Genomic DNA, 57,671 nt, shown 5'->3' with positions numbered 1-57,671 from the left:
CACGCCTGGGTGCAGCCGCTTCCGGGCACCTTGCATGCGCGCATGAAACAATTCGCCGAGCGCCATCATGCGTCGGCGTTTCATGTATTGCTGGCGGTTCTGCATGTCTATTTCACGCGCACGGCGCAACGCGACGAGTGGATTGTCGGGCTGCCGCTGCTCAATCGCAGTGGCGCGCGCTTCAAGGCGACGCTGGGTCACTTCGCTCAGGTCAGTGCCGTGCGCATGGCCTTCGACGACGGGCTGGACTTCGCTGCCTTGGTGGTCGAAGTGCGCGACGCACTGAAACGTGACTTCCGTCATCAGCGCTTCCCCTTGAGCGAGCTCAATCGCAGCCTCGAATTGTCACGTGAGGGAAGGGCGCAACTGTTCGAAGTGTCGGTGTCCTACGAGCTGGAAGACCATGGTTACTGCTACACCGATGCGCAGGCGCAGACTGTAAAAGTGTCCAATGGCTACGAGGCGACGCCGCTGGCCGTGCACTTGCGCAGCAACAGTTGCAACGACGAAGCCTCGCTGCACCTGGTTCACCACCGTGCCTGGATCGAAGATGATGAGGCCCAGGCGATCGCCGGACGTTTGCTGCACATTCTGGAGCAGGGGCTGGAAAACCCGGCACTGAAGATTCAGGACTTCCACCTGTCAGTACCTGCCGAACAATTGCAGCTAACAGCCTGGAACCAGACTGAACGCGTTACGGGCGACGAGCAACTGATTCATCGACGCATCGAACAACAGGCCCGTACCCGTCCCTATGCCGTGGCGGCGATTTTTCAAGGGCAACACCTGACCTACGCGCAACTGAACTGTCAGGCCAATGCGCTGGCTCAGCGTCTGATCTACCAGGGCGTACGCCCTGATGATCGCGTGGCAATCGTTTCGCGCCGTGGTCTGGAAACCCTGGTAGGGCTGCTGGCTATTCTCAAGGCGGGGGCGGCTTATGTGCCCATCGATCCGTCGCACCCGCGCGAACGCCTGCACTATCTGCTCAGTGACAGTTTGCCGGTGGTGGTGCTGACCCTGTCTTCGCTGATCGAGCGTCTGCCGCCGCTGGCAATGCCGCTGATCGAACTGGACCACTGCATCGACGGCCAGGGCGCCGAAAAAAATCCGCAGGTAGCGGGGCTGGGCAGCGACAATCTGGTTTACGTCATTTACACATCCGGCTCCACTGGCCAGCCCAAGGGCGTGATGGTGGAGCATCGAACCCTGGCCAATCTGGTTGACTGGCACTGCCAGGCTTTCGATGTGAAGGCGAGCAGTCATACTTCTTGCCTGGCCGGCTTCGGTTTTGATGCGATGGCCTGGGAGGTCTGGCCGACCCTGTGCGCTGGTGCAACCCTGCATGTGGCGCCGGTCCAGGACGGTGGTGAGGACATTGAAGCCATGCTCGACTGGTGGCGCGCCCAACCGCTGGACGTGAGCTTTCTGCCCACCCCGGTGGCCGAGTATGCGTTCAGCCAGAGCCAGGACCATCCGACCTTGCGTACGCTGCTGATCGGCGGCGATCGCCTGCGGCAGTTCACTCACAACCGCCGTTATACCGTGGTCAACAACTATGGTCCGACCGAAACCACCGTTGTCGCTACCTCCGGTCAAGTGCTGGCCAACGGCTCGCTGCACATTGGCGGCCCCATCGCCAACACCCGTGTTTACGTACTCGATGAGCACTTGCAAGCGATGCCCGTCGGTGTTCCCGGTGAGCTTTACATTGGCGGCGAGGGTGTTGCGCGGGGCTATCTGAACCAGCCGCAACTCACCGACGAGCGCTTTGTTGTCGACCCGTTCAGCGATATGCCGCAGGCGCGCATGTACCGCAGTGGCGATCTGGTGCGCTGGAACCGCGACGGTAGCCTGGATTACCTGGGGCGTAACGACGACCAGGTGAAGATTCGTGGCATGCGCATCGAGCTGGGCGAAATCGAGGCGGTGCTGGCCAGTCTGGACGGCGTGAAAGACGCGGTTGTGCTGGTTCGCGAGCTCCATCTGCTGGCCTGGTTCACTGAAACCTCCACGGTCGACATCGACACGCTGGCACCGGCAATGCGCGCACGCCTGCCGGGCTACATGGTGCCGCGCGCCTTTACCCGGCTGGCGTCGCTGCCATTGACGGCCAACGGCAAACTTGACCGCCGTGCGCTGCCTGATCCGGACCCGGCGTACCTGCTCGGCAACGCTTATGAAGCACCGCAGGGCGAAGTGGAAATCGCCATGGCGGCCATCTGGGCGCAGGTGCTGGGCATCCAGCGCGTAGGGCGGCACGACAACTTTTTCGAACTGGGCGGCCATTCCCTGCTGGCCGTCAATCTGGTGGAGCAACTGCGCAAGGCCGGACTCAAGGCGGATGTGCATGTGCTGCTCAGCCAGCCGACGCTGGCCGCTCTGGCGGCATGCCAGGCGGACGTCAGCACCTTCAAGGTGCCGGCAAACCTTATTCCGGCAGGCTGCAAGCAGATCACTCCGGGCATGTTGAGTCTGGTGTCGCTTGAACAGTCAGCCATTGATCGCATCGTCGCCAGCGTGCCGGGTGGTGCTGCCAATGTGCAGGAGATCTACCCGCTGGCACCGTTGCAGGAAGGCATTCTCTATCACCACCTGACCGCAGAACAGGGCGATCCCTATCTGCTGCAATGGCGTCTGGCGTTCGACACGCCAGAGCGCCTGTACAGTTGGGCCGCAGCCTTGCAGGAAGTCATCGACCGCCACGATATCCTGCGCACCTCGGTGGTGTGGCAAGGGCTGGAAAGCCCGCAACAGGTGGTCTGGCGTAACGCCGAGCTGACGGTACAGGCCATCGAGTTCGAAGCCGAAGACCCCGAATCGACCGTTATCGATCGCCTGCAACGCCAGTTCGACGCCCGTCATCATCGACTGGATCTGACTCAGGCTCCCTTGATGCGTCTGGTGCATGCCCAGCAATCGTCGAGCCGCGAAACCGTTGCCATTCTGCTCTTTCATCACCTGGTGCTGGATAACACTGCGATGGAGATCGTCAGCCGCGAGATGCAGGCGTTGCTCTTCGGTCACCGCTATGACCTGAAGACGCCGGTGCCGTATCGCAATTACGTGGCGCAAGTACGCCTGGCCAATGACGAGGCAAGCCACACAGCGTTTTTCACTGAAATGCTTGGTGACGTCGACGAGCCAACCCTGCCTTTCGGCATACAGGACGTGCACGCCGGCGGCAGTGACATCGAAGAGGAGCGACGTGCTCTGGACCCTGAACTGGCCCTGCGGCTGCGCGAGCAGGCACGCCTGCTCGGGGTGAGCGCTGCAAGTCTGATGCACGTTGTATGGGCGCGGGTTCTGGGCGTACTTGCCAATCGTCGCGACGTGGTGTTCGGCACTGTGTTGCTGGGACGCATGGGCGGTGAGGGCGCTGATCGGGCGCTCGGTGTTTTTATCAATACCTTGCCGCTGCGCGTGGATACAGCGCTGGACACTCGTTCAGCCGTTAAGGCGGTTCACGCCAGGCTGTCTGCGTTGATCGCTCACGAGCAGGCTTCGCTGGTACTCGCTCAGGGTTGCAGCGCGGTGGCTTCAGGTTCACCGCTGTTCAGTGCGTTGCTCAATTATCGTCACAGCGCTGAGGTAAAACCGCAGGACGGCGAGGGGCTCTGGCAAGGCGTGCGGGTGCTCGGTGGTGATGTACGCAGCAACTATCCGCTGACCCTTTGTGTGGACGATCTGGGCGAAGGTTTCGACCTGCATATGCTGGCGCAGCAGGGTATGGGTGCCGAGCATATCACTGGCTGGGTGCTCAACACGCTGGAGCATCTGCTGGACACGCTGGAACAGGCGCTGCCGCTGCGGCTGGAAAACGTTCCGATTCTTGACGCGGCAGAGCGCAACCATCTGTTGCTCGATTTCAACGGCAGCGAGCAGCCGTTCCCGCAAGACTGCACCGTCAACGCGTTGATCGAAGCGCAGGCTGCCAGCCAGCCGCACAGCCCTGCGGTGATTCAGGGGGGGCATGTACTGACCTACGCTCAGCTCAACGAGCGCGCCAATCGCCTGGCCCATCATCTGATTGGCCTGGGCGTCAAAACCGATGAACGCATCGCCCTGTGCCTGCACCGTGGTCCCGCACGCCTGGTTGCCATGTTGGCGGTGCTCAAGGCCGGTGCGGCCTACGTGCCGGTCGACCCGGTCTATCCGGCCGAGCGTATTGCCTACCTGCTGCAGGACAGTACGCCTCGCGTGGTTCTGACTGAAAACTCGACCCACGATCTGGCCGGCGATACTGAACGGGTGAACATCGAGCAGGCGGACTGGCTGGGTTCTTCCGGCAATAACCCCTGCGTTGCGGGCCTTGATGCGCAAAAACTGGCTTATGTCATCTACACCTCCGGCTCCACCGGCCAGCCCAAGGGCGTCATGGTCGAGCACTGCACGCTGGTCAATCTGGTGCACTGGCATTGCCAGGCGTTCGCTCTGCAGGCTGGCAGTCATACGGCGAGCGTGGCCGGTTTCGGCTTCGATGCGATGGCCTGGGAAGTGTGGCCAGCGCTGTGTGCCGGTGCGGTGCTGCATCTGCCACCGGCCGAGGTCGGCAACGAGCACGTCGATGAGTTGCTCGACTGGTGGCTGGAACAGCCACTTCAGGTCGGTTTCCTGCCGACCCCGGTGGCCGAACAGGCCTTCAGACGCCCGCGCCAGCACCCGACGTTGCGCACGCTGCTGATCGGTGGCGACCGTTTGCGTCAGTTCGACAGCGACCCTGGCTTCGCCGTGATCAACAACTACGGCCCGACTGAAACCACTGTGGTGGCGACCTCTGGTGCCGTGCAGCCGTGCGGGCCGTTGCATATCGGCGGCCCGATCGCCAACACTCGCGTGTATGTGCTGGACGAGCAGTTGCAGCCGGTGCCGGTGGGTGTCATCGGCGAGCTGTATATCGGTGGCGCGGGGGTTGCCCGTGGGTATCTGAATCGTCCGCAAATGACCGAAGAGCGTTTTATCGCCGACCCGTTCAGCGCCGCAACGCAGGCGCGCCTGTATCGCAGTGGCGATCTGGTGCGCTGGAATGCCGATGGCAGCCTCGACTACCTGGGACGCAATGACGACCAGGTGAAAATCCGCGGCATGCGCATTGAACTGGGCGAAATCGAGACGGCGCTGGCCAGTCAGGCCGAGGTGCAGGACGCCGTGGTGCTGGTGCGCGGTGAACGTTTGCTGGCCTGGTTCACCGAAAGCGCGCCCGTCGAACCCGAAGCGCTGCGCGAGGCGTTGCGTGCACGTCTTCCCGCACACATGGTGCCGCTGGCCTTCACACGCCTGGACGCGCTGCCGCTGACCAGCCATGGCAAGCTCGACCGCCGGGCCTTGCCGGACCCTGAGCTGGAAGCGCTGACCAGCCAGGCCTACGCGGCACCCGTGGGTGAAACAGAGATCCTCATGGCTGATCTCTGGGCGCACGTGCTTGGCCTGGAAAAAGTCGGCCGGCATGACAACTTCTTTGAACTGGGCGGCCATTCGCTGCTGGCGGTCAGTCTGGTCGAGCGCCTGCGCAATGCCGGGCTCAGCGTCGATGTACGCGTCCTGCTCGGTCAGCCGACCGTCGCCGCGCTGGCCGCATCGGTGGGCAAAGGGCGTGAAATCCCGACGCCGCTCAATCGCGTTCCGGCGGGCTGCACATACATCACGCCGGACCTGCTGAGCCTGTCACAGCTCGACCAGACGACCATTGAGCGCATTGTCGCCACAGTGCCTGGCGGCGCGGCCAATGTTCAGGAAATCTACCCGCTGGCGCCCCTGCAGGAAGGCATCCTCTATCACCATCTGACTGCCGAGCAGGGCGACCCGTACTTGCTGCAATTGCGCATGAACGTCGACAGTCAGGAGCGTCTTGAGGCGGTGGCCGCTGCCTTGCGCGAAGTCATCGCCCGGCACGACAGTCTGCGTACGGCGATCGTCTGGGATGGGCTGGAGACGCCGCAACAGGTGGTCTGGCGCCAGGCGGATCTGCTTGTCGAGCGTGTGCCAATGGCGCAAATCGACACCCCGGCGGGTTCGGCACGCATGGACTTGAGCTGTGCGCCGCTGATCCGTCTGGCCTACTGCCCGGACGCGACCGGTCCTGGCCTGTCGGCAACACTGCTGTTCCATCACATTGTGGTGGACGCCACTGCGCTGGAAGTCATGCGTGAGGAAATGCTCGCCCATCTGCGCGGCGAGCCGGGTCCGACGCAGCCCGCCGTGCCGTATCGCAACTATGTGGCCCAGGCGCGTCTGGGTGTCAGCGAAGCGGAGCATGAGGCGTATTTCCGCGAGCAACTGGGCGATATAGACGAGCCGACATTGCCATTCGATCTGCGCGATGTGCAGGGTGACGGCCATTGCATCGAGGAAGCCCGGCAGATGCTGCCCGATGCGTTGCTACAGCGCCTGCGCACTCAGGCGCGGCAACTGGGTGTCAGCGTCGCCAGTCTGTTGCATCTGGCGTGGGCGCGGGTTCTGGGCGCGGCCACCGGCAATGACCGTGTGGTATTCGGCACCGTGCTGCTGGGTCGCCTGCAGGGCGGTGCGGGTGCTGATCGTGGCATGGGGATGTTCATCAATACGCTGCCGCTGCGGGTCGATCTGGGCAACATCAGCGTACGCGACGGAGCACGCGACACGCATGCCCGACTGGCGGCACTGCTTGGCCATGAGCACGCATCCCTGGCTCAGGCACAGCGCTGGAGCGGGGTGGCAGCGCCATTGCCGTTGTTCAGTGCAATTCTCAACTATCGACACGCCGCAGGCCAGGCGCGCCAGGATGCGCAGCTCGACGCGTGGCAAGGTCTGGAAATTCTGACCAGCGAGAAGCACACCAACTACCCGTTGAGCCTCAACGTCGACGACCTGGGCGACAGCCTGCGCCTGAGCGTTACCGTGCCACCCCGGGTAGGGGCGCAACGTATCTGTGCTTATGTGCAGCAGACGCTGACGGCCATGCTTGACGCCCTTGAAGGCCAGCCGGATCTGCCGGTGCAGCATCTGTCGGTAATCGGCGCTGAGGAGCGGCAGCGTTCGCTGGTCGACTTCAACGCCACAGCGATCCATCACGATCTTCAGCAAACCCTGCACGGACTGTTCGAAGCCCAGGCAGTACGCACGCCGCAGGCAATTGCCCTGCGCGCCGGACGTGCGCAATTGAGCTATCGCCAGCTCAACGAGCAGGCCAACTGCCTGGCGCATCACCTGATCGATCTGGGCGTGCGGCCTGATCAACGGGTAGCGATCTGTGTCGAGCGCGGCCTGTCGATGGTGATCGGGCTGCTGGCGATCCTCAAGGCCGGTGGCGCTTACGTACCACTGGATCCGGGTTACCCGCGCGAGCGTTTGCAGTACATGGTCAAGGACAGCACGCCGGTCGCCTTGCTGGTACAGGGCAGTACCCGTGATCTGCTCGACGACGAGCACGCGCTGCGGATCGATCTGGACAGCGTGACCTGGGACGCGCAGCGTGATCAGAATCCGCGTGTTCCCGGCCTGACGGCAGAGCATCTGGCGTATGTGATTTACACCTCGGGTTCCACCGGCACGCCGAAAGGGGTGATGGTCGAGCACCGTAATGTCAGCAACCTGGTGCAGTGGAGCTCGGTGTTGTGCCCACCTGCCTCGGGCACGGTCTTGCTGCAAAAGACCCCGATCAGCTTCGACGCCTCGGTCTGGGAGATCTTCTGGCCCCTGAGCAGCGGTATTCCACTGGTGCTGGCCCGCCCTGACGGCCAGCGCGATACTGCCTACCTGGCGCAAGTGATTCAGGAGCGCCAGGTCAGCGTGGTGCAGTTCGTTCCTGCGCTGTTACAGCAGTTCCTCGATCTGCCGCAGAGCAGCGCGTGCAGCAGCTTGACCGACGTTGTCTGCGGGGGCGGTGAGCTGACCGTGGAGATGGCGGCGCAGCTGCGCAAACGTTTGCCGGAGGTGCGCCTGCACAACGTGTATGGCCCGACCGAAACCACAGTCGATTGCAGTGTCTGGACGCTGCAACCCGACCAAGCCGTGCCGGACACTGCCCTGCCTATCGGGCGTCCGATCAGCAACACACGGCTGTATGTGCTCGACGCTTATGACCAGCCCGTACCGCAGGGGGTTATCGGCCAGCTGCATATCGGCGGTGCCGGGGTGACGCGTGGCTATCTGAACCTGCCGAAGACCGATGCCGAACGTTTTATCGACAGCCCTTTCGTAGCAGGCGACCGCCTGTACCGCAGTGGTGATCTGGTACGCCAGCGGGCAGACGGCAACCTCAAGTTCCTTGGCCGCAATGACGATCAGGTGAAGATCCACGGATTACGCATCGAACCGGGCGATATTCAGGCCTGCCTGATCAGCCATCCGGGCATCGAACAGGCCATCGTGCTGGTGCGCGACGAGCAACCGGGCGGGCAACGGCTGGTGGCCTATTACACCGGCACACAGTTGCCGGTCGAGACCTTGCGTGAAGTGCTGCGTGCGCAGTTGCCGGATTACATGGTGCCCGCACTGTTCGTGCATCTGGACGCCATGCCGCTGAGCCCCAACGGCAAGCTGGATCGCAAGGCGCTGCCTGCGCCCGGGCAGGATGCGCTCCTGACCCGCCCTTATGAAGCACCGCAAGGCGAAACCGAAGTCTTGCTGGCCAGGCTCTGGAGCGAACTGCTCGGGGTCGGGCAGGTAGGCCGTCACGACAACTTTTTCGAGCTGGGCGGTCATTCGCTGCTGGCGGTGAGCCTGACTGCGCGCCTGCGCCAGGAAGGCATCGAGGCCGACGTCCGGGCGCTTTTCGAACAACCTACGCTGGCGGGCTACGCAGCCATCACAGAGAACATGGAGATTACCCTGTGAGCATCAACGAACTCTTGGCGACACTCAAAGCTCACGAAATCCACCTGACGGTCAAGGACGGTCAACTGGTGGTGCAGGGCAATCGCCGTGCCTTGACCGATAACGGCTTGCTGGAGCATCTGCGTGAGCATAAGCCGGCGCTGATCGAGCTCATCGAACAAGGCGATTATCAGAACGGCAAGCGTGGTGCACCGGCATTGCCAGACAACGGCATCGAGCAGGGTTGCGAGCGAATCACCCCTGAAATGTTGACGCTGGTGAAGCTTGATCAGGCGGCTATCGACCTGTTGATGGACGCGATACCGGGAGGTGCCGCGAATGTCCAGGACATCTACCCGCTGGCGCCGCTGCAGCAAGGCATTCTTTATCACCACGTCAGCGCCACCCAAGGCGATCCCTATGTCATGCAGGTGCAATTCGCCTTTTCTGATCAGGCGCGTCGGGACGCGTTCGCCGAGGCGCTGCAAAGCGTCATCACCCGGCATGACATTCTGCGCACCTCAGTACACTGGAAGGGGCTGGAAACCCCGGTGCAGGTGGTCTGGCGCCACGCTGAACTGAAAGTCGACAGCTCGCCGCTCGCGGCAGACCTGACGATGGATCTGGGCCAGGCCCCGCTGATGCGCCTGGTCTGCCATGCACCCGTAGCAGGCCAGCGGGTCGAGGCTACGCTGCTGTTCCACCACATTGCCATGGACCATAGCGCTCTTGAGGTCGTGCGCCATGAGGTCCAGGCCTGTCTGTCGGGACAAGCCGAAATGCTGGGCGTGCCGGTACCGTTTCGCAACTATGTCGGGCAAGCGCTGCTGGGTGTCAGCGAGGCTCAGCATGAAGCGTTTTTCCGCGAGATGCTGGGTGATCTCGACGAACCGACGCTGGCCTACGGTCTGCAGGATTTGAGCGGTGAGGGCGATGCAATCGAAGAACACAGCATCACCCTCGATCAGCAATTGTGTCAGCGCCTGCGCGCTCAGTCGCGAACCCTGGGCATCAGTGTCGCCAGCCTGTTCCACCTGGGCTGGGCACGGGTGCTGGCGGGCCTCGCCGGACAGTCGCGGGTTGTGTTCGGCACCGTGCTGATGGGGCGCCTGCTGGGTGCCGAAGCCACAGAGCGGGCGCTGGGTATCTTCATCAACACCTTGCCGCTGCGCCTCGATCTGGACGAGCAGGGCGTGCAAGCCGCAGTGCGCGCCACCCACCAGCGCCTGACCGCGCTGATGCGCCACGAACACGCACCGCTGGCACTGGCGCAGCGCTGCAGTGGGGTAAAAGCGCCGACGCCGTTGTTCAACGCATTGCTCAACTACCGCCACAGCGCGCCGGCGCAGGCGTCCGGTGAAACATGGCAAGGCATTGAGGTGCTGCAGGCTCAGGAGCGCAGCAATTATCCGCTGGTGCTGAGCGTCGATGATCTGGGCGAAGCCTTTGGCTTGACGGCACAGGCCACCGCAGGCATCGACCCGCACAATATTTGCGCCTATATGCAATGGACCATGGAAAGCGTGGTCGATGCGCTGGAGCAGACGCCACAGATGCCGGTCGATCAGCTTGATATCGTGCCCGCCAGCGAGCGTGCGCGATTGCTGCTGGACTTCAATGACCGACGTGCCGACTACGAACGCAGACTGACGATTCATCAGCGCATCGAGCAACTGGCAGAGCAGCAGCCTGATGCTGTTGCCGCACAGGTAGGTGCACAACACCTGAGCTACCGCGAGCTGAACGCGCGCGCCAATGCGCTCGCTCATCATTTGATCGGTCTTGACGTACAACCCGATGACCGCGTGGCGGTGGTGGCACGACGCAGCCTGGAGACGCTGGTCGGCTTGCTGGCGGTGCTCAAGGCCGGTGCGGGCTATGTGCCGGTCGATCCGGCGCACCCGGACGAGCGCATTGCCTATCTGCTCGGCGACAGCGCGCCGGTTGCGGTGTTGGCTCAACCGGCCTTTGTCGAACGCCTGCAAGGGTTGGGCTTGGCGGGATTGAACACACCGCTGATCGAACTGGACCTGGCAAGCTGGCCAGAGCAGCAAGACAACCCTCACATCGACGCGCTCGATTCGACCCATCTCGCCTACGTGATCTACACCTCGGGTTCGACCGGCCAGCCCAAGGGCGTAATGGTCGAACATCGCACGCTGAACAATCTGATCGACTGGCACCGTGAGGCCTTCGATCTGCGTGCGGGCAGTCATACCGCCAGCGTGGCGGGCTTCGGGTTCGACGCCATGGCCTGGGAAATCTGGCCAGCCTTGTGCGCCGGGGCGACGCTGCACCTGCCACCGGCCGAGATCGGCAATGAACAGCTCGATGCGCTGCTTGACTGGTGGATCGCCCAGCCATTGCAGGTCGCTTTTCTGCCCACACCGGTGGCCGAATACGCCTTTAGTCGCAATCTGCGTCATCCAACCCTGCGCACGCTGCTGATCGGCGGTGACCGGCTGCGCCAGTTCCATCGCGATCCAGGCTTTGCGGTGATCAACAATTATGGTCCCACCGAAGCCACAGTGGTCGCCACCTCCGGTCGTTTATTACCCGACGGCAGCCTGGATATCGGCAAGCCGGTCGCCAACACGTCGATTTATCTGCTTGATGAGCGCCAACAGCTGGTTCCGCTCGGGGTGCCGGGTGAGCTGTATATCGGTGGCGACAGTGTGGCCCGCGGTTACCTGAATCAGCCGCAACTGACTGCAGAACGCTTTGTGCATGACTCGTTCGCCGGGCAACCACAGGCGCGCATGTACCGCACCGGCGATCTGGCGCGCTGGAATGCCGATGGCACGCTGGAATACCTGGGTCGTAACGACGATCAGGTGAAAATTCGCGGGGTGCGTATCGAGCTGGGTGAGATCGAAAACCAGTTCAGCCAATTGCCGGGTATCGAGGAAGCACTGGTGCTTGCTCGCGAGGACGAACCGGGGCAACCGCGGCTGGTGGGTTACTTCACTGAACGCGCAGGCGCTGCTTCCAGCACCGTGGAGCAATTGCGTACCGCGCTGCTGGCCCGTCTGCCGGGTTATATGGTGCCCGGCGCATTGGTACGCCTGGAAAGCTGGCCGCTGACGGCCAACGGCAAGGTCGACCGCCGTGCCTTGCCGGTACCCGATCGCACCGCGTTGTCGACCGGCGAATATCAGGCCCCGCAAGGCGATCTGGAGAGCGCACTGGCCCTGATCTGGAGCGAGTTGCTGCAGGTCGAGCGCGTAGGGCGTCATGATCGTTTCTTCGAGCTGGGCGGTCATTCGTTGCTGGCCATGCGCATGGTTTCTCAGGTGCGTCAGCGCCTGGCACTGGAACTGGCCCTTGGCGACCTGTTTGCCGACAGTTCGCTGATCGCGGTCGCACACTGCCTGAGCGCTGCCGCACGCAGTCAGTTGCCGGCCATCGACGTGCAGCCACGCAACGGCCCGCTACCCTTGTCTTCCGCTCAGCAGCGCATCTGGTTCATGGCGCAAATGGAAGACGCCAACAGCGCCTACAACATCTCGCTGGGCCTGAAATTGAGCGGTCCACTGGACAGCCGTGCCATGACGCGTGCGCTGGAGCGCATTGTGGCCCGCCACGACAGCCTGCGCAGCCGCTTCAGTCAGGAGGACGACAATGCCTGGGTAGAGGCCGCGCCTGTGACTGAAGTGCCGCGCATCTGCTGGCAGGACTTACGTGATCAGGACCCACAAGCGCTGCAGGCCGTGATCAGGGAAGAGGCCGCGCAGCCCTTCGACTTGCAGCACGACCTGCCGATCCGAGGCCGTTTGCTGTGTCTGGCTGAAGACCGTCACGTCTTGTTGCTGACCGTGCATCACATCGTTGCCGACGGTTGGTCGCTGGGCGTGCTGACCCGCGAACTGACCGCGCTCTACCAGGCATTCAGTCAAGGGCAAGAGGACCCGCTGCCCGCACTGGCGCTGCAATATGGCGATTACGCCGTATGGCAACGCAACTGGCTGGACGACGAGCGATTGAGTCATCAGGCCGATTACTGGCAGCAGACGCTGACGGGAGCGCCGGTATTGCTGACCCTGCCCACCGACCGTCCACGTCCTGCGCATCAGGATTACACCGGGGCCAGCGTCGCGCTGGATCTCGATCCGCGTCTGAGCACCGACCTCAGAGCCTTCTGTCAGGCGCAGTCGGTGACACCGTTCATGCTGTTCATGGGCGCATGGGCCGTATTGCTGGCGCGGCTGTCCGGACAGGAGGAGGTGGTCGTCGGCATGCCGGTTGCCAACCGCCGTCGTGCCGAAATCGAAGGCTTGATCGGGCTGTTCGTCAATACCCTGGCCGTGCGTGTCGATACGTCGGGCGAGCCGGATGTGGTGACGCTGCTGGAGCGCATCAAGGCCCGCGTGGTGGAAGCGCAGGATCATCAGGACCTGCCTTTCGAACAGGTCGTGGAGCGTCTGCGGCCGCCGCGCAGCCTCGCGCACAGCCCGCTATTCCAGGCATCACTGACCTGGGACGGCAGCCAGGGGCTGGAATTGCAACTGGGCGATATGCAGCTCGAACCGCTGGATGAACAGGCCGCATTCGCAAAATTCGACCTGGCGTTGAGCGTCAGCGATGGTCCTGATCATTTCCGCTGCATCGTGGAATATGCCACAGCGCTGTTTGACCACGGCACCATCGAGCGCCACCTGAATTATCTGGAGGCGATACTGCGGGCCATGGTGGCTGACAGCCAGACGGTGGTGAGCCACATTCCGCTGTTGTCGGAGGCCGAGCGTCGGCAGTTGACCGACGGGTTCAATGCACCTGATGCGGTTTATCCGCAAGAACAGACGCTGCACAGCCAGTTCGAAGCGCAAGCGCAGCGCACGCCGGATGCGATTGCCGTCAGCTATGAAGAGGAGTCGTGGAGCTACGCGACACTCAACGCCCAGGCCAACAGGATCGCGCATCGCCTGATTGACATGGGCATCGGTGCGGACGACCGGGTCGCCATCTGCACCCATCGCGGCCTGCAGATGATCGCCGGCCTGCTGGGGATTCTCAAGGCCGGTGCCGCCTACGTGCCGCTGGACCCGGCTTATCCTGTTGAACGTCTGGCTTATACCCTCGACGACAGCGCACCGGTAGCGTTGTTGAGTCAGCGGTCAGTGCAGGGCACCTTGCCAGTCTCGCAAGTGCCGGTTATCTGTCTCGACGACGACTTGCAGGACGAATCCGTCTGTAATCCGCAGGTGCCGGTAACGCCCGGCAACCTGGCTTATGTGATCTACACCTCCGGGTCTACCGGCAAGCCCAAAGGCGTGATGATCGAACATCGCAACGTTGCGCGGCTATTCTCGGCCACCGAAGAATGGTTCGGTTTCAACCAGCAGGATGTCTGGGCGCTGTTCCATTCGTTCGCCTTCGATTTCTCGGTCTGGGAAATCTGGGGTGCATTGCTGCACGGCGGGCATTTGGTGATCGTGCCGCAACTGGTCAGCCGCTCGCCCGAAGATTTCTACACACTGCTGTGCAGCACCGGGGTGACGGTGCTCAACCAGACGCCGAGTGCGTTCCGTCAGCTGATTGCTGCACAGGGCGAGAACGGCCAGGCGCATTCGTTGCGCAAGGTGATCTTCGGCGGTGAAGCGCTGGACACCGTGATACTCAAGCCGTGGTATGCCCGCCAGGTGAATGCCGGCACACAACTGGTGAACATGTACGGCATCACCGAAACCACGGTGCATGTGACCTATTACCCGTTGCAGCCCGGAGACGCCCAGCGCCTCGGCGCCAGCCCGATTGGCAGGCGCATTCCCGATTTGCAGCTGTATGTTCTCGATACACGCGGCGAGCCGGTGCCGATGGGCGTGGTTGGCGAGCTGTATGTCGGCGGTGCCGGTGTGGCGCGGGGCTACCTGCACCGTGAAGCTCTGACGGCTGAACGCTTTCTCGACAACCCGTTCAGCCACGCAGCGAATGCGCGGATGTACCGTACCGGTGACCTGGGCCGCTGGCTGGCCGATGGCAGTCTGGAATACATGGGCCGTAATGACGAACAGGTCAAGATTCGCGGTTTCCGTATCGAACTGGGTGAGATCGCAGCGCGCCTGAACGATCATCCAGATGTTCTCGACGCTGTGGTAGTGGCACGCGAGGATGTGCCGGGAGACAAACGACTGGTTGGCTATTACACCTCGGCTGAAGATAAAGCCGGGCTGGATATCGAACAGTTGCGTGCCTGGCTGTCGGGCCTGCTGCCCGAATACATGGTGCCTGCCGCCTATGTACGGCTGGCCAGCCTGCCGGTGACGGCGAACGGCAAACTGGACCGCAAAAGCCTGCCGGCACCGGACCGCGACAGCATCGCCAGCCGGGCCTATGAAGCGCCGCAAGGACCGATCGAAATCGCTCTGGCAAGCTTGTGGGCCGAGCTGTTGCGTGTGGAGCAGGTCGGTCGTCAGGATAATTTCTTTGAACTGGGCGGCCACTCGTTGCTGGCCGTGACCCTGATTGCGCGTATGCGTCGTCTGGACATGCGTGCGGACATTCGCGTTCTGTTTGTCCAGCCAACGCTGGCGGCGTTGGCCGAGGCCGTCGGTCACGACACTGAAATCAATGTGCCGGCCAACCTGATCGATGCGCACTGCCAGCGCATCACCCCTGAACTGCTGCCCCTGGTGGCGCTGGATCAGCCCGCCATTGAGCGTATCGTGGCGCGGGTGCCGGGCGGTGCCGCGAATGTGCAGGATATCTACCCGCTGGGCCCGTTGCAGACCGGTATTCTTTATCACCACCTGACCGCCGGGGACCGCGATCCTTATCTGTTGCAGCCGCAGTTCGCGTTTGCCAATTCCTCGCGTCTCGAGGCTTTTTGCCATGCCTTGCAGCGGGTGATCGAGCGCAACGATATTCTGCGCACCGGGTTGTTCTGGGAAGGTTTGCAAGCACCGGTACAAGTGGTCTGGCGTCAAGCGCCTCTGCGGGTTGAAGAAACAGCCTTGCAAGACCTGTTCAATGCGCCGCGCATGGACCTGACGCAGGCGCCGCTGCTGCAGCTGGTCTATGCCCATGATCCGGCCAACCAAAAGATCGCAGCGGTGCTGCGCTACCATCATGTGATCATGGACCACATCGCCCTTGATGTATTGAGCCATGAGTTGCAGGCCATCCTGCTGGACAACGAAGCTCAGCTTGCAGCGCCCGTGCCTTACCGAAACTACATCGCCCACGTTGTGCAAGGGCCTGGCGAGGACGCCCATGAAGCGTTCTTCCGCGAGCAGTTGGGCGATATCGATGAACCGACCTTGCCTTACGGCCTGGCCATGGCATCCGCAGAGCAGATTCCTGGCGATGCACGGCTCACGCTGGACAGCGACCTGTGCCGGCAGATCCGCGATCAGGCAAGGCAGTCGAGTGTCAGTGCCGCCACCTTGATGCACCTGGCCTGGGCGAAGGTACTGGGCCAGTTGTCCGGGCGTGACAGCGTGGTATTCGGCACCGTGCTGCTTGGACGCCTGCGCGGCGGTGAAGGGGGCGAGCGCGCCTTGGGGGTGTTCATCAATACCTTGCCATTGCGCATGGATCTGGGCGGGCATTGCGCGCGCAGTGCGGTGCTCGACCTTCATGGTCGTCTGGTCGGGATGCTCGCCCACGAGCACGCTCAGTTGGCTCTGACCCAGCGCTGCAGTGCCTTGCCGGCTGGCGCGCCACTGTTCAATACGCTGCTCAATTACCGCCACAGCGCTGTGCCTGAGGTCGATGACCAGGCGAACAACACGGCATGGCAAGGGATTGAGGTCGTGCACGCAGAGGAGCGCAGTAACTACCCGCTGACTTTGAGTATCGATGACTTCGGCGATGGTTTCAGCCTGACAGCCCAGGCTGCGCCGGGTATTGATCCGCAACGGATTTGCGCCTACGTGCAACAAGCCCTTGTCCATCTGGTGCAGGCCCTGGAGCAGCAATCGGCAACAGCTCTGATCGAATCATCGGTGCTGCCGGAGGCAGAATGCGAGCGTCTGTTGGTCTCGTTCAACGATACCCGGCGTGACTACCCACGCGGGCAGCCCGTGCACCGTCTGTTCGAGCGTCGCGCCGCGCTGCATCCGCATGCAGTGGCGGCCGTGCATGGCCGCCGCTCACTCACTTATGGTGAGTTGAACGAACGCGCCAACCACCTGGCTCACTATCTTCTGGGACAAGGTGTGCGGCCCAACGAGCATGTGGCGATTTTGCTGCCGCGCTCGCTGGAACTGCTGATCAGCCAGTTGGCGATCGGCAAATGCGCAGCGACCTACGTGCCACTGGACGTCAATGCGCCTGCCGAACGCCAGCATTACATGCTCGATGATTGCCAGGCGAAATGTGTGCTGACACAGAGCGCTACCTCGCTGGGCTCGACGGTGCAACGCATCGATCTGGACCAGTTGAACCTTGACGACCAGCCTGCGCATGATCCGGGTCTGCCTCAGGCGTCCGACACCGCGGCTTACGTCATGTATACCTCCGGCTCGACGGGGGCTCCGAAAGGCGTACGTGTGGCCCATCGCGGCATTGCCAGGCTGGTGTTGAACAACGGTTATGCCGACTTCAACGAGCAGGACAGCATCGCCTTTGCCTCCAACCCGGCGTTCGATGCCAGCACCATGGAAGTCTGGGGTGCCTTGCTCAACGGTGGACAGTTGCTGGTGATCGAGCACACCACGCTGATCGACCCGATGCGTTTCAGCGCGGCCCTGCGTCACGGCAATGTCAGCGTGCTGTTCTTGACCAGCGCACTGTTCAATCAGTACGTGCAACTGATCCCCGAGGCACTCAGCGGTCTTCGGCTGTTGCTTTCCGGCGGTGAGCGCGCCGATCCGGCGAGCTTCCGCACGCTGCTTGCCCAGGCTCCGGGCCTGCACCTGTTGAACGCGTACGGCCCCACGGAAACGACCACCTTCGCGACAGCCTGCGAAGTCCGAGCGCTGGCCGATCACGCCGAGTCGGTTCCGATCGGCAGACCTATCGGTAACACGACGGTCTACGTACTCGACGCTCATCAGCGCCTGACACCGTTGGGGGCGATTGGCGAGCTTTACATTGGCGGCGATGGTGTGGCGCTCGGTTATCTGAATCGCCCGGACCTGACGGCAGAGAAGTTTATTGCCGACCCGTTCAGCGATCAGCCCGGCGCGCTGCTGTACCGCACCGGCGATCTGGGCCGCTGGCTGGAGGACGGTCAGCTGGAATGTCTGGGACGCAACGATGACCAAGTGAAAATCCGCGGCTTCCGTATTGAGCTGGGCGAGATCGTCAATTGCCTGCACCAATTGCCTGGTATCAGGGAGGCTGTGGTTCTGGCGCGCGAGGATGAGCCGGGGCAGGTGCGTCTGGTTGCCTATTTCACCAGTCGACTGGACGCCGAGGCACCTGCACCCGAGCAAATGCGTGCTCACTTGCAGGCTAACCTGCCGGAATACATGGTGCCTGGGGCCTTTGTCGAGCTGACCGCTTTGCCGTTGACGGCCAACGGCAAGCTGGACAGCCGTGCGCTGCCCAAACCGGATCACTCGTCGCTGTTGGGACTGGCCTACGAGCCACCGCAGGGCGAGATTGAAATCGCTCTGGCGCAGATCTGGGCTGAAGTGCTGCAGCTCGAGCGGGTCAGTCGTCACGATCACTTTTTCGATCTGGGCGGGCATTCCCTGCTGGCCATGCGCATGGTGTCGCAGGTGCGTCAGCAGATGGGCATGGAGTTGCCATTGGGCGAACTCTTCGCGCTGGGCGAACTGGCAGCCGTGGCCAGTGCGCTGGCTGGTGCCGGACGCAGTGAACTGTCAATGATCCTGCCTGCGCCACGTGATCAGTCGCTACCGCTGTCGTTTGCCCAGCAGCGTTTGTGGTTTCTGGCACAAATGGAGGGCGGCAATCAGGCTTACAACATCCCGCTGGCCCTCAGTCTGCAAGGATCGCTGGATGTGCCTGCACTGACAGCCGCGCTTGGGCGGATCGTCGAGCGCCACGAAACCCTGCGCAGCCGCTTCATTGCCCGCGAGGAGGGGGCTGAAGTCGTGTTCACAGCTCCGACAGCCATGGCGTTCCTGCACATCGAAGACCTGCGTCAAAACCCGCAAACCCTGGCCGAACGCGTTGCAGCAGAGGCCACCGCAGCGTTTGATCTGACGCGTGGGCCGCTGATCCGTGGCTGCCTGCTGCAGGTGGAAGACGAGCGGCACGTGTTGTTGCTGACCGTGCACCACATCGTCTCCGACGGCTGGTCGATGGGCGTGCTGACCCGCGAACTGCATGCGTTGTATCCGGCGCTGCGCCGTGGCGAGGCCGATCCATTGCCAGCGCTGAGCATTCAATACGCCGACTATGCGGTCTGGCAGCAGGGCTGGATGAGCGGTGAGCGCCTGCAACATCAGGCGGCCTACTGGCGGCAGGCGCTGGAAGGCGCACCGACACTGCTGACCCTGCCAGCCGACCGGCCGCGTCCGGCGCAGCAGGATTTCGCCGGTGCCAGCCTCAACGTACGGCTGGATGGGCAACTGACTGCCGGCCTGCGTGCGCTGGCTCAGCGGCAAGGTGTCACGCTGTACATGACCTTGCTGACTGCGTGGGGCGCACTGCTGGCGCGGCTTTCAGGTCAGGCCGAGGTGGTCGTCGGCAGCCCGATCGCGGGCCGTGGTCGCGCCGAGCTGGAAGGGCTGATCGGTCTGTTCGTCAACACGCTGGCCATACGCATCGACACGGCATCGGCATCCACCGGTGATACGCTGCTGGCACAGGTCAGGGCGCGGGTCCTGGAGGCTCAGGACCATCAGGACCTGCCGTTCGAGCAGGTGGTGGAAATCGTCCGGCCGACACGCAGCCTGGCCCATGGCCCACTGTTCCAGACAACGCTCAACTGGCTGGCCGGGGAAACTACCTTACCGGAGATGGACGGGTTGTCGCTGGCGACGGTCGAACAGCAGAGTCAGGTCTCCAAGTTCGATCTGTCGCTTAACCTCGGCGAACAGGGTGATGCCTTGTTCGGTACGCTGGACTACGCCACTGCGCTGTTCGACGAGACAACGGTGCAGCGCTATTGCGGCTATTTCGAACAGTTGCTGCGCACGCTGGTGAATAACCAGCAGGTGGTGCTCGCTGATATACCGCTGGTGGGCCTGCAGGAGCGCGAGTATCTGCTCGAAAGCCTCAACGCCAGCGCGGTGAGTCTGCCGCAAGGTCAGACCATTCATGCCCTGATAGAAGCACGCGCCGAAGGCATGCCCGAAGCCTTTGCCGCCAGGGTCGGCGAGCAGTCACTGAGCTACGCACAGATGAACCGTCAGGCCAACAGCCTTGCCCATCATCTGATCAGCCTGGGCGTGCGCCCGGATGATCGCGTCGCGGTCGTCGCGCGCCGTGGGCTGGACACGCTGGTGAGCCTGCTGGCCGTGCTCAAGTCCGGTGCCTGCTATGTGCCGGTGGATCCGGCGCACCCCGATGAGCGCATAAACTATCTGCTGGCCGACAGCGCGCCAGTAGTGGTGCTCGCTGAACAGGCTTTCATGGCGCGCCTGCCTGCACTGAAGGTGCCGTTGCTCGCGCTTGATCGATCTCAATGGCCTGAAAAACCGGCAAATCCGCTGGTATCGGGCCAGACGCCCGGCGATCTGGCGTATGTGATTTACACCTCCGGCTCGACCGGACAACCGAAAGGCGTGATGGTCGAACACCGCACGCTGGCCAATCTCGTCCACTGGCATTGCCAGGCGTTCGCTTTGCACGCCGGCAGCCACACGGCCACTGTGGCCGGCTTCGGTTTTGACGCGATGGCCTGGGAAATCTGGCCGGCGCTCTGTGCAGGGGCAACGCTGCACATCCCGCCAGCGGAGATCAGCAACGAACAGCTCGACCTGCTGCTCGACTGGTGGCTCGCGCAGCCGCTGCAGGTGGCGTTTTTGCCGACACCGGTGGCCGAATATGCGTTCAGCCGCGAGCTCTACCACCCGACGCTGCACACGCTGCTGATCGGCGGCGATCGCCTGCGGCAGTTCCACCGTGAGCCGGGTTTTGCCGTGATCAACAACTATGGCCCGACCGAAACCACGGTGGTCGCGACCTCCGGTCGTCTGTTGCCTGATGGCAGCCTCGACATCGGCAAGCCGATCGCCAACACCCGCGTGTACCTGCTGGATGATCAGCAGCAACTGGTGCCGACCGGTGTTGCCGGCGAGCTGTACATCGGTGGTGAAGGCGTGGCGCGGGGTTATCTGAATCAGCCGCAACTCACTGCCGAACGCTTCCTCAGTGACCCGTTTTGCGATAACCCGCAGGCGCGCATGTACCGCACCGGCGATCTGGCGCGCTGGAATGCCGACGGCACGCTGGACTACCTGGGACGTAACGACGATCAGGTGAAAGTCCGCGGTATGCGCATCGAACTGGGCGAAATCGAGGCGCAACTGACCTCGTTGCCAGGTATCGAGGAGTCGCTGGTGGTGGCGCGCGAGGACGAACCTGGACAGTCACGTCTGGTGGCGTACTTCATTGAGCAAGGCCCGCGCTCGGCCCTTGATATCGCCAGGCTACGTGCCGACCTGCTGGACCGTCTGCCGGGCTACATGGTGCCGAGTGCGTTCGTGCGCCTCGATGCCTGGCCATTGACCGCCAACGGCAAGGTCGATCGACGTGCCTTGCCGGTGCCGGATCGCGACGCCATGCCAGGGCGTGAATACGAGCCGCCGCAAGGCGAGCTGGAAATGGCCCTGGCCGATATCTGGAGCGATTTGCTGCAAGTCGAGCAAGTAGGGCGCAACGATCACTTCTTCGAACTCGGCGGCCATTCGCTGCTCGCCGTTACTCTGATCGCACGCATGCGTCGCCGTGGCATGGATGCCGATATCCGCGTGTTGTTTGCCCAGCCGACCCTGGCCGCCTTGGCACGCGCCGTTGGCAGCGGCGCTCAGGTGAAGATTCCGGCCAACCTGATCGGTGCGGATTGCACGTCAATCACCCCGGACCTGTTGCCGTTGGTGAAACTGGATCAGGCAGGTATCGATCGCGTTGTCGCCAGCGTGACCGGCGGTGCGAGCAATATTCAGGACATCTACCCGCTGGGGCCTTTGCAGGCGGGTATTTTCTATCACTACCTGTCCGCCGCCGAGGATGATCCCTATCGCTTGCAAGCACGCTTCGCCTTTGCCGACCGCTCGCGACTGGAGGCCTTCAGCCAGGCGCTGCAACAGGTCATCGCCCGCAACGACGTGTTGCGGACTTCACTGTGCTGGGAAGGCCTGGAAACGCCGGTGCAAGTGGTCTGGCGACATGCCGATCTGCCGGTGATCGAGGTACCGCTGGCGGCGCTGGATAATCCCGAGCCGCTGGAACTTGTACGAGCACCGCTGCTGAGGCTGATTCACGCCGATGACCCGGACAACGGGCGTATCGTCGCGCTCCTGCTGTTCCATCACTTGATCATGGACCACGTTGCCCTGGACCTGCTGAGCCAGGAATTGCAGGCGGTGCTGCTCGATCAGGCAGCGCAACTGCCTGCGCCAGTGCCTTACCGCAACTACATCGCGCAGACCTTGCTGGGGGCGGGTGACGATGCGCATGAAACGTTCTTCCGCGAGCAATTGGGCGATCTGGATGAGCCGACCCTGGCGTATGCCCAGACCTGGTTGCCAGGGCCGGAGGTTGCAGGCGAGGCCCGACTGCGTCTGGATGCGGACCTGAGCAGGCGGTTGCGTCATCAGGTGCGGCAGCTGGGTGTCAGTCCTGCCAGCCTGATGCACCTGGCCTGGGCTCAGGTACTGGGCCGATTGTCCGGGCGTGACAGCGTGGTGTTCGGCACCGTACTGCTGGGGCGCTTGAACGGCAGCGAGGGCGCCGACCGCACGCTCGGGGTGTTCATCAACACCTTGCCGTTGCGCATCGACCTGGCCGATCAGAGTGCACGCGATGCTCTGTCCCAGACCCACCGCCGCCTGACCGGATTGCTTGCCCACGAACAGGCTTCTCTGGCAATCGCGCAGCGTTGCAGCGCCTTGCCTGCAGGCGCACCGTTGTTCAGTGCGCTGTTGAACTACCGCCATAGCGCGGTGCCCGGTGAGGCAAACGAGGCTGCCGGCAAGGCCTGGCAGGGTATCGAGCTGTTGCAGTCGGGCGAGCGCAGCAGCTACCCGTTGACGCTCAGCGTCGATGATCTGGGCGAGGCGTTCGACCTGACTGCATTGACCTCGACAGGCATCGATGCCCGACGTGTTTGTGCGTATCTTGCCTGCGCCGTGGAGGGGCTGGTCGACGCCCTTGAACAGGCACCTTCGGAACCGATTCAGGCACTGAATATTCTGCCCGGCACCGAGCGAACCGAACTGCTCGATGGCTTCAATACCGATCGCCTTACGGCGGAGTGCCCGCTGCCGGTTCATCTACGTATCGAACAGCAGGCGCTTGACCAGCCGAACGCACTGGCTGCTAAGGCGGGCGACCAGCACTTGAGCTACGCCGAGTTGAATGCCCGTGCCAACGCATTGGCCCATCACCTGATCGGGCTGGGCGTGCGTCCTGACGACCGTGTGGCGGTGGTCGCGCGGCGCGGTCTGGAGACCCTGACAGGTCTGCTGGCAGTGCTCAAAGCCGGGGCGTGCTACGTACCGGTCGATCCGGGCCATCCGGATGAACGCATCAGCTACCTGCTGGAGAACAGCACACCCATGGTGGTGTTGGCTCAATTCGACCTGCTGACACGTCTGCCCGAACTGCAGGTGCCGGTGATCGCGCTTGATCGCCCGGACTGGTCACAGCGCACCGACAACCCGTCCGTGCCGGAAATGACCACGCAGCATCTGGCTTATGTGATTTACACCTCGGGGTCCACCGGGCTGCCCAAGGGCGTAATGGTCGAGCACCGCACGCTGAACAATCTGGTGGATTGGCACTGTGAAGCCTTCAACCTGCGTGCCGGCAGTCATACCGCCAGCGTTGCCGGGTTCGGTTTCGACGCCATGGCCTGGGAAGTCTGGCCTGCGCTGTGTGCCGGTGCGGTGCTGCACCTGCCGCCTGCGGAGATTGGCAACGAACAGCTCGATGTGCTGCTCGACTGGTGGCTGGCCCAGCCGCTGCAGGTGGCGTTTCTGCCGACCCCGGTGGCCGAATATGCCTTCAGCCGTGAATTACACCACCCGACGCTGCAGACCCTGTTGATTGGCGGTGATCGCTTGCGTCATTTCAACCGTGATCCCGGTTTTGCCGTGGTCAACAACTACGGCCCGACAGAGACCACGGTGGTGGCCAGCTCTGGCCGGATGCAGCCAGGCAAGGTGTTGCACATCGGCAAGCCGGTTACCCATGCCCGACTGTACGTACTGGATTGGCGTGGCCAGCCCGTGCCACTCGGGGTGCCCGGCGAGTTGTACATCGGCGGCGCTGGCGTGGCTCGTGGCTATCTGAACCGTGCGGACCTGACCGCAGAACGCTTCCTCGACGATCCGTTCAGCGACAGGCCCGGTGCACGGATGTATCGCTCCGGCGATCTGGTGCGCTGGCTGTCCGACGGGACGCTTGAATACCTGGGCCGCAACGATGATCAGGTGAAGATCCGTGGCGTGCGTATCGAGCCGGGCGAGATCGAACAGCACCTGGCGCAATGCCCGGGCGTCGGCGAAGCGGTCGTGACCACCCAGCGTCTGGACGATGGCACGTTGCGTCTGGTGGGCTACTTCACCCGTCGCGATGCGTCGCTCGACAGTGCCGCCTTGCGTGCGCATCTGTTGGGGCACCTCCCGGAGTACATGGTGCCTGCGGTGTTTGTAGGCCTTGATGCGCTGCCATTGACCCAGAACGGCAAGGTCGACCGCAAGGCGCTGCCTGCGCCAGACCTGACCGCACTGGCAAACCTCGCTTACCAGGCGCCTTCAACGGCTCTGGAAGAGCGCCTGGCGGACTTGTGGGCCGAGGTTCTTGAAGTCGGGAAAATCGGCAGGCACGACAGCTTCTTCGAACTGGGCGGCCATTCGCTGTCGGCCATCCGTCTGGTCAGCCTGCTGCAAAAGGCAGGCGTGTCGCTGACGCTGGCCGAGCTGTTCCAGCACCCTAGCGTTGCAGCGCTGGCCGGATTGCTCGATCAGCGTCCAGGGTCGCCGGATGCGGCTCGCGAGGTGATCACAGTGCGCGCCGGTGGCAGCGAATCACCGTTGTTTCTGCTTCACGACTTCACCGGGCTGGATGCTTATTTTCCGGTGCTTGGGCAACATCTGCAGGGCGACTTTCCGATTTACGGCTTGCCGGGCATTGGCCTTGGGCAGCAGCAATTACGCACCATGGAGTGCCTGGCTGCGCGGATGGTGGAACGCATTCGTCAGGTCCAGCCGCGCGGCCCGTATCGACTGGCCGGCTGGTCGTTTGGCGGGGTTCTGGCCTACGAAGTGGCTACTCAACTGCTGGGCATGGACGAGGCCGTGACATTCCTCGGCCTGATCGACAGCTATGTGCCACGCCTGACCGATCAGGGCAAGGCGCGCTGGCAAGGACCTGACTTGCTTGAGCGGCAACTGCTCTCGCATTGCACTGCGCACTGGCAGGCCCAGGCAGGTGAGGGCGCTGCGAAGTTGGCACGTCTGAACTCATTCAGCGAACAAGCGCCGCTGCCGGACTTCGCGACGCTGTTGCAACTGTGCCGTGACGAAGGCCTGTTGTACGAGGAACTGGCGCTGGCGAGCGATCAGCAATTGCACCATTACCTGGACCGGGAAGTGGCGCATGGTCAGGCCCTGGCGCATTACCAGCTGGAACCGCTCAGTCTGCCGATTCACCTGTTCCGCGCCGAACAGCGTCCAATGGCGCCGATCGCAAGCAGTTCGACTCTGGGCTGGGGTGAGATTCTCTCCAGAAATCAACTGCAGTGCGTCGATGTCCCGGGGGACCATATGACGATGATGCAGGCACCGCACGTGGCCGTGCTTGGTCTGAGCATCGTTCAGGCGTTGCACAGCGCGCCTGCCACGCCACCGCCAACGCCGGCTCATCAGTCGCTGCTGGCCATCCAGAGTGGGCGTGACGGGCATGCCCCCGTGTTTTGCGTACCCGGAGCCGGTGACAGCGTCACCAGTTTCATTGGCCTGGCCGAGGCGCTGGGGCCGGAATGGCCGATCCACGGCCTGCAACCGCGCGGCCTGGACGGTCGCAGTGTTCCGCACAGCCGGGTGGAAGCGGCAGCGCAGAGCCATGTGCAGGCCATCGAAGCGCTGTATCCGAAAGGCCCGCTGCATCTGGTCGGGCATTCTTTCGGCGGCTGGGCGGCGCACGCCATGGCGGTCAAACTGCAGGCCCGTGGCCGCGAGGTTGTCTCGTTGACCCTGATCGACAGCGAGGCGCCTGGCGGCGAGGGCCTGGACGGCAAACCTTATACCGCCACCGCCGTGCTGGAACGCCTGGTCGAGGCGTTGCAGTTGTCCAGCGGACGAAGCCTGGAGCTCGACCCGCTGGCGTTTGCCGACAGCGATACGGTCACGCAAATGCACCTGCTTCAGCAGGCCATGGTGCGCGTCGGGTTATTGCCGCCACGCCTGGCGGCACAGGCCCTGCAAGGGATTGTCCGCACGTTTGCCAGCGCCTTGCGCACGGTCTATCGACCTGAGCCGGGAGGCTACAGCGGCAGGGCAAGTCTGGTCCTGGTGAATGACCCGCAACTGGATGCGCTGGACAATCAACTTGAGCATGCCGCTTGCGCAAGCCAATGGCAGCACTTGCTGCCGCAGCTTTCACTCTGGCAAGGGCCGGGCAACCACTTCAGCGTCCTGAAAGCGCCGGACGTCTACAGCCTGGCAGCCTGGTGGTACGACGGATTGGCAGTGGGTGTGGGGGAAACGCAATGACTTGGTGGGTATTGATAAAGCGTGATTGCGGGCGCAAGGAGGTCTTGCGTCGGAGGCGGTGAGGGTGGATCCGGGAGGGGCGATCGGTATCGCCCCGTCCTTTGCATCAACTGGCGGTCAGCAGGTTGAAAAAACGCCCGCTGATGAGCCATACATCCAGCGCATCAGTGAATTGCGACCGCTGATGCCCAGCTTGATCGCCGCGCGGCGCTGGTAACTGCCCACGGTATTGACCTTGAGTGCGAGTCGCTCGGCCTGCTCAAGCGCGGTATGGCCGGCGAGCAGCCCCAGGCACACTTGGGTTTCGCGTTCGGACAACGTCAACCCTGTTTCACGCAGTCGTTCCTGAAAGCGCTTTTCAATGCTTTCCGGCTTTTTATGCTCGATGCCGGGCATTGCCGATTGCAGGGCATTGACATGTTTTTCAAGTATCGAAAACAGCAGAGGGGAAATGTCGCCCAGCTGTCGGCGTTCCTTTTCTGAAAATTCATGCGCGGGAAGCGCCCGAAATACAGTTATTTTACAACTAAAGCTTTCCGAGGCCTGATCAGGGTAAAGATGAATCGAGTCACTGAGCAACAGCGTGCCCCGTGATGACGTCACCGTCTCGTTAAAGACCGTCGGTGCAGAGGCGGGTGGCGTTTGCCAGGGCTGTGGCAGTGAGGAGAGGTGCGTGGCATCTACCGCAAGCTGAGTATCGATCAACTTGTGGAACATGCTGGAAAAATTCCCGCTACCGATGCTGGCTATGGCCCTGCCGATCTGCGGAAGTAGTGTGTTAGGCATGTAGTCATCCATGAGTTTAAAACTGCTGACAATGGTGTAGACGCTGTAAGCATGGCGCGGTCACATCAACCTGCTGTTGGCGTTTGCGCCACGAAAACAGCGTTAGATGCCCGCTAGAGCATCTCCAGTGAAGTACAGCAAAGCGTATCGCCCTGAGGTTACCTAAATACTTCACTATCAGAAAGAGTGATGGTCATCGGTCGGACGGCGGGCAAGGAGGTCGCAGAAATGGTGGGGCGAACCCGCGTTAACTCGTGGTGCCTGATGTTGTTACGGGAAGTAGAGAGATAAAAATATCCCCACACATGTGCATCTAAAGTTGCAACATGGCGGGGAAATAGCGTTTGGCAAGCGTCTATTTTCCGATCATGAACCGGGTGACCAGGCGCGTAAGCCGTCCGTAAGGTGCCGAGACCTTGTCGGACATGTTGAAACGTCCGAGCTTGAGAACGCCGCGGGCGTGGGACAGACGAACGAAGCCTTCGTAGCCGTGATAGGCCCCGGTGCCGCTGTCGCCGACACCGCCAAAGGGCAGGTCATCCTGCGTCGCGTGCAGCATGGTGCCATTGATCGTCACGCCGCCGGACTGCGTGCGGTTCAGCACCCGCTCCACAGAGGTTTGATCGTTGGAAAAGCAATAAAGGGCCAGCGGTGCCGGACGCGCGTTGATAAAAGCGATGGCTTCATCCAGCGACTCATACGCGAGGATCGGCAGCAGCGGCCCGAAAATCTCTTCGCCCATGACATCCGCTTTCAGGGACACCTGCGTGAGTGCCATCGGTGCGATCTTGCGTTCGCCCGCCGTCGCAGGCGCATTGTGTTGCCATGCCTTGGCACCCGTTGCCACGGCCTGACTGGCCATCGCCATAAGCCGGTCGTAGTGGCGCTGGGAAATAATCGAGGTGTAGTCCGGATTGCCATCGAGGGTCGGGTAGAGTTTTTCCGCTGCAGCCAGCCACTCGCTGGCAAAGCTGTCCACGTGTTCGCGCGGGACAAGGACATAGTCAGGTGCTACGCAGGTCTGACCGGCGTTGAACAGTTTGCCGATAGCGATCATCCGCGCGGCTTTGCTGATCGAAAAGTCGTCGCACACCACGACCGGCGATTTGCCGCCCAGCTCCAGAGTGACCGGTGTCAGGTTGCGCGCGGCCGCCGCCATGACCTGGCGACCCACGTGGGTCGAGCCGGTAAACAGCAGATGGTCAAAAGGCAGCTCACTGAACCGGCCCGCCAGCGTGGCGTCGCCAGTGACTACTGTTACCTGCTCGGCAGGGAAGGTTTCGCCCAGCAACTGCCTGAGCAGCTCGCAAGTCCGGGGTGTCAGCTCCGAAGGCTTGATCATCACCCGATTGCCGGCAGCCAGCGCCTCTATCAACGGCACCAGCGTCAGCGTCAGCGGATAGTTCCACGGAGCCAGAATGCCGACGACGCCCAGCGGCTGATACACGACCCGGGCCGTGGCCGGTCTGAAAACAATACCCGCCTTGCGCCGGGAGGGGCGCATCCACGCCTTGAGGTGCGAGCGGATGTGCTTGATGCCATTGATCACCGGCATCAATTCGCCGAGCCGTGTTTCGTCGAACGAGCGGTTGCCGAAGTCTGCGCTGACCGCCTCGAGCAACCTGTCCTGATTATCGCTGACCATGCGCAGAACGGCGTTGAGGTCTGCGATTCGTTGATCGTAGGAAGGCGCGCCCTGAGCGCGGAATGCAGCCTGCTGCGCCTCGAGCAGCTCGGTTAGCCTGGCCGCGTGAAACGTCGTATCTGGCGGAACCGTGGCGGGTTGATTCATGACGCTGCTCCTGTGGCTGCGTGTTTTTTATAGGGGCTGCATGATGACGATGGGCCAGAGGGCGTGTGCGTATTGCGGCCCAAGGACTTCAAGCAACTGTCGGGTGAACGTTGGCCCTCGGTAGAAAGCGAGTCGCATGCAAAAATCCTCAACGCCACCAGCCGTGGCAAACCTGAATAAAGCGTCAGGGCTGTCTGCTAATCGGCCACAATCCGACTTTACGTCACAAGGGATACAAACAGGACACGCAGGGCGCCTTTTCAGCGCTCATTTGTCGTCCGGGTGAATCACCCGGATGCTGCGCGGATCAACGTGTTGCGGGCTGACAGCCCCGATTTCACGCAGTGGCGATGGGCTTTTTAAAAAAAAGAGCGTGGACTCGGGATATAACACTAATTAGAATCAGTCTCATTTGGCGCATCCCATCGCTCAAGGCTTTTGACATGACTGACGCAGCGACGCTATCACAGCAGACCTTGCATTCCCTGTACCGCGATCATCATGGCTGGCTGGAAAGCTGGCTGCGCAGACGCATGGGCAATGCCTGGGATGCTGCGGACCTGAGTCAGGATACGTTTCTGCGCGTGCTGTCCAGCTCCCAGCAGATCGCCGATATGCAGGAGCCGCGTGCCTATCTGCTGACAGTGGGCAAGCGCCTGCTCAGTAATTTCTACACTCGTCGCAGCCTTGAACAGGCTTATCTGGAAGCGCTGGCGCAGTTGCCTGAAGAAAGCGTGCCGTCGCCGGAGCAGCGCTGGTTGCTGCTGGAAACCCTGCAGGCGCTGGACGAGCTGCTCGATGGCCTGTCGGCAGTGGTGCGCCGGGCGTTTCTCTGGAGTCAGCTCGAGGGGCTGGGCTATCGGGAAATCGCTGAACGCCTGAGTGTTTCCGAACGCACCGTCAAACGCTATATGGCACAAGCCTACGAGCACTGTCTGTTGGTGGACTGGTGATTCGCCCGGCACCTTCGAACGAAGAACGCGAGGTAGTACGCAAAGCGGCGCAGTGGCTGGCGCTTCTCGAGTCCGGCGGTGCCAGCGAGGAAGATCACGCCATGCTGCAACACTGGCGCGACAGCTCCGCCAGTCATGAGCGCGCCTGGCAAAAGGCCCAGCAGTTGCGTCAACGTTTTTTCGGTCTGCCTGCCAACCTGGCCATGGCGACGCTGGATCGCCCTGACAAGGCCAGGCGCGCGACGCTAAAAAGGGCGCTGGGCGCCGTGGCACTGGTTCCCGCGGTCTGGCTGCTGGGGCGTCAGTTGCCGCTGGAGGTCTGGCGTGCCGACCTGCAAACCGCCGTCGGCGAGCACAAGCGTCTGTCGCTGGCCGATGGCAGCACGTTGCAATTGAATACCGACAGCGCCGTAAACGTCGATATGGGCGCCCGGCGAATCACCCTTGTACGGGGCGAAATAGCCCTGAAGGTGCCTGGCAGCGCGCCGCTGACCATCCACGGTCCTTACGGGCGCATCGTGGTTGGTCGGAGCGAAGTCTGTGTGCGTCTCAATGACAGCGACTGCCGGGTTTCGGTCGTCAGCGGCACGGTGCAGCTTTATCCCCTGCGCGGGCCTGTAGTGGCCTTGAATGCGCAGCAGCAGGTCAGTTTGAAGCAGAGTGGAGTCGGTCCTGTCAGCGCCTTCGACGCCTTGCTGCCTGGCTGGCGCGACGATGTACTGACCGCGCAGAACCAGTCGCTGGGTGATTTCCTGCGCGAGCTGGGTCGCTACCGTCCGGGCCTGCTGCGCTGGGAGCCGGCGCTGGAAAACCTTCGGGTGACCGGCAGTTTCAGGCTCGACAATACCGACCGCGTGCTGTCCTTGCTGGCGGCCAGTCTGCCGGTGGACGTGCAGATGCGCACCCGTTACTGGGTGACCCTGGTGCCTCGAAAAAATATTTCGACAAAAAATAGTGCGTAGCGCTGTCCCTTTTTTTGGTCTCGCTGGTCATTCCAGATAAGTGCACAAAAAATACGAGAGCTTCCCTCTATGTCCGCAGTGTCTTCCTACCGTTTGCGTCCGCTTTTGCATTTCAGCCTGTTGCTGACGTTGAGTTCCAGTCCGTTGTTCATCTCGACCAGTTGGGCCGACACATCGGGCAGACGGGCCTATGAAGTGCCGGCCGGCAGTCTGAGCGCCGCGCTTACCCGTTTTGCCGGGCAGGCCGGGGTCAATCTGTCGGTAGACCCTGCACTGGTGAATGGCCGGAACAGTTCGGGGTTGTCCGGCGAGTTCGCGGTCGAGGAAGGGTTTGCGCGTCTGCTGCAAGGTTCCGGCCTGCAACTGATGCCCGTCGGGGAGCAGGCTTACACGCTGATCCCGGCACCTCAAAGCGCCAGTGCAGGTTTGCAACTCGCCCCCACGTCGATCGTTGGCGACAGCGGTGTCACGGACGGTCAGGATTACGCGGGCGGTCAGGTGGCACGCAAAGGCTCGCAAGGCATGTTGGGTTCGCGGGACTTCATGGAAACGCCATTCAGCATGACCACCTACACCAAGGACGCGGTGAAAAACCAGCAGGCCCGAACCCTTGGCGATCTGATCGCCAGTGACCCGTCGGTGCGCGCCACCAACCCCGCAGGCGGGCGCTACGAGCAGTTCACCATTCGCGGCTTCAGCCTGTTCAACAGCGACGTTTCCTACAACGGCCTGTACGGCATCCTGCCCACTTACACGATCGACATGGAAATGGCCGAACGGGTGGACATCCTCAAGGGGCCGAGCCAGTTGATCAACGGCATTTCGCCGCGAGGCAGTGTCGGCGGGGGCATCAACGTGGTCCCCAAACGCGCGACGGATAAACCGATCACCGAGCTCACCACCAGCTATGCCTCCAAGGGGCAGGTGGGTGCTGCAGTCGATGTAGCCCGTCGGTTTGGCGAAGACGACAAGTTCGGGATCCGTTTCAACGGCGTGAAGCAGTCCGGCGACACAGAATGGGATCACCAGAGCGTCGATCGTGACATGGCCGTTTTGGGCCTGGATTTCCGCGGCGATCGCCTGCGTCTGTCGACGGACATCGGGCACACCGAACGCGACACTGATGCTCCGCAGGAGCGCGTGCAGGTCGGTGCCAACGCTAAGGTGCCCAACGCCAACGATGTGCGCGACAACTATGCGCAGTCCTGGAGCAAGGCGCGTACCAAGGATACCTTCGGCGCAGTGAATGCCGAATATGACCTCAGCGACTCGGTCATGCTGTATGGCGGTGTCGGCGTGCGCAAAAGTAACCATGACTTCCTGCGCCATGCGGTATCGGTCACCAACGACGCAGGTGACTTCAGCGTTCAGCCGCGCGATTTCACCCGTGACGAAAATGTGCGCACCGCCACTGCCGGCGCTCGTAGCTGGTTCAACACCGGGCCGGTCAGCCACGAGGTCAACCTGGCTGCCAGCTATTTCTACATGGACTTTGAAAACGGTGGTGCGCGCTACGCAGCAGCGCCGAGCAACCTCTACAACCCGGTCGACACGCCGACACCCTCGAACCCGACGCGCGCCGACTCCAAGGTTTACACCGAGAACCGCTTCAGCGGTGTGGCGCTGACTGACACGCTAGGATTTTTCGAGGACCGTCTGCTGCTGACGCTCGGCGCCCGCTGGCAGCGTGTCAAGGTTGATGACTGGACCGATGACGTGAAGGGCGACACCGCCTACGACGAGGAGAAGGTCTCACCGTCAGGCGGCATTCTGTACAAGGTGACCGACGACTTTTCGGTGTACGCCAACTACATGGAAGGCCTGAGCCAGGGCAAGATCGCTCCGTCGACCTCGGTGAACGAAGACCAGATCTTCCCGCCGTTCGTCAGTCGTCAGGTCGAGGTCGGCGCCAAGTATGACCTGGGGTCATTTGCCTTCACCGCCAGCGTATTCCGTATCAAGCAACCGGCCTACGAGACCAATACCGCCTCGCGTGTATTCGGCCCGAACGGCAAGCGCCGTAACGACGGTGTCGAGCTGACCATGTTCGGTGAGCCGATGAAGGGTTTCCGTCTGCTGGGCGGGGTGATGTACATCGACAGCGAACTGACCAATACCGTCAACGGCACATTCGACGGCAACCGCGCACCGGCCACCCCCAAGTACAACGTCAATCTGGGCGCCGAATGGGACGTCCCGGGCGTCAACGGCCTGACCCTGACCGGACGGGGCATCTACACCGGTTCGCAGTATCTGGATCAGGCCAATAGCAAAAGCATCGATTCATCGGAGCGTTTCGACGTAGGCGCGCGGTATGCCTTTAAGGTCGATCAGAAGGACATCACGCTGCGGGCCAATGTCGAGAACGTGATGAACAAGTACTACTGGAGTTCGGCCGGCGCGTCGGACGACAGCGAGCCGGGGCTGACTCTGTCGACACCGCGTACCTATCTGTTGTCGGCCACCATCGGTTTCTGAGTCGATACGTGACGCCCAGGGAAGGGGGTCACGTATATAGCGAACGACCGGCAGTCCTCATCGAGGGATAACCTGTGTGCAGTATTAAATAATCAACCTCAACACGGCGACACAGCAGTTTGTTATTTAGATAGGCTGTTTTGTCATAACGCCAAAATAACAAATGGCCACGCTCAATAGTGGCACATTGAGTTATACCGATTAATCCTGTCGGTATAACTGCGTGCCTTATTCATTATCAGGCGCGCAAAAAAGTTTATTTAAATTTCATCTTGTTTTTCGCAACAATGGGTTGCACTTTTAGGTAAATGATAATAATTTGCATCCGGAAATCCAGCGAGGACTTACAGATGTTGAATAATGGCTTATTGCACTCTACTACGTCGCAGAAAACCAATGCCAACTATCTGGACAGGCAGAGCAAGTTTGAATCGAATGTAAGGAGTTACCCCCGCAAGTTGCCATTGGCGATCGCCAAGGCACATGGCGTGTGGGTCACGGATGTCGAGGGCACCACGTACCTGGATTGTCTGGCCGGAGCCGGAACATTGGCACTGGGTCACAATCACGAAGCCATCATGGCCAGTCTCGACAGCTTTCTGACCTCGGGCATGCCCATGCACACCCTTGATCTGACCACTGCGGTCAAGGACGCTTTCAGCGAAACGCTGCTGAGTCTGCTGCCAGGACAGGGGCGCGATTACTGCCTGCAATTTTGCGGTCCTTCCGGGGCCGACGCGGTCGAAGCCGCGATCAAACTGGCCAAGACCGCCACCGGTCGCCATAACATCATCAGCTTTTCCGGCGCCTACCACGGCATGACCCACGGAGCCCTGGCGCTGACCGGCAACACTGCGCCAAAAAACGCCGTCGCTAATCTGATGCCCGGAGTGCAGTTCCTGCCGTATCCCCATGAATACCGTTGCCCGCTGGGCATTGGCGGCGAGGCCGGGACCGAAGCGCTGAGTTACTACTTCACCCAGTTCATCGAGGACGTGGAAAGCGGTGTGTCGCTGCCGGCGGCGGTAATTCTGGAAGCGGTGCAGGGCGAGGGCGGTGTCAATCCGGCACCTGCAGCATGGCTGCGCCAGATTCGCGAAGTCACGCGCAAGCACGGCATTCTGCTGATTCTGGATGAAGTGCAGGCCGGCTTTGGCCGTACCGGCAAGATGTTTGCCTTCGAACATGCGGGGATCGAACCTGACGTCATCGTCATGTCCAAGGCGGTCGGCGGCGGTCTGCCGTTGGCCGTGCTGGGTTTCAAGCGCGAGTTCGACGCCTGGTCTCCGGGTAACCATGCCGGCACCTTTCGCGGCAATCAGATGGCCATGGCCACCGGCCTGGCGACCCTTGAAGTGCTGCAACGACAGAACCTTGCCGGCCAAGCCGCAAAACGTGGCGACTGGCTCAAGGAACAGCTCGGCCTGTTGCAGCAACGCTATCCGGCGATTGGCAATGTGCGGGGCCGCGGCCTGATGCTGGGCATCGAGATTGTCGATGAACGCAAAGCGGCGGACCGCCTCGGCAGCCTGCCGATGGACCCGGATCTGGCGGTTGCCATTCAGCAGCATTGTTTCAAACAGGGATTGTTACTTGAACGCGGTGGTCGCAATGGCAACGTCATTCGCTTATTGCCGCCATTGATCATTACTGAAGAGCAATGCCAGTTGGTCATCCAGCGTTTTGAGCAGGCCCTGAAGGCTGCGCTGTCCCAGCTACGTAAATGAAAGTTATGTAATAAGCAGGGCATCAACAGCACCGCATCGTGACACTGATATCACGATTGAAACAACACCGCACACAACGTTTGGCTGGGCGAACTTATCGCACCTCGACAGCTCGACTGTTGTGCCGCAAGCGATAAATCAACGTTTGTTGCGACGTCATTTAAACGGTCAGCGTAAAGGCGACTGTGGAGCAGACATGACTAATACCGATCGCACCGTCTTATCAAACATGGTGAGCGAGTTGGCAACCACTCGCGCGTTACTCAATTGCCTGATCAAGGAATTCGCACTGCCGGAAGAGTGCCTGCATTACACCTGGCCTGAAGGCATGCAAGGCATAGCGCCTGGCAGTTTCGTGGATGGCGGGCAATGGAAGGGCATTCCGCTCACCATCAGCCTGCCCAATCAGCAACAGTTCTTCGTCCTGGTGGACCGCCGCGACCACCTGGGCAGCCATCGCTACCTTTCCGATGTCTACGCACGTCAGGGGCAGGGCACCTGGCGCTGCCTGGCGTTTGCCGAATTCGCCCGGCAACTGCTGACCGCCTGTGAGCACATGACCCGTGCCAGCAATGACGAACTGCTGGACCAGGTCCTGCAAAGCCAGCACCTGACTGCCGCCATCGTTGCCCACAACATGACCGGCCAGCACCCGGCGCCGCTCAGCGGCTATCTGGCCAGTGAGCAGGGTTTGTGGTTCGGCCACCCCAATCACCCGGCGCCCAAGGCGCGCCTGTGGCCTGAGCATCTGGCGCAGGAGACCTACGCCCCGGAGTTTCAGGCGCAGACCGCGCTGCACCTGTTCGAAGTGCCGCTGGAAGGGCTGCGAATCACCTCCAATGGCTTGAGCGAAGCCGAGGTGATGTCAGGCTTCGCTGATCAATCGCGGGCCCGACCCGGGCACGCGCTGATCTGCATGCATCCGGTACAGGCGCAATTGTTCATGCAGGACCGTCGCGTGCAACGTCTGCTTGAGTTGGGGGACATCTCCGATCTGGGTGCCAGTGGCTTGCTGGCCAGCCCGACGGCGTCGATGCGCACTTGGTACATCGAGGGTCACGACTACTTCATCAAGGGCTCGCTGAATGTACGCATCACCAACTGCGTGAGGAAAAACGCGTGGTATGAACTGGAAAGCACGTTGATCATCGACGAGCTGTTTCAGCGCCTGCAGCAGACCCGCCCGGAAACCCTCGGCGGGCTGTCCACAGTCGCTGAACCCGGCTCGATGAGCTGGGCTCCCAAAGGCGTGAGCGAGGCAGATGGTCACTGGTTTCGCGAGCAGACCGGCGCCATTCTGCGGGAAAACTTCTGCCGCCGCTCCGGCGAAGATTGCAGCGTGATGGCGGGCACACTGTTCGCCCGTGATCTGCGCTCACGCCCATTGGTGCACGACTTCCTCCAGCGTTTCAATGGCGCAGAGCTCGAGGACCAGCACCTGCTGGACTGGTTCGATGAGTATCAGGCCTTGCTGCTGAGCCCGGTCATGGCGTTGTTCTTCAATCATGGCATCGTGATGGAGCCGCATTTGCAGAATGCGGTGCTGATTCACGACAACGGACGCCCGCAACAACTGCTGTTGCGCGACTTTGAAGGCGTCAAGCTCACCGAAGAGCTGGGCATCAAGGCGATTCAGGTGGGGCTGCACCCGAGAATTCGCCAGTCGTTGCTCTACAGCCGCGAACAGGGCTGGAACCGCATTACCTATTGCCTGCTGATCAACAACCTGTCCGAGGCGGTACTGGCCTTGAGCTGGGAGCGCCCGCACCTGGCACCACTGATGTGGCAGCGCGTCGAGCGGCAATTGCAGCGTATCCGCGACGAACTGGTGCTGCCTGCGCCCGAGCTGGACGCGCTGATCGCAGGCCAGTCGATTGCCTGCAAGACCAACCTCAAGGTCCGGCTCGCCGCCAAGGCCGATCGCGAAGCCAACTATGTGCGTCTTGCGTCGCCGTGGGCCACGGAGGCACGTTATGCATAAGGTGCCGGAGACCGTACTGGCGGCCATCAAGGAGGCTCGGGCGCTGGAAACCGACCCGCTGGCGGCCTTCTTCTACGATCTGGACGCGTTGCAGCAGCATGTCAGTGAAGTCATGGCGGCGCTGCCCGCAGGTGTCGAGCTGTATTACGCGATCAAGGCCAACAGCGAAGCGCTGATGCTGGAAACCCTGGCCCCTCTGGTCAGTGGCTTTGAAATTTCCTCTGGGGGCGAGATCGAGCGGGTGATGGCCTGTCCGACACGCAAGCCCTACGTGTTCTCGGGCCCAGGCAAACTCGATTCCGATCTGCGCTCGGCGTTGCTCAACAAGGTTGAAGCCATTCACCTGGAGAGCCTCAACGAAATCGCGCGTCTGCAACAGCTGGCAGAACAGGCGGGGCGCGTGCAGCCGGTGTTCCTGCGCATCAATCCGCAACTGCCCGCTGCACAGTCGAGCCGGCTGGCGATGGCCGGGACCGCGACACCGTTCGGCATTGACGAAGCCGACCTGGCCGAGGCGGTCAGACGCGTGGACAACGCCAGCCACCTGACGCTCAAGGGCTTTCACGTACATGCCATGTCGCATCAGATGTCGGTTGAACGTCATGAGCAGTTGCTCGATTTCTACCTGCAGCGCTGGCAGGAATGGAAGGCTTTGGCGCGCGACCCGAGCCAGCTCACCCATTTCAACGTCGGCGGCGGTATTGGCGTCGATTACCTCAACAGCCAGCAGTTCGACTGGCAGCGGCTGTGCCGTTATCTGGAAAAACGCCTGGGCGAGCAGCACGACGCGCCGATCCTGCGCTTTGAGCCGGGACGCTTCATCAGCGCCTATTGCGGCTATTACGCCATCGAGGTGCTGGACAGCAAAACCAGCCACGGCGAGCATTTTCTGGTCTGCCGAGGCGGAACTCACCAGTTTCGCCTGCCGGTTGCGCAAAGCCATGACCATCCGGTTATCCATCTGCCGAGTACGCCGCAGCCAGCTGCCTCGTCAGAACAGGCTTATACCATTGTCGGCCAGCTATGCACGCCCAAGGACGTGCTGAGCCGTCGCCAGCCACTCAAGGGTGTGAACATTGGTGACCTGCTGGTTCTGCCGCTGGCGGGAGCGTATGGCTACAACATTTCCCATGCCGACTTTCTCTGTCATCCACGACCGTCACAGCACTTCGTGCGCAACGGCGAACGGGTTCGCCAATGAGTTTCAACGTCCCACGTAGCTGGGTAGTGGTCAACGTGCTGCTCGGTACGCTGACGGTCAGTCTGAGCAACAGTTCGCTCAACCCGGCGCTGCCTGCCTTCATGGAGGCGTTCAGGATCGGGCCGCTGCTGGCCACCTGGATCGTCGCCGGATTCATGACCAGCATGGGCATGACCATGCCGCTGACCAGCTTCCTCAGTCAGCGCATCGGACGCAAACGCCTGTACCTGTGGGGTGTGGCGCTGTTCATTGGCGGCTCGCTGCTGGGCGCGCTGGCCGACTCCATCGCGCTGGTGATCACCGCACGGGTGGTGCAGGGCATTGCCAGCGGGCTGATGATCCCCTTGTCGCTGGCGATCATCTTTTCGGTGTATGAAAAGCACGAACGGGGCAGGGTGACCGGGCTCTGGAGCGCAGCAGTGATGCTCGCGCCGGCGCTCGGTCCGCTGTGTGGCAGCCTGATGCTGGAGTGGTTCAGCTGGCGCTCGCTGTTCCTGATGAATGTGCCCATCGGCCTGCTGGCGCTGTTGCTGGGCGTCGGCGTGCTGCCGGACGCCGAGCCCGCCGAGCGCAAGCCGTTCGATTTGATCGGCTACCTGCTGGTGGCGTCGGGCATCGGCTTGCTGATGATCGCCATCAGCCGCATGCACCATGCTCAGGCGCTGCTCGATCCAGTCAATCAGGCCATGGTGCTGGTCGCATTGGCCTGTCTGGTGGCATTCGTCCGGGTCGAGCTGAGTCGCCAGGCTCCGCTGCTGAATCTGCGTCTGTTCAACCTGCGCGGTTATCGTCTGAGCGTGATCATCGCCGTGGTGCAATCGGTCGGCATGTTCGAGTGCCTGGTGTTGCTGCCGCTGCTGGTGCAGAACGTGCTGGGCTACAACCCGATCTGGACCGGCTTGGCGCTGCTGTGTACCGCCAGCTTCGCGAGCCTGTTCGGGCAGTGGGGCGGCAAGGCACTGGATCGCCATGGCCCGCGCACCGTCGTCGCCATCGGCCTGCTGCTGACCGGCGTTTCGACCCTGGCGCTGGGCATGCTCAAGGCCGACGCCGCGATCGGCGTGGTGTTCGTCCTGATGATGATTCGTGGCGCCGGCCTCGGGCTCTCCTATATGCCGGTGACCACGGCGGGGCTCAATGCCTTGCCAGAGCCGATGGTCACTCAGGGCGCCGCGATGAACAACATTTCCCGGCGTCTGGTCGCGTCGCTGGCCATCGTCATCGCCTCGCTGTGGCTGGAGTTCCGCCTCAACACCGCGGGCCCGGCCGCCACGCCCTCGGCCATCAGCGAAGTATTCATCGCCACCGGCGTGCTGATCCTGCTGGCACTGCCCTGTGCCTGGCGTTTTCCCCTTAACGACGAGCGCGCCGAGGCCCAGCCCGACGCGGTCGAACCCCGATAATTTTTCGTTCGAGGTATGAACATGGCTACCCCTTTACCGCTGCAACGTAACGCCGCTTCGACAACGACAACAGCTGGTACTGGTGCCTGGCTGGCCGACGTCAGCGCCGAGCGCTATCAGCAAGTACAACGCCGCGTGATCGGCCAACTGCTGCAGACCCTGCTGTACGAGGCGGCGCTGCCGTACCGCTGTGAGCCGCTGGATGATCATCGGCATCGTTTCGCCGTGGCCGTGAGTGACGGTGTGGAATACCGCTGCGAGGGCCTGCTGAGTACCAGTTTTGAACTCATCCGTCTGGACCACGCCACGCTTGAGCGGGTGGACAGCGCCGGCGAACGCAGCGTGCCGGATCTGCATCTGGCGTTGACCGAGCTGCTCAGTCCGTTCAAGGACAGCCCGCACCTGACGCGCTTCATCCAGGAAATCGAGCAGACCCAGCTCAAGGACCTGCAGGCCCGCACCCAGGGCTATCAGCCTGCAAGACCAGCGCATCAGCTCGATGTCGATGCGCTGGAGCAGCATTTCATGGATGCCCACAGCTACCACCCGTGTTACAAGTCGCGGATCGGCTTTTCCCTGGCTGACAACCGCCACTACGGGCCGGAATTTGCCACGCCTTTCGCGGTGGTCTGGCTGGCCGTGGCGAAATCGAGCGCCTCGGTCGGCCATTCGCGGAGCATGGATTTTCAGGCGTTCATCCGTCAGGAGTTGGGCACACAACGCTGGCATGAAATAGCTCGAGACCTGGCCGCGCGGGGCAAGTACATCGACGACTATCAACTGATGCCGGTGCATCCGTGGCAGTGGGACAACGTCACGGTGTCGACCTTCTACCCGGAACTGGCCAGCGGCGAGCTGATTTATCTGGGCACCTCGACCGATAGCTACAAGGCTCAGCAGTCGATTCGCACACTGGCCAACGCCAGTCAGCCCCAGCGGCCATACGTCAAGCTGGCGATGAGCATGACCAACACCTCCAGCACGCGGATTCTGGCACGTCACACGGTGTTGAACGGCCCGATCATCACCGATTGGCTGCACCAGCTGATCGCAACCGACAGCACCGCTCAAGCGCTGGATTTCGTGATTCTCGGTGAGGTAGCGGGGGTGAGTTTCGATTACCGCCATCTGGCGGAATCCCGTTCGGCGCAGACCTACGGCACGCTGGGCGCCATCTGGCGGGAAAGCCTGCATCAATACCTACGGGACGACGAGCAGGCGGTGCCGTTCAACGGCTTGAGCCATGTGGAAAACCGTTACGATGATGGCCAGCAGACGCCGTTCATCGACGCGTGGGTCAACCAGTACGGGCTCAAGGAATGGACCCGGCAACTGCTGCAGGTCACGGTGCCGCCGATCATTCACATGCTCTATGCCGAAGGCATCGGCATGGAGTCCCACGGCCAGAACATCGTGCTGATCGTCAAGCAGGGCTGGCCGCAGCGTATCGCCCTCAAGGACTTCCATGACGGCGTGCGTTATTCACCGGCGCATCTCGGGCGTCCCGAACTGTGCCCGGAACTGGTGCCGCTGCCCGCCAGCCATGCAAAGCTCAACCGCAACTCGTTCATCATCACCGACGACGTCAACGCGGTGCGCGACTTCTCCTGTGATTGTTTCTTCTTCATCTGTCTGGCCGAAATGGCGATTTTCCTGCGCCAGCAGTACCAGCTGGACGAGGCACTGTTCTGGCAGATGACCGCCGACGTCATTCTCGACTATCAGCGTGCTCACCCGCAGCATCGCGACCGTTTCGGGCTGTTTGACGTGTTTGCGCCATCGTACGAAGTGGAAGAACTGACCAAGCGCCGCCTGCTGGGTGATGGCGAGCGTCGCTTCCGCTCGGTACCTAACCCACTGCACACATACAGGCCGCAATGATGCTGAGGACCAATACGCTCAAAAGCAGGATTGCCGACGGACAGCCGGCACACGGGGTGATCAGTTCGATCCCGGCCCCGGCCGCCATCGAGCTGATCGCCGAGGCCGGGTTCGACTTCGTGATCATCGACATGGAACACGTGCTGATCAACCCGGAAACCGTGGAAAACATGATCCGCGTGGCAGAGAGCTACGACCTCACACCACTGGTGCGGGTCGCCGATCTCAACCCGAAAACCCTGCTGCGCCTGCTCGATGGCGGCGCGCAGGGCATCGTCTTGCCGATGATCGAGAGCCCCGAGCAACTGGCGGACGCGATTGCCGCCTGCAAGTACCACCCGCTGGGTCGCCGCAGCCTCAATGCCGGCCGTCCCGGCTCGTTCGGCAAGCACAGCCTGGCGCAGTATGTGGAGGCCGCCAATCAACAGATCATGGTGGTGGCGATGATCGAAAGCGCCGAAGGCGTGCGGCGTGCCGCCGAGATCGCCAGCGTGCCGGGTCTGGACATGATTCTTGAAGGCGCGGCAGACCTGTCGCAGTCACTGGGCATGCCCTGGCAGATCGATCAGCCGGATGTACAAAACGCGTTGCTTGCGACCTGGCAAGCCGCCCACGCGGCGGGCGTCGCCTATTGCGCGATCCCCCGTCAACCCGGAGACGCTGCCCGCTGGCAGGCTCGCGGGGTCAATACCTTTGTCCTCGGGGATGAGCGCGGCATTGCCTTTCGCGCGCTTCAGGCCCGCCTGGCTCAACATTCAGCAGAAGGAAAATAACCCATGAACTTCACTTCACTCGCCGCTGACCTGGTCATGCAGGATCTGGTCGATTGCCTGCTGGCTGAAGATTTCTTTGGCCGCGAGCCACTGCGCCTGCAGGACAGCAGCCAATGGCAACTGCGCCATCCACAGGCTCCGCAACTGTTAGAGCGGGGCAGCGTGCAGCAAATCTGGGAGTGGTGCTGCGATGATTCGGAGCAACGCTTCATCAGCATCGCGTTGCGCGCCGGTATCACCCAGCAATGGGAAAAAGTGCCCGGCACGCCGGTATTGGGCCGCCAGGACGAGCGCTGGACGCAGTTGTCACCGGAAGACTTCATGAAGTGGGTGTTCGCCGGCAAGGCGACGCTGCTTCAGGACAGCGAGCGCCAGGACCACGAAAAGGGTATCGCGCTGTTTCTGGAAGTGTTGCGCATCAGTGTCTGGCAGACCGCGCTGTCGCTGGATCACAAGGTCGACGAGCAGAACCTGATGGCTCAGGACGGCGCTACCTTCTTCCGAACCATGGAGCAGTGGGCGTCGCTGCGTGATCGCCCGTATCACCCGCTGGCCAAGGCCAAACAAGGCTTGAACGAACAGGAATACTTACAGTACCAGGCCGAGTTCGCCCGGCCGGTAGCGCTGAACTGGGTGGCTGTCGACAAGACCTTGCTGCAATGCGGCGACGGCGTGGAGGATTTGAATGCATCCTTTCCGGCCCGCTATCTGCTGCCCGAGAACCTGCAAGCGCAGCTTGACCAGGAGATGCAGGCGCGCGGCATTGCCGGCAGCCACGTTGCGCTGCCGGTTCACCCGTGGCAGTTCGAGCATGTCTTGCAGGTCCAGCTGGGCGACGCGTTCGCCAAGGGCGATTGCCAGCGGCTTGATTTCAATCAGGCGCAGGTCCATGCCACTTCGTCGCTGCGTTCGATGACACCGTGCTTCAACAGCGCAGACTACCTGAAGCTGCCCATGGCGATTTATTCGCTCGGCGCTTCGCGCTATCTGCCAGCGGTCAAAATGATCAACGGCGGGCTAAGCGAGAAACTGCTGCGTCAGGTGGTCGACAAGGATGAAACTCTGAGCCGTTCGCTACACCTGTGCGACGAACGCAAATGGTGGGCATTCATGCCGCCACAAGCCACGCTGTTCGACGAAGGGCCTCGGCATCTTTCGGCGATGGTGCGCGGCTATCCGGCCGCCTTGCTCGATGATCCGGAGTGCCGCCTGCTGCCCATGGCGGCACTGGGTACACCGCTACCGGGGAGCAATCGGCATTTCTTCGATGAGTGGATGGACTACCGCGACCTGCCGCGCAATCAGGCTTCGGTACTGACACTGTTTCGCGAACTGAGCCACAGTTTTTTCGATATCAACCTGCGCATGTTCCGCCTGGGCATGCTCGGCGAAGTGCATGGCCAGAACGCGGTCATGGTCTGGAAAGCCGGACAGGCGCAAGGGCTGCTGTTGCGTGACCACGACTCGTTGCGTATTTTCGTGCCCTGGCTGGAGCGCAACGGCATGCACGACCCGGAGTATCGAATCAAGAAAGGGCATGCCAATACGCTTTATCATGACCGCCCCGAGGACTTGCTGTTCTGGCTGCAGACGCTGGGTATTCAGGTAAACGTGCGGGCAATCATGGATACTCTGGCGCAAGTGTATGACGTACCGGTCACTGCGCTGTGGACCGTATTGCGCGATGTTCTGGATAATCTGATCACAACCATCGAATTTGACGACGAGGCGCGTGGCATGATCAGGCAACAACTGTTCGAAGCCCCCAACTGGCCGCAGAAACTTCTGCTGACGCCCATGATCGAGCGCGCGGGCGGTCCGGGCAGCATGCCGTTCGGCAAGGGCGAAGTGGTCAACCCGTTCCACAGGTTGCGCCGTGCAACCTGACCGAACCCTGCATCCTTCGCGGCGCACAGTGTTGCGCCTTTCACTGGGGTTACTGGCGCTGCCTGGCATTGCCCGGGCAGCGCCGCTGCGCGTTGTCACCCTGTTTCAGGGGGCGTCCGACACTGCCGTGGCCCTGGGCGTTACGCCTTGCGGCGTGGTGGATTCGTGGAGCGAAAAACCGATGTATCGCTACCTGCGCCCGGCGCTGGCAGCGGTACCGCATGTGGGTCTGGAAACCCAGCCGAGCCTGGAAGATATCGTGCTGCTCAAGCCGGACCTGATCGTCGCTTCACGCTTTCGTCATCAACGCATCGCGCCGTTGCTGGAGCAGATCGGCATGGTGCTGATGCTCGAAGAGGTGTTCGAGTTCAAGCGCACCCTGGCAATGATGGGCGTGGCCCTGCAACGTCAACAACTGGCCATGGACCTGCTCGGGCAATGGCAACAGCGTGTGGCAGCGGTGCGCGGCCAGTTGCAGGCGAAGTTCGCCGGACGCTGGCCGATCACTGTGTCGGTGCTCGACATTCGCGAAGACCATATCCGTAGCTATCTGCCGGCCAGCTTTGCCGGCTCGGTGCTCAGTGAGCTGGGCTTTGCCTGGACGCCCGCGGCCCGCGAAGCCAGCGGCGTTTCCCTTAAACTCAGCAGTAAAGAGAGTTTGCCTGTGGTCGATGCCGACCTGTTCTTCGTCTTTCAGCGTGCGGACAGCAATGCCGCGCAGCACACCTACGACAAACTGGTACAGAACCCGTTCTGGCAACAGTTGCGCGCAGCACGGGATGGCCAGGTATGGCGCGTCGACGCCGTCGCCTGGAGCCTGTCCGGCGGTATTCTGGGCGCCAACCGCATGCTCGATGAGGTCGCTCGCGTGGCCCTGGCGGATAGCCCCTCATGACGGCTGCGGTAAAACTGGGCCTGGGGCTGTTGATACTGGTAGCGTGCATGGGCTTGAGTCTGGCCACCGGGGCCACCTGGATATCGCCCGCTGACATCGTGCGGAGTGTCTGGCAGCCCGATGCGCTGAGCGCTATCGAGCACGTGCTGCTCGACACACGGCTGACACGTACCCTGATGGCCGTCGCAGTAGGCTCGAGTCTGGCGGTTGCCGGGGCACTGATGCAGGCGCTGACGCGCAATCCGCTGGCGTCGCCTGGCCTGTTTGGCATCAATGCCGGCGCGACGTTTGCCATCATCGCCTGTTCGTCGCTGCTTACACTGTCGTCCATGAGCCAGTGGCTGTGGTGCGCGTTCATCGGCGCTGCGGTGGCGGGCACGATTGTCTGGGTCATCGGCAACCGGGGGCAGGGCAGCCTCAATCCATTGCGCATCGTATTGGCCGGCGCAGCGATCACCGCCTTGTTCACCGCGTTCAGCCAGGCCTTGCTGGTGGTCAATCAGGACGGTCTGGACACTGTGCTGTTCTGGCTGGCCGGTTCCTTGTCGGAGCGCGAACTGAGCACCGCTGCGCCGTTGCTCGTCTGCGTGGTCATGGGGCTTGCCGGCGCGCTGGTGCTGGCGGGGCAAGTCAACGTGCTCAACACCGGGGAAGCCATCGCGACGGCTCTGGGCCAGCGTACGGGGCTGATTCGGCTGATGATGAGCGTGGTGATCATTGCCCTGGCAGGCAGCGCCGTGGCGCTGGCGGGCAGTATCGGCTTCATAGGTCTGCTGGTGCCACATATGGTGCGCAAGACGCTGTCCATCGACCATCGCTGGCTGCTGCCTGGCTGCGCAGTGCTGGGCGCGACGCTGTTGTTGCTGGCCGACACGCTGGCGCGAGTCGTGATTGTCCCTCAGGAAGTCCCGGTGGGTGTGATGACGGCTCTGTTTGGTGCGCCGTTCTTCATTGCACTGGTTCGGCGGGGCGCGCGCTATGGATAAGCATTTCACCGTGCGCTACCGGAGCTTTTCCCGGCAGTTCAGCCTGACCGCATTGACGCGCTTGCTTTCGGGCCTGGCGCTGACGCTGCTGGTCATACTGAGCTCGTTGGCCGTGGGCAAGATCAATCTGTCGCCCGCGACCCTGCTGAGTGTTTTTACCGGTCAGGCAGATGCCAGCCTGGTCTTCATCGTCGAACAACTGCGCATGCCCCGGCTGGCCCTGGCCGCCCTGGTCGGCGCGGCCCTGGCGGTGTCCGGACTGATCCTGCAAAGCATCATTCGCAACCCGCTGGCCTCACCTGATCTGTTAGGCATCACCAGCGGTGCCAGCGCCGCCGCCGTGTTGTACCTGTCATTCTTCTCGGCTGCACTGGGCGCGCAGTTTCTACCCCTGGCGGCGATCTCCGGCGCAGGCCTCGCGGCTCTGGTCATTTATCTGCTGGCCTGGAATCAGGGCGCTTCACCCTTGCGCATGGTGTTGATCGGGGTAGGGGTGTCGGCTCTGCTGGCTGCGGTGACCACGTTCATTCTGGTGTTCAGCCCGTTGACCACCACCTTGTCGGCTTATGTCTGGCTGACCGGGAGCGTGTATGGTGCCAGTTGGCCAGAGCCCCGCGCGCTGGCCGGCTGGCTGCTTATGACATTGCCGCTGCTGGCACTGCTCGCCCGTCAGGTGCGCATGCAGCAACTGGATGACGCGCTGGCCCAGGGCATCGGCGTGCGCGTGCAATGGCTGCGCGCCGGTTTGCTGCTGGTGAGCGTCGCGCTGGCCGGGCTGGCGGTCGCGTGGGGCGGGGCGATTGCCTTTGTCGGGCTGATCGCGCCTCATATCGCCAAACGCCTGATGCCGCCGGGGTTCGTGGGGCAAGCGCTGATGGCGGCGTTGATCGGTGCCAATCTGGTGATGCTTGCCGATCTGGCCGGACGCACGCTGTTCCTGCCGCTGGATCTGCCCGCAGGGATTTTTGTCGCGGTGCTGGGCACACCGTTTTTTCTGTACCTATTGATCAACCAGCGGCATTAAGGAATTACGGATGGCGTCAATCGCAACCCACGACCTGACCCTGAGTTACCAGCGGCAGGTGATCATCGATAGCCTTGATCTGCAGTTACCCGCAGGCCAGGTGACCGTGCTGATCGGCAGTAACGGTTGCGGCAAAAGCACCTTGCTCAAATCCCTGGCGCGCCTGCTCAAACCCCAGCAGGGCACCGTCGTGCTCAACGGTGCCGACATCCATCAGAAGTCCACTGCGACCGTCGCGCGTGAACTGGCGATTCTGCCGCAGATGCCCAGCGCACCGGAAGGCATCAGCGTGCGGCAACTGGTGGCGCTGGGGCGTTATCCCTATCAGAACTGGATGCAGCAATGGTCCGCCGAGGATGAGGCCATGGTCGCACGGGCTCTGGCGCAGACCGGCATGCAGGAACTGGCCGACAGACCCGTCGATGCCCTGTCAGGTGGTCAGCGTCAGCGCGCATGGATCGCCATGACCCTGGCGCAGGATACCGACATTGTATTGCTGGACGAGCCGACGACCTTTCTCGATCTGGCTCATCAGATCGAAGTGCTGGACCTGTTGCGCGACCTGAATCGGCGAGAGGGCAAGACCATCGTGATGGTCCTGCATGACCTGAATCTGGCCTGCCGTTACGCCGATCATATGGTCGCTGTCCACGAACGCAGCGCCTTCGCCCAGGGGCGTCCGGCGGATATCCTCAGCGAGGCGCTGGTCAAGCAGGTCTTCGGCCTCAACTGCCGGATCATCGCCGATCCATTCTTTGGTACGCCGTTGTGCATTCCCTTTGGCCGGGAACTGCCGCAATGAGTCTGGCGCAGGCGTTCAGCGAATCCGAATGGGCGTTGCTGTCCGGGGCGCTGCGACTCAGGCCGGCAGGTGAACACGATCCGCGCTCACTGCCGGCCCGCGCGCTGCTGGACGACGCAGTCTGCGAGCAACTGCTTGGCGAGCTGGGGCCGGTGATCGGTTCTCCGACCCAGGCAATCACCGCATCGTTGCTGGCCAAGCGCTTTTCCTTCCTGAGCACCGGTTCCTGCCTGTACGCGATGTCGGTCTACGACAAGGGCCTGGCCCTGTCGCTGGACAACAGCGTGGTCGAATACGCGCACGATGACGGCCTTTGGACCTCTTCAATGCCCTTGCTCGATACAACGCCTGTGGGTTATGAACCGGGCGCTCGTGAGGCGTGGCGTGATGCTGTCGTGGCCACCCTGTTTCGTGACCTGCTTCAGCCACTGTGGGAAACCTTCAACCGTGTCACTGGCATTTCCCGACGCATTCTGTGGGAAAACACCGCAGTACGCGTGTATTCGCTGTACGACAAGCGCATGGACAAGGTCGAAGACCCGGCGATCCGGCAGCGCTGTGAAGCCGATTTCGACTGGCTGCTGCACCAGGCCGATCCGGCGCTGTTCGGCCTGACCTACAACCCGCTGAAACACTTCCGCCGTCCACCGGTTGTGCTGGAAGCCGAAGGCAAAAGCATCCGTTTTCGGCGCACCTGCTGCTTCTATTACGACGCCAGCAATCCCGTCGAGTATTGCTCGACCTGTCCGTTACTGAGGCCCAAAAAATGTCGATGAACAAGCAGATTGCACACCGCCAGCAACAACTCAGCGACGCCGTCATAGAGCAATACCGTGAGATTGCCGCGTCAACCATTGGCCATCTGACCGACGTGGGTTACCTGCGCGGGATCAGACCGCTGTTCGAGGGGGTCAGACTGGTCGGCAACGTTGTCACGGTCAAACTGCAACTGCCCGACGGCAGCATTCTGCGCGACGCACTGCTGAACAGCCTGCCCGGCGATGTACTGGTGATTGAATGTGTCGGCGACGAGCATTGCGCCTGCTGGGGCGAACTGCGCACTCTGGCCGGGCTTATCAAGGGGCTTGGCGGCGTCGTCGTCTCGGGCGCGGTCACCGACGTTGCCGCCTTGCGCGAACATCGCCTGCCCGTGTTCAGCCGTGGCGTCAGCGCAATGACGACGCGCAGTCTCGGGGAAAGCGGCGAGCTCAATGGATTGATCAATATAGGCGGCGTGGAGGTGAAGCCGGGAGATATCGCCGTCGGGGATGATGACGGGGTATTTATTCTGAGTCCGCAACAGGCGAACGAACTGTTGCCCGAATTGCTTGGCAAGGAGAGTGCGGACCGAAAAAGAAGGGAAGAGTTTCTCGGCAGACTGAATGGGGAGAACACGGTCAGCAGAACTCAACAGTGATAATGAAACCTGAAACAGCGCGTTTGATGTGATTCATGAATATAACCACTGTCGATTGATCAATAGTTATAACTTTTGGATCCTATAGTCACAATCAGACAACAGGCAGGCTATTTTCGTATTAAGTTTGATTGCACCGCTCAAGATTGCGGTTCCATGACCGATGCAGATTGCAAACCCAAACTGTCCCGGATAGCCGCAATGTTCAATTCGCATTTGAAAAACACCAATAAGGCATTGGAGCGCCGCCTCGCCATGCTTGAGCAAGCAGGGCAAATCCTCAATCTGGAGACAGTCGCCGTCGTGCTGGATGGCACGGGCAAAATACAGACCGTCAACGCGTTGTTCGAGACGGAGATGAGCTACGCACAGGCAGAGCTCGTCGGGCGCAGCCTGTCTGAACTGAGCCCGCCGGAACTGAGCGGTGACGTTCACCAGAAGCGCGCATTGACCGCGATTCGCGACGGCAAGCATTTCAGCGGCACGTTGCGCCTGGTCAGCAAGACAGGGTCGAGGGTGTGGCTGAGAACCATTGTCGTACCCTATAAAAATGAAACCGGCGGCGTCGAGCAGATCACTCTGTATTCGAGTGTTCTGACGCGAACGATTGAAGCCTCGCGCGAGAACGAAGCCCTGGTCAATGCGCTGCAACGTTCCACCGCTGTTATCGACTTCACCCTCGATGGCACGGTCATCAGCGCCAACGACAACTTTCTGAGGGCGATGGGTTACGAGCTGAATCAGATAAAAGGCAAGCATCACAAGATGTTCTGTGTGCCTGAAGAGTCCGCCTCTGACGCGTATACCCAATTCTGGGAAAGGCTGCGCCGGGGTGAGTTCATAGTCGATCGTTTCCGTCGAATTGACAAAGGCGGTCGTGATGTATGGCTGGAGGCGTCTTACAACCCGATTACCGACGCCAACGGCAAACTCTATAAAATTGCCAAGTTCGCGACTGTGATCACTGAACAGGTCGAGCGCGAGAAAGCCGTCGCCGAAGCATCGGAAATGGCTTATCAAACCTCTATCGATACTGACAGCAGCGCACAGCAAGGCCGCAAAGTTATCAAGGACACGCTGCAGATGCTCGGCCAGCTGACCATTTCAATGGAAGAGGCCACACGAGGCATCGAAGCACTGGACTCGCAAAGTCAGGTGATTGGAACAATCATCAAGACCATCAGCGGCATTGCCGAACAAACCAACCTGCTCGCGCTGAACGCAGCGATTGAAGCCGCCAGGGCCGGCGAACAGGGCAGGGGCTTCGCCGTAGTCGCCGACGAGGTGCGCCAACTGGCCTCTCGCACGACAAAAGCGGCGGAAGAAATCGTAAACGTCGTGAAGACCAACCAAAGCCTGGCGTCCGACGCGGTAGGCGTGATTGTGCGCAGCACCGAACAGGCGTCCGAGGCGCTGGTATTGGCCAATGACGCAGACCGTGTCATTCAGGAAATCCAGCACGGCGCGAACACGGTAGTGCGGGCAGTCAGCCGGTTTGTGGACCAGCGCTCCAGTTAAGTGCGAGCAGTCGGAGTGACTCAGGGGACGCTAAAAGTGTTCTGCGCTGAGTCACTCACTGCGCAGTCAAACAGGAAGGGAAGTGTACTGATGGTCGCAGCGCTACCTGCTTATAGACGTTTTAAATGAGTGTGTTTTATTAAATCCATGGGACAGCACTCGCGCAAGGCGAACACTATCGAAATCACCACGCTACAGCCTCAAGACTGATAGCCGGCTACCGATACGCTGCTTATAACCGTTGCACCCGCCTTCATTTCGAGCATTGTAACTATGACTTTCCTGCGCAGCCCACACATGGTTCGTAAGTACCTTTACACCTTATTGTGGTTTTATGTGCTCTCTATTTTCCTGTTGGCAATCGCGTGGGAATTCGAACTTGAATCCCTCGCCATGGCCGCAATGGGCTTGCCCTATGACCAGGACTTCGAAAATGCCGAGCGTTGGCGTTTTGTATTGACCTCGACAGGCTTTGCCGTGTTATCGATGGTGATACCGTTCATTCTTCTGAAACGCCTGATGCAACAACTCCATAGCAGTTACAACGACTTGCTCGAGTCACAGGCGCTCAGCGAATCTCTGGCCCGCCACGATCCATTGTCCGGCTTGCTCAATCGGCGTGTGTTTCACGAGCAACTGGTTGCGCGGTTGCAGCAACCAGCGACACAGACGGCGGTTTTTCTGATCGACCTGGATAAATTCAAGCTGATCAACGATACCCACGGGCATGCGGCAGGAGACGCGGCTATCTGCGCCGTTGCCGAAAGCCTGCGCGACGCCACTGTCGGGTGGCAGGCTTCCGTGGCTCGACTGGGCGGCGACGAGTTCGGTCTGGCGGTCAGTGGTGACTTCAGTCATGCCGAACTGGCGCCGCTCGCTGAAAATATTCTGGCCAAAATCGCAGCATTCAGCGTTGGCCTGCCGCGTGTGGCCCTGAGTGCGACCCTCGGCATTGCCATTGCGCCAATGGACGGCTCAGACCCCGACCTCTTGCTGCAACGTGCGGACAGCGCCATGTACCGCGGTAAAGCCGGTGGCCGAGCCAGGTTTCATTTCTATGAAGTCAGCTTCGAGCGCGAGCAGCGTCTGCAGGAGCAGTTCGCGCGCGAACTCACCCTGGCTATCGAAGAGAAAGATATTCAACCGTTCTATCAGCCTATCGTCAGCCTTCCCGAGCAACACCTGGCGGGGTTCGAACTGCTGGCGCGATGGCTGCATCCCGAGCGAGGGATCATCCTGCCGCTTGACTTCATACCCGTGGCAGAACAGTTGGGGCTGATCAAGCCACTCACCGCGACCCTTTTGCTTCAAGCCTTCGATCAGGCACGCGATTGGCCAAGCGACTTTACGCTGGCGATCAACGTTACCTCACTGATGATCGAAAGCCCCGACTTTCCTGACTGGCTGGAACAGCTGGCCAATGAAGGAAAATTTCCGCTGAGTCGGCTGGAAGTGGAAGTGACGGAAAACGCACTGGTCGCCAATGTCGACAGTGCCCGCCTGAATCTGGAGCGTCTGCGCGCGATGGGCGTGAGCGTCGCTCTGGACGATTTCGGTACCGGCTATTCAGGTCTTTATCATCTGACCAGGCTGGCCATCGACAAGATCAAGATCGACAGATCGTTCTTCGACACGGCGCTTGAGAACCAGAACGAGATGGTCAAGGCCATCCTCGCTCTGGGTAAAAGCCTGCGCATGAAAATCACCGCCGAGGGCGTTGAGCACGAACGGCTCGCAGACTGGCTGGCCACCCATGAGTGCGACTTTGCCCAAGGCTACCTGTTCGGACGACCGTTGCCGTTGGCCCAGGTGAAAGAGCTACTGGCAATGAGTGGTTCCGAAGGGCCGGTGAGGGCATTGGCGGTTCCTGGAAAATAAGGGGCATGAGCTTCAAGTCGGCGCTCTCGAACTTCAATGCGGAAGTTTAGATTCACCGGAGGCGATAAGCGTTTCTCTGATACTTGTCGCTCACTAAAACCTGCGGCTTTCTGCCAGTGCAGCGAGTTGCAGCGCCGTCGAGGAACTGTGATCGGGATTGGCGCTGATAGCGTCAATGTGAGTTCCTGATGCGGGTGAGGTGCCTGATTCAGATATAAGCATTCCTTATTGTCGATGACTCATGGACTATATGCCCATTTGGCTGCCTCTCTAAGGCAAGCGCTCGCATCTGCAGGAGCCCGTGAATGAACATCAAGATTGAGGCGCTGATCGCCCGGAAGATCGGTTTCGCCTCCCACCAGAACGCCGTACCGCTGGTACGTGAATTGAGTATCTGGAACCAGGAAGAAACCGGTTTTGAAAACCTGACCCTGACCTTAAGCACCGACCCGGATTTCGTAGAGAGCCGCACTTGGCGTATAGACCGCATTCATGCCGGTGATCGCCTCAGCATTTCCGAGCGTGATATCAAGCTTAACGCAGGTTATTTGTCCGGGCTGACTGAAAGCCTCAGCGCTGACGTGGTGATGCGCCTTTCCCAGGGCGACAACGTACTCGTCGAGCAGCGCTTCCCGACAGAACTGCTGGCGCGCACAGAATGGGGCGGCTTGAGCGCCATGCCGGAGCTGCTTGCGGCTTTCTGCATGCCCAATGATCCCGCGGTGGATCGCGTACTCAAAGCGGCCTCACAGGTTTTGCGGCGCGCGGGCAAGAAAGATGGCATTGACGGCTATGAGAGCAAGTCGCGCACACGAACCTGGGAGCTTGCCTCTGCCATTTGGTCCGCAGTGTGCAGCTTTCAGTTGAGCTATGCATTGCCCCCGGCCAGCTTTGAGCAACAGGGCCAGAAGGTCCGGCCTCCGAGTGTGGTTCTGGAAAACGGCGTAGCGACCTGTCTGGACACTGCATTGCTGTTTGCGGCGGCGTTGGAGCAGGCAGGCTTGAATGCCCTGCTTATCATGACCAAGGGGCACGCATTCGCAGGCGTCTGGTTGCAGCCTCAAGAGTTTTCCCAATTGTTGACCGATGAGGCGTCGGCAGTACGCAAACGCCTGGATCTGAAGGAGATGGTGGTATTCGAAACCACCCTTTCTACACAAACACCTGCGCCGGGCTTTTCCCAGGCGATTACAGCCGCCGAGCGTCAGCTCGATGATGAGCAGTTCATCATGGCCATCGATTTGCACCGTGCCCGGATGCAGAAGATTCGTCCGATGGCGCTCGTCTCAGTCACCGAGGGATCGGATGAGACAGCCGATGCTCCACCCACTATTGAAGGGCTGGAGGAGGCTCCGGCGCTTCCGGGGTTCGATGTCGAAATTAATACTGACAGCGAAGGTCCGGCCGGCAAACTGACGCTGTGGCAACGTAAACTCCTCGATCTGACGACTCGCAATCGTCTCCTGCATCTTCCGGACAGCGCAAAGGGCGTGCGACTGATATGCCCGGATCCGGCAGTGCTTGAAGATCTGCTTTCCAGTGGCCAGCGCATTCGCATCGTGTCAGTACCTGACTTAAAAAGCAGTGGCCGGGATGTGGCCCTGTACGAGCAGCAGAATAATGAAAATCTGGTCGACGAAGTTGCTCGTCAGGCTCTGGCTCGCGGCGAAGTGCTCGCTACTCTGGAAAAGGTAAAACTTGAAGCAACCCTGATCGATCTGTTCCGCAAAGCGCGTAGCGATCTGGAAGAGGGCGGTGCAAACACGCTGTTTCTGGCCATCGGCTTTCTCAAGTGGAAGAAGAGTGCCGACGACCCGAAAACCTACTCCGCACCCCTGATTTTGCTGCCGGTAAAACTTGAACGTAAAAGTGCCTTGTCCGGGGTGACGCTCAGTCTTCTTGATGAAGAACCGCGTTTCAACCTTACGCTGCTTGAATTGCTGCGGCACGATTTCGAGTTGCTGATTCCCGGGCTGGATGGCGAACTACCCAGTGATGAAAGCGGCATTGATGTGACTGGCATATGGAACATGGTGCGGCGAGCAGTGCGTGACGTGCCAGGATTCGAGGTGAGCACCGAACTCGTTCTTGGCACCTTCTCATTTGCCAAATACCTGATGTGGAAAGACCTGAATGCCAACGCAGCACAGCTGCTGCAAAGCCCTTTGGTCAAGCATTTGCTGGCCCCCTCTGAGGAAGATGAGGGCTTCTCCGGCTCAGACGAGTTTCCAAGACCAGAGCAGCTGGACTCGTCAGTAACGCCCGCCATGCTTTTCGCTCCGTTGCCCGCCGACTCCTCGCAGTTATCTGCCGTGGTGGCATCTGCCGGTACTCACAGCTTTGTCATGGACGGGCCACCGGGAACCGGCAAGTCGCAAACCATTGCCAACATGATTGCCCACAATCTGGCCTTGGGTCGTCGCGTACTGTTCGTGGCAGAGAAGCGCGCAGCCCTGGACGTGGTTTACCGTCGCCTGGCAGAGAAGGGGCTTGGCGAGTTTTGCCTGGAGCTGCATTCAAGCAAGGCGTCCAAAGTTGAAGTGCTGAAGCAGTTGGACCGCGCCTGGGACGTCAGCGACGCATTGAGCGCCGAGGAATGGGAGCGTGAAGCCACTCGTTTGCAGACGCTGCGTTCGCGACTCAACGAACTGGTCGAGGTACTGCACCGACGCTGGAGCAACGGGCTCTCCCTGCATCAGGCGATTGGTCGTGTGGTGCGTGATCATGGCCCTCAAACACCCAGGCTGAGCTGGCCATCAGGCACGCAACATGATGCTGACGAGTACAGCCAGTTGCTGGATCTGTCGCGTCGGTTAGGCTTGAACGGTGATGCCGCACGTAATCTGTCAGGCAAATTCGGCGCCTTGGCGCAGACCCAGTGGTCGAACGCCTGGCAGGCACACATTGCGAATGCCGCACGTGAGCTGCCGCAGGCCCTTGACGCGTTGAATGCGGCGAGTGAAAAGCTTCTTGGCCTGACGCACCTGAACTTGCCTGTAGCTGAAGTGGCGCAGGTTCAGCATCTTGATGAACTGGCGACTCTGGTCGTGGAGTCCTATGGACTGAACCTCTCATTTGCTTCTGCACCCGATGCCGTCGCGCGTATCGCAGCAGCCCGGCGCGCGTGCCAGTTAATCGAAAGCTATCGAGAGCTTGAGGAAGGTCTGTCGCTGGATTATGCAGACGAAGCCTGTCGTCGCATTCCCGTTGAGGCGATGCGCAGCGAATGGCGAGATGCCGAAGGAAAGTTCTGGTTCCTGGCGACTTTCGCCAAGAAAAAGGTCGCGAAGAAACTGGCCTCTTCAGGTGGCGCAGCAGGTCTGCCGGACACGCTTGGCGACCTGGCGATTTTCGAGCGCCTGCACGCGCAACTGAACGAACTGGATACATTGGCCGGTGGTCTGCAGTCGATCCCGGGCTGGCAAGGCCTGAGCAGTGACGTGTCACAGATATTTCGTGCAGCCTCGTTGGCCGAAAACCTGCGCGGGCTGATGAGCGGCCTGGCCGAATCACCGGACCACCTCGTTTCATTGCGCAGCGCAGTCGCACGCCTGGTCGTTGAGGCCAATGAAATGTTGGCGCCGGGCGGGCAAATCGGCGTCGCGTTATCAGCCTTGCAACAGGCTTTGTCTCGCTACGAAGACGCCGCTCGACTGTTTGCCGAATTGTCTGCAGCCGGTCCAGATACACAATCGAGCGTTGGCGCGTTGCGAGCTACTTCGCTGTCGATCCAGCAACAGGAGGAGCAACTCAAGGCATGGTGCGATTGGTGCCGGGTTCGCGAGCAGGCAGGTGAGGCTGGTTTGGCAAGTCTGGCCCGTGCTCTCGAGGCAGGGAGTCTGTCACCTGCTGCAATCGAGGAAACCTTCATCACGGCCTATGCCCATTGGTTCGCCACGCAAGGCATAGACGGTGAACCGCTGTTGAGGAATTTCGTGGCTGCCGAACACATGAGCGACATCGGCGCTTTCGTTCGCCTGGACGACGAAATGGCGAAGCTGACAGTGCGTTATATCCGGGCGAAACTCTGTGGCCTGATCCCCTCCAAAAATGACATACCCAAGAGCAGCGGCTTTGCCATTCTCAAGCATGAATTGCAGAAGTCCCGCCGTCACAAACCTGTCAGGCAACTGGCTGTTGAAATGGGCGACGCGCTGAATCGTCTGGCGCCTTGCATGCTGATGAGCCCGCTGTCGATTGCGCAGTTCCTGCCCGCTGATCAACCGCCATTCGATCTGGTCATTTTCGACGAGGCTTCGCAGATCGCTCCATGGGACGCGATCGGTTCGATAGCTCGAGGCAGGCAAGTCGTTATCGCAGGCGACCCGCGTCAAATGCCGCCGACGAACTTTTTCAACCGTGGCCCGAATGCCAGCGACGACGATACCGCTGAAGACATGGAAAGTATTCTGGACGAGTGCCTGGGAGCAGGGGTGCCAAGTCACAGTCTGAGCTGGCACTACCGGAGTCGCCACGAAAGCCTGATTGCGTTCTCCAATCACCGTTACTACGACAGTAATCTCATCACCTTCCCGGCAGCAGAGACCCGCGCAAGTGCTGTGGAGTGGCGCCGGGTTGAAGGTGTTTATGCAAAGGGCAAAGGGCGCTACAACCAGGCTGAAGCCGAAGCCATTGTCAGCGAGACAGTCAAGCGCCTTACCGATCCCGCGTTCGTGGCTGCTGGCCACTCGATCGGTATCATCACGCTCAACGCTGACCAGCAAAAACTGATCAAT

At 61.3% G+C, this 57,671-nt stretch carries 23 protein-coding genes and 1 pseudogene (2 of these 24 cut by a window edge); 22 read left to right on the top strand and 2 right to left on the bottom strand.

Annotated elements, in window-relative coordinates; all coding sequences use genetic code 11:
* A protein-coding gene (locus KBY02_RS06980; RefSeq protein WP_225650073.1) for a non-ribosomal peptide synthetase crosses the window boundary here: on the top strand, positions 1-8,814 show its 3' portion. Its footprint begins 684 nt before the window's first position; 8,814 of the gene's 9,498 nt are visible here — the last part of the coding sequence; its start codon lies beyond the left edge, outside the window; its stop codon occupies positions 8,812-8,814.
* A complete protein-coding gene (locus tag KBY02_RS06975; RefSeq protein WP_225650072.1) occupies positions 8,811-26,591 on the top strand; it encodes a non-ribosomal peptide synthetase in 17,781 nt (5,926 codons plus the stop codon). Before KBY02_RS06980 ends, KBY02_RS06975 begins: the two co-directional genes overlap by 4 nt.
* A gap of 117 nt (positions 26,592-26,708) precedes the next feature.
* Here KBY02_RS06975 and KBY02_RS06970 read toward each other — a convergent pair whose 3' ends face one another.
* Together KBY02_RS06970 and KBY02_RS06965 are read right to left on the bottom strand one after the other, a co-directional pair.
* Entirely contained in the window at positions 26,709-27,377 is a 669-nt protein-coding gene (locus KBY02_RS06970; protein WP_024638725.1) for a helix-turn-helix transcriptional regulator, read from the bottom strand.
* Positions 27,378-27,732: 355 nt separating this feature from the next.
* Positions 27,733-29,169 carry a coniferyl aldehyde dehydrogenase gene (locus KBY02_RS06965; RefSeq protein ID WP_057457524.1) on the bottom strand — a complete coding sequence of 479 codons (1,437 nt, stop codon included), beginning with the start codon at positions 29,167-29,169 and terminating at the stop codon, positions 27,733-27,735.
* A 443-nt stretch (positions 29,170-29,612) separates the two neighbouring features.
* Between KBY02_RS06965 and KBY02_RS06960 the strand changes: the two genes are divergently transcribed.
* The 20 genes and pseudogenes from KBY02_RS06960 to KBY02_RS06870 all read left to right on the top strand — a co-directional run.
* Positions 29,613-30,122, top strand: coding sequence for a sigma-70 family RNA polymerase sigma factor (locus tag KBY02_RS06960; protein ID WP_003406891.1), 510 nt, complete (start codon positions 29,613-29,615; stop codon positions 30,120-30,122).
* Complete coding sequence (locus KBY02_RS06955) at positions 30,119-31,084, top strand: FecR domain-containing protein (RefSeq protein WP_011267791.1); 966 nt, start codon at positions 30,119-30,121, stop codon at positions 31,082-31,084. The genes KBY02_RS06960 and KBY02_RS06955 overlap by 4 nt, the downstream gene beginning before the upstream one ends.
* Positions 31,085-31,153: 69 nt before the next feature.
* Positions 31,154-33,562, top strand: a complete 2,409-nt coding sequence (locus KBY02_RS06950) for a TonB-dependent receptor (protein WP_103359098.1) — start codon at positions 31,154-31,156, stop codon at positions 33,560-33,562.
* 350 nt (positions 33,563-33,912) lie between these two features.
* A complete protein-coding gene (locus KBY02_RS06945) occupies positions 33,913-35,289 on the top strand; it encodes a diaminobutyrate--2-oxoglutarate transaminase (protein ID WP_104684181.1) in 1,377 nt (458 codons plus the stop codon).
* 196 nt (positions 35,290-35,485) lie between these two features.
* A complete protein-coding gene (locus tag KBY02_RS06940) occupies positions 35,486-37,270 on the top strand; it encodes an IucA/IucC family protein (protein ID WP_011267794.1) in 1,785 nt (594 codons plus the stop codon).
* Entirely contained in the window at positions 37,263-38,471 is a 1,209-nt protein-coding gene (locus KBY02_RS06935; protein ID WP_011267795.1) for a type III PLP-dependent enzyme, read from the top strand. Before KBY02_RS06940 ends, KBY02_RS06935 begins: the two co-directional genes overlap by 8 nt.
* Entirely contained in the window at positions 38,468-39,874 is a 1,407-nt protein-coding gene (locus KBY02_RS06930; RefSeq protein WP_011267796.1) for a DHA2 family efflux MFS transporter permease subunit, read from the top strand. Before KBY02_RS06935 ends, KBY02_RS06930 begins: the two co-directional genes overlap by 4 nt.
* A 21-nt stretch (positions 39,875-39,895) precedes the next feature.
* Positions 39,896-41,755, top strand: coding sequence for an IucA/IucC family protein (locus KBY02_RS06925; protein ID WP_024641229.1), 1,860 nt, complete (start codon positions 39,896-39,898; stop codon positions 41,753-41,755).
* Complete coding sequence (locus tag KBY02_RS06920; protein WP_024651021.1) at positions 41,755-42,528, top strand: HpcH/HpaI aldolase family protein; 774 nt, start codon at positions 41,755-41,757, stop codon at positions 42,526-42,528. The genes KBY02_RS06925 and KBY02_RS06920 overlap by 1 nt, the downstream gene beginning before the upstream one ends.
* A gap of 3 nt (positions 42,529-42,531) precedes the next feature.
* Complete coding sequence (locus KBY02_RS06915) at positions 42,532-44,415, top strand: IucA/IucC family protein (RefSeq protein WP_104684183.1); 1,884 nt, start codon at positions 42,532-42,534, stop codon at positions 44,413-44,415.
* Positions 44,405-45,310: an ABC transporter substrate-binding protein gene (locus KBY02_RS06910; protein WP_024638716.1), complete on the top strand. Its 906-nt coding sequence runs from the start codon at positions 44,405-44,407 to the stop codon at positions 45,308-45,310. The genes KBY02_RS06915 and KBY02_RS06910 overlap by 11 nt, the downstream gene beginning before the upstream one ends.
* A complete protein-coding gene (locus KBY02_RS06905) occupies positions 45,307-46,296 on the top strand; it encodes a FecCD family ABC transporter permease (RefSeq protein WP_104684185.1) in 990 nt (329 codons plus the stop codon). Before KBY02_RS06910 ends, KBY02_RS06905 begins: the two co-directional genes overlap by 4 nt.
* The gene (locus KBY02_RS06900; RefSeq protein WP_103378042.1) at positions 46,289-47,320 is read left to right on the top strand and encodes a FecCD family ABC transporter permease; all 1,032 of its coding nucleotides are present in this window, start codon (positions 46,289-46,291) and stop codon (positions 47,318-47,320) included. The genes KBY02_RS06905 and KBY02_RS06900 overlap by 8 nt, the downstream gene beginning before the upstream one ends.
* Before the next feature lie 10 nt (positions 47,321-47,330).
* Positions 47,331-48,122, top strand: coding sequence for an ABC transporter ATP-binding protein (locus KBY02_RS06895; RefSeq protein ID WP_024641224.1), 792 nt, complete (start codon positions 47,331-47,333; stop codon positions 48,120-48,122).
* Positions 48,119-48,898 carry an IucA/IucC family C-terminal-domain containing protein gene (locus tag KBY02_RS06890; protein ID WP_104684186.1) on the top strand — a complete coding sequence of 260 codons (780 nt, stop codon included), beginning with the start codon at positions 48,119-48,121 and terminating at the stop codon, positions 48,896-48,898. The genes KBY02_RS06895 and KBY02_RS06890 overlap by 4 nt, the downstream gene beginning before the upstream one ends.
* A complete protein-coding gene (locus KBY02_RS06885) occupies positions 48,889-49,539 on the top strand; it encodes an RraA family protein (RefSeq protein ID WP_058398628.1) in 651 nt (216 codons plus the stop codon). Before KBY02_RS06890 ends, KBY02_RS06885 begins: the two co-directional genes overlap by 10 nt.
* Before the next feature lie 156 nt (positions 49,540-49,695).
* Positions 49,696-50,517: pseudogene (locus KBY02_RS26440) on the top strand (PAS domain-containing protein); the annotation flags it as partial.
* A 30-nt stretch (positions 50,518-50,547) separates the two neighbouring features.
* Positions 50,548-51,057 carry a methyl-accepting chemotaxis protein gene (locus KBY02_RS26435; protein WP_226489189.1) on the top strand — a complete coding sequence of 170 codons (510 nt, stop codon included), beginning with the start codon at positions 50,548-50,550 and terminating at the stop codon, positions 51,055-51,057.
* A 273-nt stretch (positions 51,058-51,330) separates the two neighbouring features.
* Positions 51,331-52,935, top strand: a complete 1,605-nt coding sequence (locus KBY02_RS06875) for a putative bifunctional diguanylate cyclase/phosphodiesterase (protein ID WP_024660584.1) — start codon at positions 51,331-51,333, stop codon at positions 52,933-52,935.
* 305 nt (positions 52,936-53,240) lie between these two features.
* On the top strand, positions 53,241-57,671 hold the 5' portion of the coding sequence (locus tag KBY02_RS06870) for a DUF3320 domain-containing protein (RefSeq protein WP_116893820.1). The gene runs 1,407 nt beyond the window's last position; 4,431 of the gene's 5,838 nt are visible here — the first part of the coding sequence; it begins with the start codon at positions 53,241-53,243; its stop codon lies beyond the right edge, outside the window.

It is taken from the genome of Pseudomonas sp. P129, assembly GCF_020312195.1.
In the GTDB taxonomy this organism is placed as follows: Bacteria; Pseudomonadota; Gammaproteobacteria; order Pseudomonadales; family Pseudomonadaceae; genus Aquipseudomonas; species Aquipseudomonas fragariae.
Note: the sequence above shows the minus strand (reverse complement) of the source record. Positions and strands in the feature narration are given on the sequence as shown.

What these genes read in the sequence shown, in the direction of transcription:
- KBY02_RS26435 (WP_226489189.1), top strand. Translation starts at nt 50,548, where the DNA reads ATGGCTTATCAAACCTCTATCGATACTGACAGCAGCGCACAGCAAGGC.
- KBY02_RS06970 (WP_024638725.1), bottom strand. Translation starts at nt 27,377, where the DNA reads ATGCCTAACACACTACTTCCGCAGATCGGCAGGGCCATAGCCAGCATC.
- KBY02_RS06905 (WP_104684185.1), top strand. Translation starts at nt 45,307, where the DNA reads ATGACGGCTGCGGTAAAACTGGGCCTGGGGCTGTTGATACTGGTAGCG.
- KBY02_RS06930 (WP_011267796.1), top strand. Translation starts at nt 38,468, where the DNA reads ATGAGTTTCAACGTCCCACGTAGCTGGGTAGTGGTCAACGTGCTGCTC.
- KBY02_RS06895 (WP_024641224.1), top strand. Translation starts at nt 47,331, where the DNA reads ATGGCGTCAATCGCAACCCACGACCTGACCCTGAGTTACCAGCGGCAG.
- KBY02_RS06900 (WP_103378042.1), top strand. Translation starts at nt 46,289, where the DNA reads ATGGATAAGCATTTCACCGTGCGCTACCGGAGCTTTTCCCGGCAGTTC.
- KBY02_RS06885 (WP_058398628.1), top strand. Translation starts at nt 48,889, where the DNA reads ATGTCGATGAACAAGCAGATTGCACACCGCCAGCAACAACTCAGCGAC.
- KBY02_RS06890 (WP_104684186.1), top strand. Translation starts at nt 48,119, where the DNA reads ATGAGTCTGGCGCAGGCGTTCAGCGAATCCGAATGGGCGTTGCTGTCC.
- KBY02_RS06945 (WP_104684181.1), top strand. Translation starts at nt 33,913, where the DNA reads ATGTTGAATAATGGCTTATTGCACTCTACTACGTCGCAGAAAACCAAT.
- KBY02_RS06950 (WP_103359098.1), top strand. Translation starts at nt 31,154, where the DNA reads ATGTCCGCAGTGTCTTCCTACCGTTTGCGTCCGCTTTTGCATTTCAGC.
- KBY02_RS06920 (WP_024651021.1), top strand. Translation starts at nt 41,755, where the DNA reads ATGCTGAGGACCAATACGCTCAAAAGCAGGATTGCCGACGGACAGCCG.
- KBY02_RS06940 (WP_011267794.1), top strand. Translation starts at nt 35,486, where the DNA reads ATGACTAATACCGATCGCACCGTCTTATCAAACATGGTGAGCGAGTTG.
- KBY02_RS06915 (WP_104684183.1), top strand. Translation starts at nt 42,532, where the DNA reads ATGAACTTCACTTCACTCGCCGCTGACCTGGTCATGCAGGATCTGGTC.
- KBY02_RS06960 (WP_003406891.1), top strand. Translation starts at nt 29,613, where the DNA reads ATGACTGACGCAGCGACGCTATCACAGCAGACCTTGCATTCCCTGTAC.
- KBY02_RS06935 (WP_011267795.1), top strand. Translation starts at nt 37,263, where the DNA reads ATGCATAAGGTGCCGGAGACCGTACTGGCGGCCATCAAGGAGGCTCGG.
- KBY02_RS06925 (WP_024641229.1), top strand. Translation starts at nt 39,896, where the DNA reads ATGGCTACCCCTTTACCGCTGCAACGTAACGCCGCTTCGACAACGACA.
- KBY02_RS06965 (WP_057457524.1), bottom strand. Translation starts at nt 29,169, where the DNA reads ATGAATCAACCCGCCACGGTTCCGCCAGATACGACGTTTCACGCGGCC.
- KBY02_RS06875 (WP_024660584.1), top strand. Translation starts at nt 51,331, where the DNA reads ATGACTTTCCTGCGCAGCCCACACATGGTTCGTAAGTACCTTTACACC.